Raw genomic sequence first — 55,208 nt, 5'->3', positions numbered from 1 at the left:
TGCTGGTGCGGGCTGCCGGCGGTGCATCCTTGAACAGCCGGCTGCCATTGCTGGTTACAGTGCCCTTGAGGTAGGTGTTGAGGTCCTTGATCAGGATCGGCACCCCGGCCAACGCGCCTTGGGCCTGGGCACCGGCCTGGTTGCGCTGCAACAACAACGCACGGGCGTAGTCTTCATGCAGCATGTTCACCGCCTTGACCTTGCCGTTGACCGCACTGCAACGCGCCAGGGCCGCAGCCAGCAGGTCTTCGCCGCTGAGCTCGCCTTTGCGCACGGCCTCACTCATCGCCCAGGCATCCAGGCTTTGATAGTCGCGGTCCGACATGCCTGCTGCTCGGGCATCGGCAAAGCGCCCGAGCAAGCCGACGCCCGCCACCACGGCGCCGGCCTTGAGGACACTGCGCCGGGGCAAGGTCACAGGCGCGTCAGTGGCAACCACAGTGGCTGCAGGTGGGTGGTCGGTACTGTGCTCGGTCATGGGGACTTCCTGTGTAAGGGCAAAGGTCGGTGAACAAATGTCGAAGCGTATCAGTCGGCGGTGACCATGGCCGTCATCGCGGCCAGGAAGTGCTCGCCATAGGGCGGCAGCAAGCCCCACTCGCGGCGCGGGTCATGGCTCGGCGCCTTGAACACAGTACGCAGGTGACTGAATTCGAGAAAGCCCTCACGCCCATGGTAATGACCCAACCCTGAAGCCCCGACACCGCCGAATGGCGCGTCGTGCATCGCCGCGTGCATCATCACGTCGTTGATGGTCACGCCACCGGACAGGCTGTGCTCCAGCACATAACGTTGTTCATCGAGGTCGCTGCCGAAGTAGTACAGGGCCAACGGGCGCGGCCGTGCGTTGATCTCGGCCAGCACCTGATCGAGCTGCTGGTAGGTCAACACCACCAGCGCCGGGCCGAAGATTTCCTCGCGCATGATCAAGCTGTCTTGCGGCGGGTTGACCACCACTTGCAGCGGACGCCGACGATCCTCCGGGTTCAGGGGCAGCGCTTCGGGCAGACATTCAACCCGCGCGCCCCGCTCGCGTGCCTCCTGCACATAGCGCTCGACCCGCTCGACATGCCGCTGACTGACCACTGCGACCACGTCCGGATTACCCGCTATGGTCGGATGCAGCTCACAGTAGGATTCCCGCAGTGCATCAAGGAAGGTCTGCAGCTGCGCTTCAGGTACATAGACCAGGTCCGGGTTGATACAGACCTGTCCGCCGTTGGTGGTCTTGCCCATGGCAATGCTGAACGCGGTGCGGGCAATGTCGGCACTGGAAGAGACGATCACCGGTGATTTGCCGCCCAGCTCCAGGGTCACCGGCACCAGGTTCTGCGCGGCGTTGGCCATCACCGAGCGGCCGACTTCGGTACTGCCGGTAAACACCAGGTGATCGAACGGCTGGGCGGAAAACACTTTGGCCACCGAGGAATCGCCAGTAATCACCGCCACCTCCAGCGGGTCGAAGTACTCGGCGAACAATTGCTCCAGCAACTGCGCAGTACGCGGCAGCACGTCGGAGGGCTTGAGGATTGTCCGGTTGCCTGCAGCCAGGGCCGACGCCAGCGGACTGAGCAAGGTGTACAGCGGCGCGTTCCAGGTACCGATGATGCCGACACTGCCTTTGGGCTGGTGCATCACCCACGCCTTGGCGCCCAACTGGTCATAAGGCGTGAACGGCTGGCGCTGTTCGTCCTGCATCCAGCCTTCGAGGTGGTCGCGGGAATGCTTGAGCGACGACAGGCTACCGATGACGTCGTTCATCAATGAAAAACCGGCAGAGCGGCCGCCGAAATCCACATCGATCGCCTCGGTCAGTTCGCGATGGTGGCGCACCAACAGTTCAATCACCTGCTGCAAACGCTGGCGGCGGGTGGCGGCGCTTACCGCGCCTGCGCAGTTGAAGGCGTCTTTCTGGCGGGCCAGCAAGCTGGTCAGCGTATCTACGGATGGGTGTACTGAAGTCATCGAATTCCCCTTGGCTCTCGTGGCTGGCGGCTGGCGCCACACTAGCGCTGGGCAAGGGCTGCGCGCCTCGTCCGATCGGACGAGAATCAGGCAAAAGCGTTAGTCCGTTAAGACGATGTGTACACAGCGCCTGCGACCAATACTGGCACCACGAAAATCCCACCCCATGAGGTCAGTCATGGCAACGCCAAACATCGGTTTCGACCCCCAGGCCTTTCGCACCGCGCTCGGCACCTTCACCACCGGGGTCACTATCATCACCACCCAGGCCGAAGACGGCTCGCCAGTGGGCATCACCGCCAACAGTTTCAACTCGGTGTCGCTCAACCCGCCGCTGGTGCTCTGGAGCCTGTCGAAAAAGGCCCGCAGCCTGCCGGTGTTCAGCACCGGCAAGCACTGGAACGTGCATGTGCTGTCCACCGAGCAAGAGTCGCTGTCCGGGCGCTTTGCTACCCAGGGCGAGGACAAGTTCGCTGAAATCCAGTTCGACAACGGTGTCAGCGAAGCCCCCTTGCTGCAGGATTGCACGGCGCGGTTCCAGTGCCGCACGGCCTTCCAGTACGAAGGTGGCGACCATGTGATCTTCGTCGGCGAGGTGCTCGCCTTCGACCACAGCGAACGCGCACCGCTGGCCTTCCAGAGCGGTCAATACGCCCTGGCCACGCGCAAGCCGCGCAGCGAACTGCGCCTGGCGACCACACCGCCGCCACCGGAATGCAGCTACACCGAAGACCTGCTCGGCTACCTGCTGGGCCGCGCCCACTATCAATTGCTCAACGCCTTGCGCCTGCTGCTGAACAACCAGCAACTGGACGAACAGGCGTTCTTCATCCTCTCGGTGCTGTGCATCCGCGACAACCTCAGCCTGGAAGAGATCAACACCTTCGTGAACTACACCGGCCATGAAGTGACGCTGCCGAGCATGCGCTTCCTCGAACGGCAGAACATGGTGGCCATCGAGGGCGAACCGGGACACCTGCGTTTTGTGCTCACCGCCAATGGTCGTGAAGCATCGCTACAGCAACTGGCCCTGGCCAAGGTGGTGGAAGAAGAACTGTCGGCCAAACTGGGCGCGGCCGACGCCCAGGCGTTGAAGGTCTTGCTCAAGCGCCTGATTGTGGTCAGTGATCCCGGTTTACCGGACCTGTGGGCACCACGTTGACCACCGACGCGCGCGGCCTGCCGAGCACCACGGTCGGCTGGCGCAACCACGGCCTGTTGCTGTTGCTGGCGATGGTGTTTGCCGACAACTTTGTCGGCCGCCAGATCCTGGCGGTGATGATCGACCCGATCAAGGCCGAGTTCGGCGTCGGCGACACGGCCATGGGGCTGATCTCGGGCCTGGCCTTCGCCGTCGTCTATGCCGTGCTCGGCCTCCCCGCCGGGCGCCTGGTCGATCGTCTGCCGCGCACCCGCCTGCTGGCCCTGTCCTGCCTGCTCTGGGCCCTGGCGACCATGGCCTGCGGCCTGGCCGGCGGCTTTATCGTGCTGGCCATTGCGCGGATGCTGGTGGCGGTGAGCGAGTCGCCGACCACTTCGGCGTCGCTGTCGCTGATCGCCGACCTGTATCCGCCGCAACGCCGCTCGTTTGCCATCAGTTGCTTTACCGCAGCGCCGACCTTTTCCTCGATCATCGGCCTGAGCATTGGCGCCTGGGTGGTCGAACACTACGGCTGGCGCAGCGCTTTTTTTGCCCTGGGTGTACCGGCCCTGCTGTTCTGCGCCCTGCTGGCGCTGGTGCGCGAACCCGTGCGAGGTCGTTGGGACCTGGGCCATGCTGCACCCGCAGCCCCGGGCTTAAGCCTGGGCAGCGAGGCGCGCAAGCTCTGGGCCCTGCCTGCCTACCGCTGCCTGATCCTGGCCGGCGGCCTGGCCACCTTGAGTTCCTATGCCATCGGCATGTGGAACACCAGTTTCCTGATCCGCTCCCATGGCCTGTCGCTGCAACATGCCGGCATGCTGGTCGGGGTCATCTGTGGCGTGGCGGCGGGCAGCGGTGGCATGTTTGCCGGCTGGCTCAATGATCGCCTCAGCCACCACAGCCCGCACTGGCAGATCCTCATTCCGGTAGTTGGTCACCTGGTTGCTCTGGCCGCGCTGATCGTCTACCTGCTATGGCCAGCGGGCCTGAGCGGCCACTTCGCTGGCGTGCCGATCCCCAGCGCCATGCTCTGGTGCGCGGTGTACAGCTTCTTTGTGGTCTGGTGGGTGGCGCCGTCCTTCAACCTGGTTACGCAATTGGTGCCGGCCAGTCGCCGCGGTACAGCCATGGCCCTGCAAACCATCGTCAGCACCCTGCTCGGTATCGGCACCGGGCCGCTGCTGACCGGGCTGTTCAGCGACCTCCTGGCACCGCTGTTCGCCGAGCAGTCGCTGCGTTATGCGCTGCTACTGGTGAACGTGCCCATTCTGCTTTCGGTGGGGTTGTTGGCGCGAACGGCCATGCATGCGCACAAGATCGGCTATGGACGCACAGCGGCGCCTAACCAAGGATGACGCCTGGCCAGCCATCTGCTTTACAATGCGCTGTGCTCGGCAGGCCTCATTTTTCAGTCCGCAGCACTAAGGCGGACAATGAACACCATCGAGCGCTATCTGCAGGCGGCCACCCGCGACAATACCCGGCGCAGCTATCAGGCAGCGGTACATCACTTCGAAGTGAGCTGGGGCGGTTTTCTCCCGGCCACCGCCGAGAGTATCGCCCGTTACCTGGCTGATCACGCCGATACCCACGCGATCAGCACCTTGAAACAGCGCTTGGCCGCGCTTGGGCAATGGCATGTCAGCCAGGGCTTTCCCGACCCGACCAAGGCCCCGGTCGTGCGCCAGGTACTCAAGGGCATTCGCACCCTGCATCCGGCCGAACCGCGGCAAGCGGCACCGCTGCAGATTCAGCACCTGCAGCAGGCCGTCGAGGTGCTTGAGCAAGACGCCCGTCAGGCCCGCGAGCAACACGATCTGCCCGCCCTGCTGCGGGCCAGGCGCGATGTCGCGCTGCTATTGATCGGTTTCTGGCGCGGGTTTCGCGGTGATGAACTGGCGCGCCTGCAGGTCGAGCATATTCAGGCCCAGGCGGGCAAAGGCCTGTCGATCTACCTGCCACGCAGCAAAGGTGACCGCCAGGCCCTCGGTGTGCGCCATCAGGCCCCGGCGCTAAAAGTGCTGTGCCCGGTTCAGGCTTACCTGCAATGGATCGAAGTAGCCGGCATTGCCCACGGCCCGGTGTTTCGCAAGCTTGATCGCTGGGGCAATCTTGGCGAAGCGGCGCTCAACAGCAACAGCCTGATCGCCCTGCTACGGCGCATTCTTGAACGCGGGGGTGTGCCTGCTGCTTTATATACCGGCCATTCTCTACGCCGGGGCTTTGCCACCTGGGCCACCAGCAACGGTTGGGAGATCAAGGCGTTGATGAGCTATGTCGGTTGGAAAGACGCCAAGTCGGCCTTGCGCTACATCGATGCCTCGGCGTCTTTCGGCGAGCTGGCCCTGCTCGACAGGGCGCTCGAACAACCGGCAATTAGCGCTTCACTGCCCTGAGCGGTAGGCGCAAGACCAGAGCCGGGCGATATCGCCCGCGCGGGCCTGCAACAATGCTGCAGCGTTGCTGCAGGCCTGCTCCAGGGTCATCGGGCCGCTAGCCAGGGCAAATGCCGCGTCGATGCCATGGTGGTACAACTGCTCATAGCCCTCGCCCAAGGTTCCGGCGATCACTACTACCGGCACGCCATGACGCTTGGCAATCCGCGCCACGCCGAACGGGGTCTTGCCGCGCAGGGTTTGCGCGTCAAAACGGCCTTCGCCGGTAAGCACCAGATCGGCGCCCTGCACGGCCTGCTCCAGACCGGCCAGCTCCGCCACCACGTCGATACCGGGACGGAAAGTCGCCTGCATGAACGCCTTGGCGGCAAAGCCCATACCACCAGCCGCACCGCAGCCGGGAAAATCGCGAACGTCCTGATTGAGCAACGGCACGCAGTGATCGGCAAAGTGACCCAACGCCGCATCGAGCAATTGCACCTGCTCGGGGCTGGCGCCTTTTTGCGGGCCGAACACCGCAGAAGCACCGTTGCTGCCGCACAACGGGTTGTCGACATCCGCGGCAACCTCCAGCTGCACCTGCGCCAGACGTGAGTCGAGTTCACTGGCATCCAGGCGCGCCAGTTGGCTCAAGGCCAGACCACCCTCGGCCAGCGCTTGCCCCTGTGCATCGAACAGACGCAGGCCCAAAGCCCGGAGCATGCCACTACCAGCATCGTTGGTAGCGCTGCCACCGATGGCGAGAATGATCCGCCGCGCGCCGGCATCAAGCGCGGCACTGATCAGTTGACCGGTGCCATAGGTACTGCTGCGACAGGCATCGCGCTGCCCGAGGCTGAGCAGCTGCAGGCCGCTGGCCTGGGCCATCTCGATAATTGCCGTGTGGCTCTCGGCCAACCAGCCCCAGCCGGCCTGCACCGGCTCGCCCAGCGGCCCCTGGACCAGCTGACGGCGCAGTTCACCGCTGCAGGCCGCAACAATGGCCTCCATGGTGCCTTCACCGCCGTCGGCCATCGGGCACTTGACCAGCGTCGCCTCGGGCCAGACCTGCGCCAGCCCAAGGGCAATGGCGTCGGCCACCCCTTCGGCGCTGAGGCTGTCCTTGAACGAGTCGGGGGCGATGACGATTTTCATGGGAATTCTCCTGGTCCAGATCGGTGCATGCTGACAGCTAGGCGGCGCGCGGGCTTCTGTCGGATGCACAAAAGCGGTCACCCCGGCTTGGTCAGTTTGCCCAATCAGGCATCAGCGGGCAGCAACTGCAAGCCCAGGTACAAGCTCAGCATGCCATCCAGGCGCAGGGGGTCGACTTCACTCAGTTCGGCAATCCGCTCCAGCCGATAGCGCAAACTGTTGCGGTGAATACCCAGGGCGTCAGCACAGGCCTGGCTCTGGCCATCATGCGCGCACCAGGCGCGCAAGGTAGCGAGCAACTGACCGCTGTTGTCTTTGGCGCGGATACGCTGCAAGGGTTCGAGCAACTCGTCGAGGGCGTCATCGTTGCGGTGACGCCAAAGCAGCGCTGGCAGGCGGTAACGGGCAAGGGTGAGGATCCTTTCGCTCGGCAGCACTTCGCGGCCGTAGGCCTGCAAGTCACGCACCCGCCGATAACCGCGTCGCAGTTGCTCAAGGCTCTGCGCCGGTGAGCCACTGGCCAGGCGCTGCACCTGCCAGCCATGGCGCTGCAATTTCTCCAGCAGGCGTGGCTCGTCGAGTGTCACGCTGGCCGGGCGGCACCACAGCAACGACTGACGTGCCGGGGTGACGCACCAACTGTCCGGGTAGCGGCTCATCAGCCAACTGGCCAGGGTTTCTGCTGCAGGACCGTTGTCCAGCTCAAACAGGCACGGCACCCGTGGCAACTGCGGCTTGAGTCCCAACTGCCGGGCTTCGTCGACCAAGCGTGGCGAATCTCCCGAGCCCCCCAGCAGCAAGGCGAGCAAATCGTCGCAGCGTTGCCGCCGCCATTGCTGCTCGACCTGCATATGCCGTTGGGCCAGGAGCATCTCGGCGGTCATGCACACCAGTTGCGCGTAGGTCCGCAATTGCTGCGGATCGCCGGTCAGGCCGAGCACGCCCATCAAGCGCCCGTCGAGCAACAGCGGCACGTTGATTCCCGGCTGCACGCCCTTCAGACACTTGGCCGCCTCGACATCCAGTTCGACGACGCGGCCGTTGGCCAACACCAACTGAGCGCCTTCGTGACGGGTGTTGATGCGCTCCGGTTCGCCACTGCCAAGGATCAACCCCTGGCTGTCCATGACGTTGACGTTGCAGGGCAAAATCGCCATCGCCCGATCGACGATATCTTGCGCCAGATCATGGTCCAGTTCGAACATGGGAGGATCCTTGTTGTCGCAATGATTGGTCCGCGGCACAGCAGGCCGCTGAAAATGCTGTGCAAAAGCACAAAGACAGCCACGGTCCGCTCACCGAGACTCATCGCAGCAGCCGCCTCGACGCAGGCTGCGGCGATAAAAATAAACGAAGAGAGCAAATCATGTCATACAGCCCTGCCCCTGACCAAGGCCAAGACGACACCCGCAATGCGCTGTATCGGCGCATCACCCTGCGGCTGATCCCCTTCATCTTCATCTGCTACCTGTTCAACTACCTGGACCGGGTCAACGTTGGCTTCGCCAAGTTGCAGATGCTCGATGCGCTGAAGTTCAGCGAAACCATCTACGGCCTCGGCGCCGGCATCTTCTTCATTGGCTACGTGTTGTGCGGCCTGCCCAGCAACCTGGCACTGAACCGCTTCGGTCCGCGACGCTGGATCGCGCTGATGATGATCGTCTGGGGCACGCTGTCGACCTGCCTGCTGTTCGTCACCACGCCCATGGAGTTCTACGTGCTGCGCCTGTTCACCGGCGCCGCTGAAGCAGGCTTCTTCCCCGGCATCGTGCTGTACCTCTCGCGCTGGTTCCCGGCCACCCGCCGTGGGCGGATCATGGCCCTGTTCATGTCGGCGATCCCGGTTTCCGGGCTCCTCGGCGGGCCATTCTCCGGCTGGATCCTCAACCACTTCGCCGCCGGTCAACATGGCCTGGCGGGCTGGCAGTGGATGTTCCTGATCCAGGGGCTGCCAACCGTATTGCTGGGCTTCATGGCAGTGTTCCTGCTCAGTGACGGCTACGCCACAGCCAAATGGCTGAGCCCGACAGAGCGCGAAATCATCAAGCACGACCTGGCCGTGGATGCCGCCAGCAGGCCGGTCACCACCAGTGACAGCCTGCTGTCGGTGTTCACCAACCCGATGATCTGGACCTTCGGCTTCGTTTATTTCTGCATCCAGAGCGGCGTGTACGCGATCAACTTCTGGCTGCCGTCGATCATCAAGAGCCTGGGCTTCAGCGATGCCCTGCTGATTGGCTGGTTGAGCGCGATCCCGTACTTGCTGGCGGGCGTGTTCATGCTGCTGGTGGGCCGTTCGGCAGACCTGCGCAATGAGCGCCGTTGGCACCTGGTGGTACCGATGCTGATGGGCGCGGTGGGCCTGCTGATCGCCGTCAACTTCGCCCACAGCCCGGCGATTGCCATTGTCGGCCTGAGCATTGCCACCATGGGCGCCCTCACCGGCCTGCCGATGTTCTGGCCGATGCCTACCGCCTTGCTCAGTGCCGGCACTGCGGTGGCGGGCCTGGCGATCATCAACTCGGTCGGGCAGATGGCTGGCTTCCTCAGCCCCTACCTGGTGGGTTTCATCAAGGACCAGACCGGCTCGACCGATGCGGCGCTGTACTCGCTGGCGGCATTGATTGTGGTCGGCAGCCTGGTGGCCTTGCGCGTGTCGCGCACGCGGGTTACTGGTTCGGTGGCTGAACCGGTGAACTGAGGCGGCCCCATCGCGGGGCAAGCCCGCTCCCACCAGGATGGTGATAAGCCGGTGGGAGCGGGCTTGCCCCGCGATGCTTTCAAACCCCTCTAGAACTGTGTAAAACAGATCGGATCCAAACCGCCAAGGATTCTCGATCATGATCTACCGTCCTTTGGGCCGCAGTGGCCTGCAAGTGTCCGCCCTGACCTTGGGCAGCATGATGTTCGGCGAGCCCACCAGCGCCGAAGACTCGTCGCGCATCATCGACAAAGCCTGGGACCAGGGCATCAATTTCATCGATACCGCCGACGTCTACAACGCCGGGCGCAGCGAAGAGATCGTCGGTGAAGCCATTGCCCGCAACCGTCATGAATGGGTGCTGGCAACCAAGGTTGGCTTTGGCCCGGCCGATGGCCTGCCCAACCGCAGCGGTTTGAGTCGCAAGCACATTTTCAACGCCATCGAAGCCAGCCTGACCCGCTTGGGTACAGACTACCTGGACATCTACTACCTGCACCGCGAAGACCACAACACGCCGCTGGAGGTCACGGTCGCTGCCATCGGCGATCTGCTGCGCCAGGGCAAGATTCGCCATTGGGGGGTGTCCAACTTCCGCGGCTGGCGCATCGCCGAGATCTGCAACCTGGCCGAACGCCTGGGCGTGCCAAAACCGGTGGTCAGCCAGCCGTTGTACAACATCGTCAACCGCCAGGCCGAGCCTGAACAGTTCCAGGCCGCGGCGTACCACGGCCTGGGCATCGTGCCCTTCAGTCCGTTGGCCCGCGGCGTGCTCAGCGGCAAGTACGCACCGAACGCCGCACCGGATGCCGGTAGCCGAGCCGGGCGCCAGGACAAGCGCATCCTGGAAACCGAGTGGCGCCAGGAGTCCCTGGCCATCGCCCAGAAAATCCACGCCTATACCCAGGACAAGGGCGTCGGCATGGTCGAGTTCGCTATTGCCTGGGTGCTGAATAATCAGCTGGTCAGCTCGGCCATCGTCGGGCCGCGCACCGAAGCCCAGTGGGACACTTACGGTGGCGCACTGCAGGTAACGATCAGCGCTGAAGACGAAGCCTTCATCGACTCGCTGGTCACCCCGGGGCACGCTTCCACCCATGGCTACAACGATGTCGCGCATTTCGTCAGCGGGCGCCTGCCACGGTAGACGCACCCATGCATGCAAAAATGCAGATTCCGCCTGCAGTTTTGTCGATTGTAATGAGCAAATTTGCACTGATAGGATCCCCCGATCCTCTAGCGCCTACCCAAATCGTGATATTTCACGTGGAAAATCAATAACAAAGCAGGGAGACAGCGATGACCGCGCACGCTCAAACGCCGACCGAGGCGCCAATACTGGCCGAGGTCCGCAACCATATCGGTCACTTGACCCTCAACCGCCCCGCCGGCCTCAACGCCCTGACCCTGGACATGGTGCGCGGCCTACAGCAGCAGCTCAATGCCTGGTCTGCCGATCCGCAGGTCCACGCCGTGGTCCTGCGCGGTGAAGGCCCGAAAGGCTTCTGCGCCGGTGGCGACATCCGCTCGCTGTACGACAGCTACAAAGCCGGCGACAGCCTGCACCGCGATTTCTTCATCGAGGAATACGCCCTCGACCTGTGCATCCACCATTACCGCAAGCCGATCCTGGCCCTGATGGACGGCTTTACCCTGGGTGGCGGCATGGGCCTGGCCCAAGGCGCCGAGCTGCGCGTGGTCACCGAGCGCAGTCGCCTGGCGATGCCGGAAGTCGGCATCGGTTACTTCCCCGACGTCGGCGGCAGCTATTTCCTGTCCCGCGTTCCGGGTGAACTGGGCACCTATCTGGGCGTCACTGGCGTACAGGTTCAGGCCGCTGACGCGCTGTATTGCGGCCTCGCCGACTGGTACCTGGACAGCAGCAAGCTGGCCCTGCTGGATGAGCGTCTCGATAGCCTGAACTTTGGCGATCATCCGCTCAAGGACCTGCAAGGTGTGCTGGCCAAGCTTGGCACCCAGGTGCTCGACGGCGCGCCGCTGGCCAGACTGCGCCCGGCCATCGATCACTTCTTTGCCCTGGCGGACGTCAGCAGTATCGTGGAACAACTACGGGCGGTGACCGTAGCCGACAGCCACGAATGGGCGCTGAAAACCGCCGACCTGCTGGAAACCCGCTCCCCGCTGGCCATGGCCGTCACCCTCGAGATGCTCCGTCGCGGCCGCCACCTGAGCCTGGAAGACTGCTTCAAGATGGAACTGCATCTGGACCAGCAATGGTTCGACCATGGCGACCTGATCGAAGGCGTACGCGCGCTGATCATCGACAAGGACAAGCAGCCTCGCTGGAATCCCCCGACCCTCGCCGGCCTGAGCCGCAAACGCGTGGATCAATTCTTCGAAGGCCTGTGAAGCCTGGAGTACGCAGATGCAAGACCTGGAACTGACAGAAGAACAGATCATGATCCGCGACATGGCCCGCGATTTCGCCCGTGGCGAGATCGCACCCCATGCCCAGGCCTGGGAAAAGGCCGGCTGGATCGATGATGAAGTGGTCAAGAAAATGGGCGAACTGGGCCTGCTCGGCATGGTCGTGCCCGATCAATGGGGCGGCAGCTACACCGACTATGTCGCCTATGCCTTGGCCGTAGAAGAAATCGCCGCCGGCGATGGTGCCACCGGTGCACTGATGAGCATCCACAACTCGGTGGGCTGCGGCCCCCTGCTCGCCTACGGCAGCGCCGAGCAACAACAGACCTGGCTGGAGCGCCTGGCAACCGGTCAAGTGATCGGCTGTTTCTGCCTGACCGAGCCGCAAGCCGGGTCCGAAGCGCACAACCTGCGGACCCGCGCCGAGTTGCAGGGTGACCATTGGGTGATCAATGGCGCCAAACAGTTCGTCAGCAACGCACGTCGTGCTGGCCTGGCCATCGTCTTCGCGGTGACCGACCCAGAGCTTGGCAAGAAAGGCATCTCGGCGTTCCTGGTGCCAACCGAGAACGAAGGTTTTGTGGTTGACCGCAGCGAGCACAAGATGGGCATCCGCGCCTCCGACACCTGCGCCGTGACCTTGAACAACTGCCGCATTCCCGCCGCCAACCTGCTCGGCGAGCGCGGCAAAGGCCTGGCCATTGCCCTGTCCAACCTTGAAGGCGGACGTATCGGCATCGCTGCCCAGGCACTGGGTATCGCCCGTGCCGCTTTTGAAGCGGCCCTGGTGTATTCGCGGGACCGTATCCAGTTCGGCAAACCGATCAACGAGCACCAGAGCATCGCCAACCTGCTGGCCGACATGCAGGTCCAGATCAATGCCGCACGCCTGCTGATCCTGCATGCCGCGCGCCTGCGCAGTGCAGGAAAACCGTGCTTGAGCGAAGCCTCGCAGGCCAAGCTGTTCGCCTCGGAAATGGCCGAACGGGTCTGCTCCAAAGCGATCCAGGTGCATGGTGGTTACGGCTATCTGGAAGATTACCCGGTGGAGCGCTACTACCGCGATGCACGGATCACCCAGATTTATGAGGGGTCAAGCGAGATCCAGCGCATGCTGATTGCGCGGGAGCTGAAGCACTACGCGCTGTAGGAGCAACTGTCTGTCACCGGGTTAACTGTAGGAGCGGATTTATCCGCGATGGGCCGCATCGCGGCCCCAAAAGATGGGCCTGCTATGCAGTCCATCGCGGATTAATCCGCTCCTACAGCAAATTAGCCATTGAAACCACAGCAAGGCCTGAAGTAAGCTCGAACCCATCAACCGGAGAGTCCCATGTCGCCATCCACCTTCATCCACACGCAACACGCAGGTCGCCCATCGCGTCCCGTGCTGGCTGTGGCCGAGTGCGCGACTGCCGCTCCTGCTGCGTTTTATTTTGGGTATTGGTTTAGCCACAGGCGCCGCTGATACCCACACCGGCGCCCACTTTCAAGGGGCCGCCGAATACGAGAATACTCAACCCCCGGTCGGCCTCCCGACCGGGGGTTTTGTTTTTCAGGCCCCACGACACCGAACAGATAGCGAGGATTACCCCATGAACTACTCCACCTACCAGCGTTACCCAAGCTTTACCGCGTGGCGATTTAGCCAATCCCGTTCGGGCCAGTTTGCCGCCTCCGATCGGTCCAGCACAGGTGGCACCACCACACCGAATGCCAATCCGGCTCTTTGTCGAACACCTCGATAGGGCCGACCGCGCGGGCCTGAACCCGCCGTCTGCCCAGGGAAAAATCGCCATGCAATCGTCTTCGCTCGCTCTGCCCCTGACCCAGCCTCAAGCCGCCAATACTGCGGTCAGCCACCGTCTGCCCAGCCCGCACCTGCTCAAACAGCAGATGCCGCTTTCCACTGCCCTTGCCCATCAGGTCGAGCAGCATCGCCAGGCCGTCCGCGCCATTCTCGAAGGCCGCGACTCGCGCCTGCTGGTGATCGTCGGCCCTTGCTCGATCCACGACCCGCGCTCAGCCCTGGAATACGCCGACCGTCTTGCCGCCCTCAGTGACGCAGTCAGCGACGAGCTGCTGCTGGTGATGCGCGCCTACGTCGAAAAGCCCCGCACCACGGTGGGCTGGAAAGGCCTGACCTACGATCCGCACCTGGACGGCAGCGACGACATGCACGCCGGCATCGCCCTGTCCCGCGGGCTGATGCTGAGCATGCTTGAACGCGGCCTGCCAATTGCCACCGAGTTGCTGCAGCCGATGGCAGCCGGCTACTTCGACGACTTGCTGAGCTGGGCCGCCATCGGTGCGCGCACCACCGAGTCGCAGATCCACCGTGAGATGGTCAGCGGCCTGGCGCTGCCCGTGGGCTTCAAGAACGGCACCGACGGTGGCGTCGCCATCGCCTGCGACGCGATGCGCAGCGCGGCCCATGCGCACCGCCATTTCGGCATGGACACGCAGGGCTTCCCGGCGATTATCGAGACCCTGGGCAATCCCGACACCCATCTGGTATTGCGCGGCGGCCATCAGGGCCCGAACTACGACCAGGCCAGCGTCGCTCAGGCGCGTCAAGGCCTGTTGAAGGCCGGACTGGCGCCACGGATCATGGTCGATTGCAGCCATGCCAACAGTGGCAAAGATCCGCTGCGCCAACCGGCGGTGTTCGAAGACGTGTTGCGCCAACGCCTGGACGGTGATCGCTCGATCGTCGGCATGATGCTCGAAGGGCACCTGTTCGATGGTTGTCAGAGCCTGGGCAAAGAGCCGCTACGCTACGGCGTGTCCATCACTGACGGCTGCCTGGGCTGGGCTTCCACGCAGCGGTTGTTGCAGCAAGCCTGCGATGCACTGTCACGACACCAGAACCGCTGACCTTCGAAGCAGTAAAAAGAACACCCCACGATCAGCGCTGACTATCAAAGCAGTAAATTCAGTCAACGTCCTGATCCTGGGGAGAGTAGTCGGCAACTTTCCCGTCGCCAGCAGTGACTGTCAGCTTCAAAACAGGAAGGTAGCGGTTGTCTGTGTTCAAGTAGTCGCGTTGAAAGACTTTCGCGTCCCGGCTAGCGTTACCGCTGCCGGTGTGAAAAAAGGCTTCGAGAGGAAGTTGCCTGCCGATATTCTGTGGCCAGGCGGCGATCATCCATTCGTTCCACGCCCCCTTGCCGACCATGCTCGCGTCCGCCCGAATGGCTGCACCTAACTGGACTCCCTGTACGTCCGGATCAATGGCACAACTGGTCCCGGGGCTGTTTCTGTAGGCAGCCAGCCACGTAGCCAAAGTGTTTCTGTTGGGGGTACACAATCCTCGAAACGTACACATGTCGGATGCTCCGCTTGTTCCTGCATTGAACGGATAGATGCAACGCAGGGTCAGTGGATAGGCGGTGGGCGCGGACAATGGCGCCATGACCAAGCCTTGGGCTCCAGCCAAACCAGTGACCCCCTGATCCTTGCGTAACCATGTAAAAGAGACACCATTTCCCCTCACAGAACTGTCGCTCGGATTCCACACGTGGAAATTGCCAACTGACGTCCCACGGGCCATCAGCCCACTGCAATGGAACGGCGGCGTTCCATCGGGGCAGCTTGGCGCGGTCTCGGCAAAACGCGCATTCAGCCGGGCCGCGACGGTGTAGCCGTAGTCCAGCTGCTCCATCTGGTTGAAGCCGAAGCGCACCTGGCCGGCCTCGGTCCTGGCATAGCGCAGCACCGGTAACCACTCCCCGGTGACATCGAAGAATGCACGTTGCGCGTTATGGGCCCGCAACAGCGCCTTGGGGTCGGCAAAGTCGTAGTACACCGCCTCGATAGCCACACCAGCGGGTGCCTGATCGTTCCAGTTGTCGATTGCCACCTGCCAGCCGCCTTCGGTTTGTCGGCCGGTATAGGGCTTGCCCTGAGCGATGGCGCTGAAGCGATCCTGGAACACGAAGCCGACCTTGCCCGCCGGCTTGGCCTGCGGGGCGTCGTCACGCAGCAACAAGAAGTCCTGCTGCGCTCCGGCACCGAGCCTCCAGAACGTTGCCGGATTACCCGCCGCCACATCGCGTACCAGCACACCGCTACAGGCAAACAATGGATTGTCTCCGGGGCATTCAGCCACCGTTCGGGTCAGGCGGAAGTTGAGCACTTGCGCGGTTTGTGCGCCGGTCTGTTGCTCCGGTGTGCTCAGGGTGGAGATGTCTCGCACCTGGGTGCAGGCTGTCAGTAGCAGTACAACCAGCAGGAAAATAATCGAACGCTTGCATGTCCTCATGACGGCTCACCTCAAACTATCGGTTTTACAACCAAGTCCTTTGCCTATCGCAGCGATGGATTAGTCAACGCTCTGTTCACTGGGCAAGTAGGTGAATACCTGCCCTTCTGCGGCAAGAGGAATCAGTTCCAGAACCGGCAAGTAGCGCTCATCGGTATTGAGGTAGTCGCGTTGAAAGGTCTGTGCGCCAGGCACGCCATTCCCGCCTTCTTGGGAAGTCCTGGTGTGGAAGAAGGCTTCGAGTGGCAATTGCCGACCAATATTCTGTGGCCAGGGAGTGATCAGCCATTCGTTCCATCCATAAGGGTCACGAACCCTGGAGTCATTGCGTATATCCGTGAGGAGTTGAACGCCTTGTACGTCCGGATCAATAGCGCAGCTCGACGTAGGTCTGGTGCGGTAGGCAGTCATCCATGTTGCCAACGTATTGCTGTTGGGGGTGCACAAACCTCGAAATGTGCACATGTCGGTTGCTGTGCTTGATGCAGCATCAAACGGATAGATGCAGCGCAGGGTCAGGGGATGGGCGACAGGCGCAGACATCGGGGCCATGACGAAACCTTGCCCTTTGAAGGTCTTGCGCGCCTGTTGATCGGCACGAAACCAGGAAAACGAAACGCCATTACCTCTGATTGAGCTGGGACTGGGATTCCAGGCGTGAAAGTTACCGACATCAGTGCTTCGCACCAATAAACCGCTGCAGTGGAAAGGCGGCGTTCCATCCGGGCAGCTTGGCGTGGTCTCGGCAAAACGCGCATTCAGCCGGGCCGCTACGGTGTAGCCGTAGTACAACTGTTCCATCTGATTGAAGCCAAAGCGCACCTGGCCGGCCTCGGTCCTGGCATAGCGCAGCACCGGCAGCCACTCCCCGGTGACATTGAAGAATGCCCGTTGCGCGTTATGGGCCCGCAACAACGCCTTGGGGTCGGCAAAGTCGTAGTACACCGCCTCGATAGCCACGCCAGCGGGAGCCTGGTCGTTCCAGTTATCGATTGCCACCTGCCAGCCGCCTTCGGTTTGTCGGCCGGTATAGGGCTTGCCTTGAGCGATGGCGCTGAAGCGATCCTGGAACACGAAGCCGACCTTGCCCGCCGGCTTGGCCTGCGGGGCGTCGTCACGCAGCAACAAGAAGTCCTGCTGCGCTCCGGCACCGAGCCTCCAGAACGTTGCCGGATTACCCGCCGCCACGTCGCGTACCAGCACTCCGCTACAGGCAAACAGTGGATTGTCTCCGGGGCATTCAGCCACTGTTCGGGTCAAGCGGAAGTTGAGCACTTGCGCGGTTTGTGCGCCGGTCTGTTGCTCCGCCGTGCTCAGCGAGGAGATGTCCCGGACCTGGGAGCATGCGGTCAGCAGCAGCACTAACAGCAGAAATGGAATCGAACGTTTACACACCCTCATGACAGCTCACTCGTTGAAGTCTCTGGGCACTCATTCAAGAGCGGATCGTGCCCAGGCCACAACTGGCAGATTTGTCAGGTGACAAAGCTGATTTCCGGGCTATAAAGCCCAGGAAGCAGAAGCATTGCGCGGATAATTGCGCTAGGCTTGCCGTTCATTCACTAGGAGTCTTTCTCATGGCAAAAGCCACTGCCCGCCACATCCTTGTCAGCAGCGAAGCCAAGTGCAACGAACTGAAGGCACAGATCGAAGGCGGTGCCGATTTCGCTGAAGTCGCCAAGGCCAACTCAACCTGCCCGTCCAGCCGCCAAGGTGGTGACCTGGGTTCGTTCGGCCCTGGCCAGATGGTCAAAGAATTCGATACCGTCGTGTTCAGTGCCCCTCTGAACGTGGTCCAAGGCCCGGTCAAAACCCAGTTCGGCTACCACCTGCTGGAAGTCACCAGCCGCCAGGACTGAGTCCTGCCAATGCGACTGGCGGCCATGCTGCGCCGGGTGATTGCACCTGGCTCGTTGCTGGTTTGCTTGTTGCTGACATGCCCGGGGCTGCGCGCCGCACCCGGGCATGCTCTGACTGTCTATGGCGAGCCCCCGCGCTATCCCGCCAACTTCAGCCACTTTACCTATACCAATCCCAACGCCCCGAAGGGCGGCAGCCTGCGCCGCTCGGCGATCGAGATCGGCCAGTTCGACCATGTCCTGCCGTATATCGACAAGGGTATCGGCGTCGCTGAAGTCGATGGCTGGTTGTATGCCCCGCTGGCCGTGCGCGCCCAGGATGAGCCCTACACTGTCTATGGCCTGGTCGCCCGCCAGCTGGAACGCGACTCTGACGGACGCTGGTTGCGCTTCTACCTCGACCCGCGCGCACGATTTGCCGATGGCCAACCGATTCGCGCCGAAGATGTGCGCTACACCTTCGATCTATTCATGCGTGAGGGCAACCTCAAGTACCGCACCCAGTTCGCCGATGTCGAACGGGTCGAGATAGAGGGCCCACGACAGATCCGCTTTCATTTCAAGAGCAACCAGAACCGTACCTTGCCCCTGGACCTGGCGACCCTGCCGGTGCTGCCCGAACACTGGTGGAAAGACCGCGACTTCGCCAATGGCGGCGGTTTCGAAGCGCCGCTGGGCAGCGGCCCATACCGTATCGGCAAGATCGACAACGGCCGCAGCGTCACCTTCGAGCGCGAGCCCGACTGGTGGGGCCGCGACCTGCCGGTCAATCGTGGGCGCTACAACTTCGACCGCCTGAGCATCGAGTACTTCGGCGACACCGAAGTGGCGCGTCAGGTGCTACGCGGCGGCGGCTTCGACTACAACCGCGAGTTCTCCGCCACCGGTTATTCGATCGGCTACAACAGCCCGGCGCTGGACGACGGTCGCCTGCAGCGCGCGCACCTGGCCAAGGAGGCGCCGCAGACTGCCCAGGGTTTCGTCTTCAACCTGCAGCGTCCGGTGTTCAAGGACCGCCGGGTGCGTCAGGCGTTGGCCCTGCTGTGGGATTTCGAATGGAGCAACCGGCAGATGATGCGCAACATGTACATCCGCCAGCAGAGTTTTTTCGCCAACAGTGCCTTGGCGGCCCGCGCCTTGCCCGATGCGCAGGAACTCAAACTGCTGGAGTCTCTGCGCGGACAAGTCCCCAATGAAGTCTTCAGTCAGGTGTTCGAAGCGCCGCGTACCGACGGATCGGGTCTGATTCGTGACAAGCAGCTAGAGGCCCTGGCCCTGCTCGACGCCGCGGGCTGGAAGCCCCATGGCGACCAACTGGTCAATGCTCAAGGCGAGCCGCTGGCCTTCACCTTTCTCAACGGCCAGGCCGGTTTCGAGCGCCTGTTGCTGCCGTGGAAGCGCAATCTGGCGCAGATCGGCATCACCCTGGAAATCCGCCGCATCGACGCCTCACAGTACGTCAACCGGCTGATGGCCCGCGACTATGACCTGATCGTCACCGGCTACCCGGTGTCGCCTTCGCCGGGGCTTGAGCTGTACAACTTCTTTGGCTCGGCGGCGGCCAACGACCCGGGCTCGAACAACTACATGGTCTTGCAGGACCCGGCGGTGGACCGCCTGCTCGACGGTTTGGTCAAGGCCGAGACCAAGGCCGACATGCTCCGCCATGCCCATGCGCTGGACCGGGTATTGAGCTGGAACTACTACTGGATTCCCAACTATTACCCGCCGGGTTCGTCGACGGTATGGTGGAACCGCTTCGGCCTGCCCAAGGTGCAGCCGAGCAACGATGAAGGCCTGGACAGCTGGTGGGAAGTCAGCCCCACGGCGCTGACCAATACACAGATGGCCGAGCGTCTCAAGGAGCAGCCATGACCGCCTACATCCTGCGCCGGCTATTGCTGATCATACCGACCCTGCTGATCATCCTGTTGGTCAACTTCGTCATCGTCCAGTCCGCACCGGGCGGGCCGGTGGAACAGGCGATTGCCCGCTTGCAAGGTATCGGCGGTGGTGCGCCGGGGGCCAGCGTCGAAACCTTGCACACCAGCTCCCGCGCCAGCCGCGGCCTGGACCCCAAGCTGATCGAAGACATCAAGCGCCAGTATGGTTTCGACAAGTCGGCCCCCGAGCGCCTGTGGCTGATGCTTACGCAGTACGCCCACCTGGATTTCGGCAACAGTTTCTTTCGCGGCGCCAAGGTCACCGACCTGATCCTGGAAAAAATGCCGGTTACCCTCTCGCTGGGCTTCTGGGCCACCCTGATTACCTATCTGGTGTCGATCCCGCTGGGCATCCGCAAGGCGATACGCCATGGCACCGCCTTCGATGCCTGGAGCAGCAGCCTGATCGTGATCGGCTACGCCCTGCCCTCGTTCCTTTTTGCCCTGTTGCTGATCGTGCTGTTTGCCGGCGGCACTTCGCTGAACTGGTTTCCGGTGCGCGGACTGGTTTCGGAGAACTTCGACCAGCTCAGCATGCTGGGCAAACTCGCCGACTATTTCTGGCACCTGGTGCTGCCGGTGGGCGCGCTGGTGATCGGCGGTTTCGCGACCCTGACGTTGCTGACCAAAAACGCCTTCCTCAATGAAATTACCCGCCAGTATGTGATCACCGCCCGTGCCAAAGGCCTGAGTGAACGTCGGGTGCTGTACGGCCACGTGTTTCGCAATGCCATCCTGCTGGTTGTCGCCGGCATTCCGCAGGCCTTGATCAGTGTGTTCTTCGCCGGCTCGTTGCTGATCGAAGTGATCTTCTCCCTCGATGGCCTCGGGCGCATGAGCTATGAGGCCGCTGTCTCGCGGGACTATCCGGTGGTGTTCGGCTCGCTGTTCATTTTCACCCTGTTCGGTCTGTTGATCCGCCTGATCGGCGACCTGTGCTACACCTTGGTCGATCCTCGTATCGACTTTGCCACGAGGGCGCACTGATGTTCAGCCTGTCGCCGGTTTCCCGCAGACGCCTGCAACGCTTTCGGCGCAACCGCCGCGGCTGGATTTCGCTGTGGCTGTTTGGCGTGCTGCTGGTGCTGAGCCTGGGCGCCGAGCTGGTGGCCAACGACAAACCGCTGCTGATGAGCTATCAGGGCCAATGGTACTTCCCGGCCTTCAAGCGCTACACCGAGCAGACCTTCGGCGGCCAGTTGCCATTCCAGCCGGACTACCGCAGCCAGTACGTGCAAAAGTTGATCAAGGATCAGGGCGGCTGGATGCTGTTCGCCCCGGTGCCGTTCAGTGCCGACACGCCCAACTACGACCTGCAGCAACCTACCCCCAGCCCGCCGTCGGCGGTGAACTGGCTGGGTACGGACGACCAGGCCCGCGATGTACTGGCGCGGGTGCTGTATGGCACGCGGGTATCGATCCTGTTTGCCCTGGCGCTGACCCTGATCAGCACGGTGATCGGCATTGCCGCCGGGGCCTTGCAGGGCTATCACGGCGGCTGGGTCGACCTGATCGGGCAACGCTTGCTGGAGGTGTGGTCAGGCTTGCCGGTGCTTTATCTGCTGATCATCCTCAGTGGCTTTGTCGAGCCGAATTTCTGGTGGTTGCTGGGCATCATGTCGCTGTTTTCCTGGCTGGCTCTGGTGGATGTGGTGCGCGCCGAGTTCTTGCGTGGGCGCAACCTCGAATACGTACAGGCCGCACGCGCCCTGGGCCTGCGAGACAGCGGGGTAATCCTGCGGCACATTTTGCCCAACGCCATGAATGCCACCTTCACTTACCTGCCGTTCATTCTCACCGGCGCGATCACCACCCTCACCGCCCTGGACTTCCTCGGCTTCGGCATGCCCGCCGGCAGTGCTTCACTGGGAGAGCTGGTCAACCAGGGCAAGCAGAACCTGCAGGCACCCTGGCTGGGTTTTACCGCGTTCTTTGCCCTGGCCCTGATCCTGTCGCTGCTGGTGTTCATCGGCGATGCCTTGCGCGAAGCCTTCGATCCACGGGCATAATCGCAGCCTTTGTGTATCCGGGAGCGGCCCATGCCTGCCAGTGACAGCCTCAAGGATTATCAGCAGGTGCGCCAGCTGGCGATCCGTTCGCTATTCGAAATCATCGAGCAATCCAGCGAAGGCACGCTCATCGTCGACCGTGATGCACGGATTGTGTGGATGAACGAACGCTACGCGCGGCGCTTTGGTCTTGAAGACGCCGCCAGCGTTATTGGCCAGCCTTGCGAGCGAGTGATTCCCGGCAGCCTGATGCGTGAAGTGGTCAACAACGGCAGGCCGATCCTGCTGGACATGCTCGATACCCCCAAGGAACCCCTGGTGGTCATGCGTCTGCCGGTGCACGACGGCAATGGCGCGTTGATCGGTGCCATCGGTTTCGCCCTGTTCGATGAACTGCACAGCCTGTCGCCGCTGCTCAAGCGCTACGCCAGCATGCAGCAGGAGCTGGCCTCGACCCGCTCGTTGCTGCGTGCCCGTCAGGCCAAATACAGCTTTGCCCAGTTCATCGGCACCAGCGCCGCCAGCCTGGAGGTCAAGCGCCGGGCCCGGCGCGGCGCCAGTAGTGACTCGGCAGTATTGCTGCTGGGCGAAACCGGCACCGGCAAGGAGCTGCTGGCCCATGCGATCCATGCGGCCTCGCCGCGGGCGCACAAGGCGTTTGTCAGCATCAACAGTGCCGCGATTCCGGAAACCCTGCTGGAGGCCGAGTTCTTTGGCACCGCCCCGGGAGCCTACACAGGTGCCGACCGCAAAGGCCGTTCGGGCAAGCTGCAACTGGCCGAGGGCGGCACGCTGTTTCTCGATGAAATCGGCGACATGCCGTTGCCGTTGCAGAGCAAATTGCTGCGGGTGCTGCAGGAGAAGGAATATGAGCCGGTCGGTTCCAACCAGATGATGCGCAGCGATGTGCGCATCATTGCAGCGACCTCCACTGACCTCACTGCGGCCATGGCCCGTGGCGAGTTTCGCGCCGATCTGTATTACCGCCTGAATGTGCTGCCAATCCAGGTGCCAGCGCTGCGTGAACGTCTGGATGACCTGCCAGCCCTGAGCGAAGCGATTCTCGAAGACCTGGGTAGCCAGCACGAGCTGGATGACGAAGCCCAGGCACTGCTGGCCCGACATGCCTGGCCGGGCAACATCCGCGAGCTGCGTAACGTGCTGGAGCGCGCCACCTTGCTCGCCGACCAGTCACGCCTGGGCATCAAGGACGTGCACGCGGCGCTGGGTAACCTGACGCCGCTGGAGGTACCGGCACAGCCACTGGACTACAAGCAATCCTGTGCCGAATTTGAACGGCAGCTGTTGACCAGCACCCTTGCCCGCCACGCCGGGAATGTGCCGGAGGCCGCACGGCAGCTGGGGTTAGGGCGATCTACCCTGTACAAGAAACTGGTTGCGCTGGGGATCAAGTCTCAATAAAGAGATTTGCCTCTCGATTTAGAGATAACTACTCATCCTGTACGAGATGGCCTTGCCGGCGATGGGGTGCGGAGCAGTCCCCGCTTGGCAAGACTTTGCCTAGCATCGCCGGCATGGCCAGCTCCTACAGTGCATGTCTCTAATTTGAGATAAATCATTGAAACTATTTCACGAAAAACAAAATTACTGTTTTAAATCAGCTAGTTATAAATCTGGCACGATTCCCGCTATCTCCGCCGAACCAACAAAAACAAGATGCACCCAAGGAGACACTCGATGAGTGTGATCATCGCCCTGGCAGCCCTCGCGCTGCTGATGCTGGCTGCTTACCGTGGTTATAGCGTTATCCTCTTCGCCCCCATCGCCGCCCTCGGCGCGGTACTGCTCACCGACCCCTCTGCTGTGGCCCCGGCTTTCACCGGCGTGTTCATGGAAAAGATGGTCGGCTTTATCAAACTGTACTTTCCGGTGTTCCTGCTCGGTGCGGTGTTCGGCAAGCTGATCGAACTGTCCGGGTTCTCCCGCTCGATTGTCGCCGCCGCCATCCGCCTGCTCGGCACCCGCCAGGCAATGCTGGTGATTGTGCTGGTCTGTGCGCTGCTGACCTATGGCGGGGTGTCGCTGTTCGTGGTGGTGTTCGCGGTCTATCCCTTCGCCGCCGAAATGTTCCGCCAGAGCAACATCCCCAAGCGTCTGATCCCGGCGACCATCGCCCTGGGCGCGTTTTCCTTCACCATGGACGCCCTGCCCGGCACCCCACAGATCCAGAACATCATCCCCAGCACCTTCTTCAACACCACCGCCTGGGCCGCGCCCTGGCTGGGGTTGATCGGCACTCTGTTCGTGTTCTGCAGCGGCATGCTGTACCTGCAGCGTCAGCGCAACAAGGCCCTGCGCGCCGGCGAGGGTTACGGCAGCGACCTGCGCAACGAACCGGAAACCGCCGCCGACCTGAAACTGCCTAACCCGTTGCTGGCGCTCTCACCGCTGCTGCTGGTGGGGGTGATGAACCTGCTGTTCACCCACTGGATTCCAGCCTGGTATGGCAAGACCCACAGCCTCAGCCTGCCGGGCATGAGCGCTCCGGTGCAAACCGATATTGCCAAGCTCACCGCCATCTGGGCGGTCGAGGCTGCCTTGCTGCTGGGTATCCTGCTGGTGTTGGTGGCGGGCTTTGGCGCGATCAAGCATCGTTTGGCCGAAGGCAGCAAGAGTGCCGTCAGCGGTGCGTTGCTGGCGGCGATGAATACCGCCTCCGAATACGGCTTTGGCGCAGTGATCGCCTCATTGCCGGGCTTTCTGGTACTGGCCGACGCCTTGCGCGCCATCCCCAACCCGCTGGTCAATGAAGCGATTACCGTGACCTTGCTGGCCGGCATCACCGGCTCCGCCTCCGGGGGCATGAGTATTGCCCTGGCGGCGATGTCCGACAGCTTCATCGCTGCCGCCAATGCCGCCAACATTCCCCTTGAGGTGCTGCACCGGGTAGCCGCGATGGCCAGCGGCGGCATGGACACCCTGCCGCACAACGGCGCGGTGATCACCCTGCTGGCAGTGACCGGCCTGACCCACCGCGAGGCCTACAAAGACATTTTTGGTATTACCCTGATCAAGACCCTGGCTGTGTTCGTGGTCATCGCCACCTTCTACGCTACCGGCATCGTTTAAGGAGCTACGCATGCAACTCAACGGCAAAACAGCAGTGGTTACCGGCTCCACCAGCGGCATCGGTCTGGGAATTGCCCAGGCCCTGGCCAAGGCCGGCGCCAACCTGATCCTCAACGGCTTTGGCGATGCCAGCGCGGCCATCGCCGAAGTGGCCCGCCACGGCACCCGCGTCGGTCATCACCCGGCTGACCTCGGCGATGTAGCCCAGATCGAAGACTTGTTCGCCTATGCCGAGCGCGAATTTGGCGGCGTCGACATCCTGGTCAACAACGCCGGCATCCAGCATGTCGCTGCCGTCGAAGACTTCCCGGTGGAGCGCTGGGATTCGATCATTGCCATCAACCTCAGCGCCGTGTTCCATGGCACTCGCCTGGTACTGCCGGGCATGCGCCAACGCAATTGGGGCCGGATCGTCAACATCGCCTCTGTGCACGGGCAGGTCGGCTCCACCGGCAAGGCCGCCTACGTTGCCGCCAAGCACGGGGTGGTCGGCCTGACCAAAGTGGTGGGCCTGGAAACCGCCACCAGCAACATCACCTGCAACGCCATTTGCCCCGGCTGGGTGCTGACTCCGCTGGTGCAAAAACAGATCGACGACCGCGCGGCCAGCGGCATTGATGCGCAGCAAGCACAGCACGATCTGTTGGCCGAGAAGCAGCCTTCGTTGGCTTTTGTCACTCCCGAACATCTGGGTGAGCTGGTATTGTTCCTCTGTAGCGAGGCTGGCAGTCAGGTTCGTGGCGCTGCCTGGAACATCGACGGCGGCTGGCTGGCCCAATGACGGGCGGCCCGGGATCTGGCTGCGGCATCGTCTTTTTTACCTGCAAGGAGGCCTTATGCGCCCAATCCCTTTCACTGCGTTGTTCGCCCTGACCCTGGCCCTTGGTACTTCGGTACAGGCGGCCAGCCTCAAGGATGTCGCGCCCTATCCCGAGGCCGAAAAAGGCTTTAGCCGCCAGGTCATCCACCTGCCGGCGCAAGCCGATGAGGCGAACTTCAAGCTCGAAGTGCTGGCCGGCAAGCAGCTGCAGGTCGACTGCAACCGTCAGCGCCTGGGCGGTAACCTGGAAGAAAAGACCCTGCAAGGCTGGGGTTACAGCTACTACCGTCTGGACAAAGTCATGGGCCCGGCCTCGACGCTGATGGCCTGCCCGGACAACGTCAAGAAAGAAGCCTTCGTTCCGGTAGTCGGTGATGGTTTCCTGCTGCGTTACAACAGCAAGTTGCCGGTGGTGGTCTATGTGCCGGAAGGCGTTGAAGTGCGCTACCGCATCTGGTCCGCCTCTGATGAGGTGAAGAACGCTACAGTGGAATAAAGGCTGTGTAGGAGCGGGCTTGCCCCGCGATTGCGAACGGACAATTGCATCGCGGGGCAAGCCCGCTCCCACATACAGTTGCCCTGACAACCTGGGGAACGCGGCATGAACGAAGTGCTCTGGCGCCCGAGCGAGGCGCGCATTCAGGCCAGTCACATGGATGCCTTTCGCCGTGAGGTCAATCAACGGTTCGGTCTGGCACTTGCCGACTACAGCGAGTTGCACCGCTGGAGCATCGACCAGCGTGCCGCGTTCTGGCAGACCCTTGCCGATTTTTTCCAGGTGCGCTGGCATCAGCCGGCCACCGAGGTCCTCGACGAAGGACCACAGATGCCCGATGCCCGCTGGTTCAGCGGCGCCACCCTGAATTTCGCTGAACACTTGCTGCGTCGCCGCGATGCGCATCCGGCGCTGGTAGCGGTGCGTGAAGATGGCGAACGGCGAACCCTTTCCCATGCCGAGCTGGCCGAACAGGTTGCCGGGCTGCAACGCAGCTTTCAGGCCGCCGGAATTGGCGCGGGCGATCGCGTCGCCGCGTGCATGCCCAATACCTGGCAGACGCTAGTGGCCATGCTTGCCTGCACCAGCCTGGGCGCCATCTGGTCATGCTCCTCGCCGGAGTTCGGCACCCACGGCATCATCGACCGCTTCGGCCAGATCGAGCCCAAGCTGCTGATGGTCTGTGCCGGGTATCAGTACGCGGGCAAGTACATCGACCAGGTCGACAAGATCAACGAAGTGCTGGCCCAGCTACCCAGACTCGAACACCTGCTGGTCGTGCCCTATAGCCGCACCGGCACCCGCACTGAAGCGTACCATTGCAACGCCCGCGTCAGCCTGTGGGACGACTTCTACCAGGCGGGTGGCGAACCGCAGTTCACCCCACTGCCCTTCGACCATCCGCTTTATATTCTTTATTCGAGCGGCACCACTGGCGTTCCCAAATGCATCGTCCACAGTGCCGGCGGCGTGCTACTGCAACATCTGAAGGAACACGGCCTGCACAATGATCTGGGGCCCGAAGATGTGCTGTTCTACTACACCACCTGCGGCTGGATGATGTGGAACTGGCTGGCCAGCGGCCTGGCGGTGGGCACGACCCTGGTGCTGTATGACGGCTCGCCCCTGCATCCCGGTCCGGAACGTTTGCTCGACCTGATCGACAGCGAGCGGATCACGGCATTTGGCACCAGCGCCAAATACCTGGCCGCGCTGGAACATGCGCATATCCAGCCGCGCCTGAGTCATCGCCTGGACTCGCTGAAGCTGTTGCTGTCGACCGGCTCGCCGCTGTCGCCTGAGAGCTACGACTACGTGTACCGCGAGTTCAAGGCCGATCTGTGCCTGGCCTCGATGTCGGGCGGTACTGACATCTGCTCCTGTTTCGTCATTGGCAATCCAGTGCTTCCGGTGCGGCGCGGGCAGATCCAGTGCAAGAGCCTGGGCATGGCCGTGGAGGTCTGGGACGATGACGGCAACGCCCTGATCGGCGAGAAAGGTGAACTGGTCTGCACCCGAAACTTCCCGGCCCTGCCCCTGGGTTTCTGGAACGATCCGCAAGCCGAGCGTTTCCATGCCGCCTATTTCGGCCAGTTCCCGGGCGTGTGGGCTCAGGGCGACTACGCCGAACAGACACCCGAGGGCAGCATGCTGATCCACGGCCGCTCGGACGCAGTGCTCAACCCGGGCGGTGTACGCATCGGCACTGCGGAAATCTACCGTCAGGTGGAGAAGATCGACGACGTGCTGGAGAGCGTTGCCATTGGCCAACGCTGGCACAACGATGTGCGCGTGGTGCTGTTCGTGCGTCTGCGCGAAGGCCTGCAGCTGGATGAGGCGTTGCAGGGACGGATTCGCCAGGTGATCCGTAACAACACCAGCCCGCGCCATGTGCCGGCGGTGATCGCGGCGGTCAGCGATATCCCGCGCACCATCAGCGGCAAGATCGTCGAACTGGCAATTCGTAACGTGGTGCATGGCGAGCCGGTGAAAAACACCGACGCCCTGGCCAATCCCGAAGCCCTCGAGCAATTTCGTGACCGCTCGGAGCTGCGCGATCAGGCATAATGCGCGGTTTTACCGCTTTGCGAAGGTACTCGAAATGAAAGCACAGGCCCGGCATATTCTGGTCAAGACCGCTGAAGAAGCCGAACAGCTCAAGCAACGCATTGCCAAAGGCGAGGCGTTCGATGTGCTGGCCAAAAAGTACTCGACCTGCCCGTCAGGCAAACGCGGCGGTGACCTGGGCGAAGTACGTCCGGGGCAGATGGTGGGCGCCATTGACCAGGTGATATTCAAAAAACCGCTGCGCGTGGTGCACGGCCCGATCAAGAGCAAGTTCGGCTATCACCTGGTTCAGGTGTTCTATCGCGACTAAAGGCTATCGTGGCGACGGTCTGCGCGCAGCTGACGCTGACCGGCCAGATCGTTGCGCAAGCCGACGATCAGGTTGGAAATCGCCCGGCTGCTGGTCAACTGGTCGGCGTTGATCCCGGTTACCAGCAGGTCGACCCGCTCGCAACTGCGGTCGAACACCCTGACGGTCAACGACCGGTCCGCAGCCAGGGTGCACTGGCAGCGGGTGGGTAAAAAACTGCTTTCTATGATATTGCGCAACTCCAGGGTCGAGAGCATCGGTACGTCTCCTTGGCGGGTGGCGGGCAGCGGATCCGTGTGCCCGGTCCAGCGATAAGCCTAGGACATTTCCCCCGGTTCTCTCAGACCCTTTCTCTATAAGCACCTGACGCAGAATTACCCGCGGCGCGCCGCCAGCAGGCCGAGGCCGGCGCAACTGAGCAGCGTGGCACTGACGCGGTTGAACACGCGCCGTGGTCCCGGCTGGTTGAACCAGCGTTGCAGGTAGGCCCCCAGCCAGGCATAAATGGCAATCGCCGCCCACTCCAGCAACAGGAACAAACCGCCCAGCCAGGCGAACTGCTCGGCCACCGGCATCGGGCTGGCAACCTGAACGAACTGGGGCAGGAAGGCGGTGAAGATCAGGATGGCCTTGGGATTGCCCGCCGCCACCAGAAACTCCTGGCGCGCCAGGCGCAAGGTGCCGCGCTGGCGCTCGGTACTTTGGCTCACGGTGGCTACCGGCGCCCGCCACAATTGCCAGGCGATATAGAACAGATACGCGGCGCCCAGCAACTTGATGGTCAGAAACAGGTATTCGCTGGTGTGCAGCACCACCGCAAGTCCCATGGCCGCCAGTACGATCATCCCGGCGAACGCCAGCAACCGGCCAACCCCGGCGACGCAGGCAGTACGCAGGCCGTAGCGGCTGGCATTGTTCAGCGACAAAAGATTGTTAGGCCCCGGCGCCATGTTCAGGGCGAAACAGGCAGGTACGAACAGGGCGAGCAACGACAGGTCCATGGTGACTCTCCAACAGCTTGGACCGGCAGATTCCGTTCTGCGCCCCTCGGGCGTCAAGGTACAGTTGGCTGAAATAACTGTGCCAGCAGATGCCGGCAATTGACTTCTGCGCCGCAATCCACTTGCATGTTCATCCCGACGCATAGCCCCGAGATAGCCCTTGAGCATGATTGAACAGACGCTACAGCGCCCGGAAAACGTCATGCCTCGGGCCTCTGAACAGCACAGCGCCTTCTGGCGCGACCCGGCCCTGCCCTTCGTCGAAAGCCGTCAGGCCTGCCACAGCCGGGCCTGCTACAAACCCCACAGTCACCCGACGTTTTCCATCGGCGCGGTGGATCAGGGCAGCAGCCTTTTCAACGGCGCCGGCCAGGGACAGACCCGCCTGCTGCCCGGTACGCTGGTGTTTGTTCCGGCCCGTTGCGTGCATGCCTGCAACCCTGAAGCCGGGATGTTCTGGAGCTATCAGATGCTGCACCTGGATGCCGCCTGGCTGCAGTCCCTACGCCTGGAATCAGGCCTGGCAGCCATCGACGGCGAGCCTGCGCGCATCAGCCAAGAGCCGTTGATCTATCAGCGTTTCTGCCAACTCAACGACCTGCTGTTTTCGCCGGTATCCAGCGCCGAGAAAGAGACAGCGTTGATCGAGTTTCTCGCTGACTGCGATGTAGCGGCCCAGCAACCGCTGGCCCAATCTCGGTTGCTACAGCTACCGGGAAGTACCCTCAAGACTCTCCTACAGCGTCTTGAGCAAGATGGCAACGATCACCTGCCCCTGGGCGAACTGGCCGCGCTGGCAGGTATGGGCCGCTACCAGTTGATCCGGGCCTTTCGCGCCGCCACCGGTTTCACCCCGCACGCCTACCAGTTGAACCAGCGCATCAACCTGGCCCGTGACTGGCTGCGCAGCGGCACGCCAGTGGCGGATATTGCCTACCGCCTGGGGTTTGCCGATCAAAGCCATTTCCAGCGCGTATTCAAGGCCCATACCGGCATTACCCCTGGCCTGTATCGGCGCTGAACACCTGCAATTTTCTTCAATACAGCCACACCGCACTGCCCGGACAATCGCCAGCCCTATCGCTGAACAGATCGAGTGTCATGGAGCAGTTCCTGATGATTGCCGCCGCGCATTTTCTCGCTTTGCTGTCGCCCGGGCCGGATTTCTTCCTGGTCACACGTACCGCCATGAGCGTCGGCTGGCGCGTTGCCACTGGCGCGTGCCTGGGGATTGCCCTGGCCAATGGCGCCTTTATCCTCGCCGCGCTTGCCGGGCTTTCAGCCCTGCGCCCGGACAGCACGCTGTTCGTTGTCATTCAAGTGGCCGGCTGCAGCTACCTGCTGTACATCGGCAGCCTGTTCATTCGCCATGCCGGCAGCAGTTCCCTGGCCGCAATCGATAACAGCCCGCGATCCACTGCCCGGATGTCCTGGTGGCAAGGGCTGGGCATGGGGTTTCTATCGGGCATCCTCAATCCCAAGAATGCGTTGTTTTATGTCAGCCTGGCGAGCATGGTCAGTTGCACCAGTCTTGGCTGGAAGCTGTTCTATGGCCTGTGGATGTTCAGCGTGGTCCTGGCCTGGGATGTGCTCGTCGCCGTGGCCATCGGCAACCTGCGGGTACGGCGTCGGTTTTCACGTTCGCTGCCTTGGCTGGAAAGGGTCTCAGGTATCGTGCTGATTGCCCTGGCCCTTGGCGTCATCCTGCATCTACTGTGGCGTTGACCAGGCTGAGCGTGTCCAGCGCCAACAGACTGAAGTGTCCACGCGACCAGCCACCGGTATCGATGTGCCAGATGTTGCCCAGCACCCGCATGGCATGCAACGGGGTGTGACCGACGATCAACGCGCGCAGGCCGGCAATCGGCCGCTCATCATCCACTTGCAGCCGCCGCCGGGACCACTGGCAATAGTCCTGAAGCTCCAACGCTGGCTGCGTCTGCAGTTGCTCGCACAATTCGGACCAGCTGGCACAAGGGCAATCGGCGTGCAGCAAGCCGACCGGCCCGGCGGCTGTCTCGACCTGCAGCGCCAGCGGCATACGCGCAAAACGCTCGGCGAACCGCGCCTGCTCGCTGTCTGGCAGGTCAAGAAACCAGCCTCCGCCCGCCGCACGGTACTGGCCGTAATCCAGCCAGCCGCCGCTCACATGCGTTACCGCCAGTGCCTCGTGGTTGCCTTGCACTGCATGGAACCAGGGTTGTTCCAGCCAGTGCAGCGCATCCGGGCATTCCGGGCCACGGTCCACCAGGTCTCCGACGCTGAACAGGCGGTCCACCGCCGGATTGAAACTGATAGCGTTCAACTGTGCTTGCAGGCGCTGAAAATGACCGTGAATATCACCCACGGCATAATCCCTGCCGCATTGATTGATTGCAAACCGCTCGACCCGACTCACGGTGTTCTCCCTAACCCACCCGCCTTGGCAGGCGTACAATAGAAGCAGTGCAGACACCTGCACCTGGAGGTGAATCATGCGCCCTGTCATGACCTTAGTCGCCCTGAGCCTGTTGGCCAGCACCAGCCTGGCACAAACGCCAGCGGCCTCTTCGGTCGAGGTCAACTACGACAAGCCCGAACACTTTCGCGATGCCAGCCTGGACAGCAACGGCTATGAACGCGGTGCCGACGAGCATGTGATGAAAGAGCTGCGCAGTTATCTGCAGGCCTTGGGCAAGCGCTACCTGCCGCCCGGCCAGAGCCTGCGCATCGACATTCGCGATATCGACCTGGCCGGACGCTATGAACCTTGGCATGCCCAGGCCTACTCCATACGTTTCATGCGCGACATCACCTGGCCCAGTATCGACCTGCACTACGTGCTTTCGCAACAAGGCAAGGAGCTCAGCCAGGCCGATGCGCGGGTAACCGACAAGTTCTACCTGCAGCGCCCAGGCCGAAGTGCCAATAGCGACCGGCTGTACGCGGAAAAAGCCATGCTCGAAGAGTGGTTCCGCAAACAGTTCGCCGTGCAGCAGCAGACATCGTCCTGAACCGAACGCAATACGTGGGGGTCTGAACCTGTGTGAACTGTGCAGAGGACAACTCCAATGGTCACTCACTATAAAGTCGCCGGCCACCTGGCTTGCGGGCACCACGGCAACAACCTGATTTCGACCCGTGAACTTAACCGCGTCAAATGCCGCAGTTGTCGCAACACGGATGCCTACAAAGAAGCCCGTCGCGAACAGCGTAACGCTGCCCGCCGCGCCGCGCGTAAAGCCAAAACGCAGCCTGCAGCCAATGACTGGCGCGCCGCCTGGGTCGAACGCCTGACCGCCCTGCCCGGCTTGCAGCGCCTGCCCCGGGGCTTTCATGGCCAGGCCTTTGTCTAGCCCGGGCTGCGCAGCAACCTGCCCAGCGCAATGGGCGCTATGAAACGGTGAAAAGGCGCCACCGGCAGCATGTACAGGCGCCCCAGCAGGTTATGCGTGTGCACCACGGTCGACACCGTAATCGCCCCGCGACTGTCGACCGTGGCCGGCTCACTCATTAATGAAATATAGACGTCCAGGTGCTTGTCACGATCGACCAGCAGCACCTCGTCGGGCGTATTGCGGATCAAGGTAAAAATCCCGATCCGCTCGCCCGGCTGATAGCTCGCCGGTTCACGCTGCCGATCCACGCCGGTCAATCGTCCCAGGTCCTTGAGCCCTACTGCCTGCACTAGCCGATTGCGCAACACCATGAGGTTATCGACCCACCTCGGCATGCCCGCCATCAGCGCCAGAAAATGCTCCATTGCGCTACGCCCGGGATTGGCACCGTTGGCCTGGCGGCAGTCGACAAAACTGGCCCCCGCCACCTGTGGGTAGATCAGTGAAATGGATGGAACATCACAACGCATGACTTGCGGATTCATCTGCACGTGTCCTTACGGGCGGGAAGCGAGATTTACTTGCGAAAGAGTGTATCGGGCAGGTGAAACAGTACCAGCGGTAGAGCCTCGGTGATGCATTCAACTATTCTCTACAGGTTGACCCGAGCGTGCTCTACTCGCGTCTACTGGCTGGTTTTATTTCTATCGGGAGAACCGTTATGAACTACCTGGCAGCGATAATCGTCGGTTTGACCCTGGCGGGCAGCGCCATCGCCTCCGACTGTGATGACAAGATCAAAGAACTTGAAAACATCGACAAAACAGCCGGCCAGGGCCTGGCGGGGGGCAAGGTCGAAGACTTCCGCATGTTGCTGGAACAGGCCAAACAAGCGCAGAAGGATGGAGATGAGGCGTTGTGCAATTCTTCGGCAGAACGCGCCCTCGGCATCTATAAGGTAGGCAGGAGCAAGTAGGCTGGAAGTTGCACCTTCAGCTTGCCGCGGGGCGTATAACGTCCCGCGGTGCAGGAACATCCGAGGTAAGACCCGGGCACGGAATCAGGCCGGCACGCCAAGGATGATGTGCGAAGCCTTGATCACCGCAGTGGCGTTTACCCCGGGGGCCAGGCCCAGTTCCGCAACAGCATCGCGCGTCACGATCGAATAAACCTTGGTTCCGCCAGCCAGCTCGATCACCACTTCAGCATTGACGGCGCCATCGTTGACGCTGAGCACTGTGCCCTCCAGGCAGTTACGTGCAGAAAGCCGAATATCGCTCGACTCGGTCATGAGCATCACCCAAGGCGCTTTGACCAGCGCAATGGCCTCTTTACCTGTCGCGACTCCGAGGTTCCTGACACTTTCCATGGTGACCACTGCAACCAGTTGCTCACCACCCGGCAGAGTCAGACTGACCTCGGCGTTAACGGCGCCTTGTTCTACATTGCTGACCTGGCCTTTGAATACGTTGCGTGCACTGACCTTCATGAGAGGACCTTTTTTTTGACTTTCAGGTTAGGTTTTCAACGCATAGTCATGAGAAGCGTAGTATAAAAACAACTATATCGATCCTCACGACTGCGCTTGTAACCAGTCTCCCCCCTCACGCAGGCAAGTTCCCCGTCAGCACCTACTTGGCACGCCCGGCGCACTGGACTTTACTTCAACTGATGTCCCCAGGAGTTTCTTAACGACACTCACTACCGGGAGCACTGCCATGAACACTCCTGTAGTCACGCTGATCGCCGCGCTCTCCGTGGCTGGTGGCTGCTCTACCGACTCACACGTCTACCGCGATCAGCCACTGGTTGCAAAGGTCGAAACAGGCATGAGCAAAGAGCAAGTCCAGAGTATCGGCGGCACGCCATTAGCAATCACGGACCGGACCGTAGTGCCGGGTACGTGTTTCGATTACATGCTCACTCAATCGGGTCAAAAGCAGCCTTACAGCGTCAGTTTCGATGACGCCGGAAAAGTCGACAAACAAAGCTTCATGACCTGTGCCGAGTGGAGTCGCGCGCAGCAGAAATCCAGGGATGCACCTGACAATATGGGCGGCATCGGCGGCTCGGGTTATTAGCGTCCGGCACCTGGACCGGGGTTGCGCGCGATAAAGTCAAAACGGTGCCAATGCTTGAAGCCGTGCATGCACGGGCCATCTTCTTCGTGGACCTGGAACAGCAGCAGTTCCAGGTCCTGGAACAAACCTCGGGCCTGCGCCTCGGCGTGGAAATTCATGAACGTGCGATTTGCCCAATCATCCCGGTCACCGAACAGGTTGCCTGCAAAAACACCGCCCGGCGCTAATGCGGACACAACAACCGACCACAGTTTGGCGAAGTGCTCGGGGTGACAAAACGGTAAAGCCATACCCGCGTAAACCAGCGCTGCCGGAGGCATCGAGTACAACTCTTCAAACGGTTGCGCTACTGCCCGCAACTGACCGCTCGGGAAGCCTTGCCCGGTCTCTAGCACACGATTGATCGCCGCTTCCTCTCGATCGATCGCCAGCACATTCCAGCCGGCCTCAAGCAGGAATCTACTGTCGTTGCCTGCTCCACAGCCAAGATCCACTGCTTGCCGATTTGCGTTGTCGGCGCTGACAAAACTCAATGCCGAGCGAAGCAGTGCAGACCCCGGACGATCCTTATGGTGCTCGTAGTAGGCTTGCCACTGGGAAGACCTGCCGGTGGGTTGCATTCCTTTGTCCATGTCCATTTCCCTGACTTATCAGTACTTTGATTTCAACATCTTATCCGCAAGCCTCCCATATTCAAGCAAACTTCCACTTGCCAGTAACGGGGTGCGCGGCAACAATACATACACTACGTATGAATAGTCATGCCGACCGTATGCAGGGATAAGACTCATGGTTCGCCGCACCCGCACCGAGATGGAAGAAACCCGTGCCACACTGCTGGCAACCGCGCGCAAAGTCTTCAGCGAACGCGGTTACGCTGAAACTTCAATGGATGACCTTACCGCACAGGCGGGTCTGACCCGTGGCGCGCTCTACCACCACTTCGGCGACAAGAAGGGGCTGCTGGCGGCGGTAGTGGAGCAGATCGACGCCGAGATGGATGCACGCCTGCAAGCTATCTCCGACACTGTCGGTGACACCTGGGAAGGCTTTTTCCAACGCTGCCAAGCCTATCTGCAAATGGCGCTGGAGCCAGAAATCCAGCGCATCGTGCTGCGTGACGCCCGGGCAGTGCTGGGTGGCGCATCGCCAGATGCGCAGCGCCATTGTGTGGAGTCAATGCAATCGCTGATCAACAAGCTCATCCAGCAAGGCGTGGTGGCCGAGGCCGACCCGCAAGCACTGGCATCGTTGGTCTATGGGAGCTTGGCCGAAGCGGCATTCTGGATCGCAAATGGCGATGACGGCGATACAAGATTGCAACGCAGTAGTGCTGCGCTGGAACTGTTGCTGCGAGGGTTGTTGGTCAAACCCTAACAGCGCATGCGGAGTCAGTACAAGGGCATCTGCCCTCCCGCGCTATCCGCCATCGCACTGGTTTGTCAGTCCTGATCTGTCAGCTCGCAGACCCCATTCGCACCGCCCTTGCCGGTGTAGGACACATCAGCCGAGCCATCGGGCTTGATGCTAAGCGAGACCGTCACCCCGCTGCCTTTAGCCTCGAAATAGTTGTCGTTGAATTTCTTCAGCGTCGCCTCTTTACCATTGATGTAGATCGGGCCGCCTTCATCGGCGTGTACTTCAATGTTCCCTGGGCAGGTTGCATTCACCAGCGGGATGGCCGCATTGGCAACCCCCGCAGCGGATACCAGCAAAGCACCCAACAATAGCTGTTTCATCGAGCCACCTCCTGACTCGGCCAAGTGCCGAAACATCAGCAATAGCCCACCTCCGTGAATTGCGCCACCCCAGCGTCAACCTGGCGCTCGACAGCATCTCGAGCCTGCCGAGGGTTTGACGGGAGGTTTCAGGCAACTCTTCGACGCCGGACACGCCGAAGTACGCCAAAAGCGACATTCGGCAACATCATGATTGCGAACATGCCCCAGAAACCGACCTGGCCTTCACCATGAAGGTAGCCACCCAGTGCGATGAACGCCAACGTGAGCATGAACTGAAGCGATACGAATTTCTCTAGACCTCTCACCCTAACTCCTTAGATTCATTAGTAAACGCCTCAGGATTCTACAGCCTGCAGCGCGGGCATGGCGCGCTATTGCCGTGCCGCTCCCCGCTCAGGACTCATCAGCGAGCCGAAAACGGAACTCCGCGGGAGCCCCTGGAGCCTTGAAATATGACTCCTCGACATGCAATGCGCCACAAAGCTGGCAATTGAAAACTTGCCAATCGGTTTTGCCGTCGTGGCGTAATTGAACTTCAGTTTCCTTGCCGCATTTTTTACACGTCAGCTTTTGATTCATCGCATGGCTCCACCCCCACCCTTTAACTGTAGCCGCCTCTTCTCAGGTGCAGATAGGTATCGCTCTGACGCGCTCGGCCCTTTGCCCAGTTTGATGCCGCGTGGACCGAAAAGGCCCCGGATCACTAGACCTAACACCGGAAAAATCACGATGCCGAGAACCCATAGGAGCGAACCAACGACCACACCGCTCCTCCGGTTCTTATCGATCTTGAAGCGAGAACCGGAAAAAGGCGGGATGTGGATCAGAGCGCCAAGTGGTACAATCGCGCCCTTCAAGCTCGCGCTCACGGCGTTGAGCATCCGTGAACGTCGTCAGTACGACACGCGCCACACCTACGCAACCATGTGCCTTATGGCTGGGATGAACCCCGCGTTCATCGCGAACCAGCTCGGCCATAGCGTCGAGATGTTGCTCTCTACTTACGCAAAATGGATCAGCTCCTCCTCGGATTGGAGGGAGCTGGAGAAGCTGCCGGCTAGCGTCTGATTGGCCCAGAATTGGCCCAAAGCAGACGACGGCACCTAAACACACCTCTGGAACCCCCGCAGGATAAGCACTTGATTTCTACCGCTAACATCACCATGCGCTAAAGCATGGGTGTTTAGTGGGTGTGGTGAGTAGGTTTTACAGGGCCAAATCCCCCTGCCTCCCCCTCAAATACTCACCTGCTGGTCCGGAAATTGGTCCGGCAGGGTTTGAGTTCCATTCATGCCGATTCGGCATATCACTGGCATTCTGCCGACCGAACACACATCAACTATTTGAACTCTCGACGACGGCCGGAGCGCTCTTGTCCATCGTAGATCGACAGCCGTACGCGGGGCCAGGATCGTCTCATCACGATAGACGCGCAGTCCACTGATCAGCACCCTCGCAAAACCTATACTCAGTCCTCCCGCACCAACTTTTAGTCCCATTCCTATTTGCTTCATTTTTGACGCTGGTAGCATTTCCCCTAGGATCGATGGGAGCCCCTCCCCGTCTCCGGAGTTGCGGTGCGGCACAAGCTCAACGACCAGGAGCCAAGCGTTGCTCCGGTTTCCAGCTCCAGCGATTCAACAACTTACAACGGTAGATCATGCGCCGCCCCCAATACGGATAGTTCGCAGTGCGGGTGCCGCCACGGTGCACGAGATAAAGGTATGAACATGGGTACGCTGATTAAACTGGTACTGGCGGCGGGTGCCTTGTGGAGCATGGCCACTTCAGCCATGGCTGTTACCTGCAAGTATGAAAGTATCGAGCCGCCTGACGGCACAATGCCGTTGCAGATTTCGGCGATCACCGTAGGCCGGGACGTGCCGTTGGGCACAGAGGTGTTTCGTCAGACTTTCATGGTTGCTGCAAGCCAGAGGGCTACAGTGATTTGTGAGTTTGCTCCATTCCAGAGAGGATTCGAGTACACGGTCAGTGCCGTGTACACAAAGGCCAACTGGTCATCGGGCCCTTACGCCAACAAGGTCTACAAGACCGATATCCCTGGTATAGGAGTGGCGTTCAAGAATGAACGGGACGGTGTGTTGCCAATGACCACGGGTAAAAGCCCCGTCACTTGTACTGCGGGTTACCGATGTGTCCAGCCCGTGTCGCATGAAAAGTCCTCCTTCGAGCTGATCCTGATCAAAATCAGCGATGTCAGCCCCGGTTTGCTTCGCGGTAACCGTTTGCCTCAACTCACACTGCAGGGCATCTTTGGCGACGCGCGGATGTTGCTCTACAGGGTGAACCATTCGGGGAACATTCAAATCGTAGCTAACACCTGCAAAACCCCCGATGTGGTGGTACCGATGGGTACACATCTGAGCAAAACCTTTACAAGGGTCGGTAGTGCTACCGGTTGGAAAGACTTCAACATTACCTTGAACAACTGTCCCCCCTTCCATGGCACCTATGCAGAGGACGCTTCAAGCTGGATTTCACAAGGGGGCAAAAAACCGGGCGGTGACGGATATCCTGGATACCCTACCCAGAACAACTTGCAGCTGCGCATCGATCCGGCTCGCCCTGCGATCAACGCCAGCAACGGAGTGCTCAGCCTTGACCCGAGCGGATCCAGCACGGCACCCGCAGCAACAGGTATTGGTGTGCAGATCGCCGACGGTAACAGCATCCCGCTGCCGCTGGCTACGGTGCGCGACTCCAACGTTTATTTGCGTGACTACGAGTCCAACTACACCATCCCCTTGCGCGCCCGGTATCTGCAGACATCAAGCAAGGTCACGCCAGGCCCAGCCAATGCATCGGCAGTTTTCACCCTGTCCTATCAGTGATCAGGGAAGCACAGGAAAGTGATACAGCACCTGCCGTAGATTGGCAGGCCCTACAGCTCGTCGCCCTGAACTTTTTAGATTCGACCTATCTCGACTACTGTATATCCAAACAGCATAGATAGGTGACACCGTGATCATCGAAGACGACAGCTTTTCGCTGGGCATTCCCACGCCCATGGAAATGCTCGAGCAACACGCGCTCCTGCTTCAGGGAGAGAACGAACAGCTGCAGCACGACCTTTCCCGGGCACGAAAGAGCATCGAGAAGCTGGTGGTGATCAACCAGGGCCAAGCCGAACAGATCACTCAGCTAAAAGGCAAGATTGAGCGGCTGACCTGGGATGTATCCAATCTTCACGTAGAGAATACTGAGTTGAAGAACAAGCAGCTTGGCGGCTGCTCATCAACTTGGGGCGGCGTGCCACCAGGTGGAAAGGCGGTCAATGAAGCGGGTGAGTAGGCGCGCCGAGCGCTCGCCGCTGGTACTCCTGAACAGCCTCCATGAGGGACTCAGCCTCAAGCCGCAGGCCCTCCACCTCTTCCGCAGACGTCAGGGAGTTTCGGGCTTCGTGATACCGGCGCATAGCGTCCATTGCCTGCTGCATTAGCGGCTCGCCGACGGCGATCTTTTCTTCCAAGTCATCCATGGACCAGCTCCCTATTATCAAGTCTAGGCAGTATAGGATTCAAGTAATTGGAGTACCCATTCCTTCCTGCAAACGGACAATTCAGCTCCAACTCCCAACGGCAGCTATCGGCCAATAGCAGTCAGTCCAAGAGAGTCAAATTTTTACTCGATAAAAGATGAGCTATCTTTTCAGCGACTCACCTGCCGCAAGTGACCGCCATCAAGTAAGGATGCTTCATGAATCGATTGCCCCGTCGCCACTCTGTTTTTGCGCTGACGCTCATTACCACACTCACCGCTACAGCCTTGCTAACGACCCAGAGTTACGCCGCCGATGCCCCTGTCGCCGGGCCCATAGCGGGTACCAAAGTTACCGAGCCGTATGTAAGGATGATGGCGCGTGAGGCGTACTTCTGGGGTTGGCCGATGGCCAATATCTTCAATCGTCGCCAGGCGTTCAGAGACCTTCCCGAGCCGGGGTTGATGGGCGGCATCGTCCCGGTGGCGCCGATCAATCAGCTGTCGATGTTGAGCGATTACATCGATCCGGGCGAGCGCCTGGTGGCCTGTCCAAATCAGGACGTAGTGTACGGCGCTGGTAGCATTGCCTTGGACATTGAGCCAGTGGTGCTGCAAGTGCCGGATTTTGGCAACAGGTTCTGGGTGTATCAGGTGGTGGATCTGCGCTCCGACAGTTTCGCCGAGCTGGGCAAAATGTATGCGACCAAACCCGGCTTCTACTTACTTGTCGGCCCGGACTGGAACGGCAAGGTCCCGGCCGGCATCACCAAAGTGTTCCGTGCCCGCACCAACACGGGTTTCGTGATTCCCCGCGTGTTCCAGGACGACACCGCCGCCGACCGCGAAGCCGTGCAACCAGCACTGGCCGGGATAGACATGTACCCGCTGTCCAAATACGACGGCAAGGTCAAGAAACGTGACTGGAGCAAACAGCCGAAATTCCCTGCCCAAGAGCAAGGCACAGCCGAAACCAAATGGGTGACGCCGGATAAGTTCTTCGACGAGTTACCTACGCTGCTCGAGGACGCAAAACCGCTGCCGGGCGAGGAAGCTCGCTATGCGCAAATGGCCGCCTTGAGCGCCATTGCCAAGTCCGATCCGCAACTCAGGACAGCCATGATCGACGAAGCGAAAAAAGCCGACAGCGAAGTGATTGATCCTCTGTTGCAGTTCCGCAATTACGGCCTAAAGCTACCAGACCACTGGAGCACCATCAGCAACGGCGCTGCGTTCGGCACCGATTATTTCAGCCGCACTGCCGTCGCGCGCTCGAACATTTTCGTCAACCAACAGAAAGAGACCAAATACTTCTATCAGGATCTGGATCAGGCCGGTGCACGCCTCAATGGCCAGAATGGCTACAGCGTGACGTTCGCAAAAGGCAAGCTCCCGCCGGTGAAGGGCTTCTGGTCGCTGACGCTTTACAACGAACATCATTTCTTCTCCCCAAACGATCTCGCGCGTTACTCCATCGGCACCAAGAACAAATCCTTGCAAGCAAACACAGACGGCTCGCTGACCATTTATGTGCAAAGCGAATCACCCGGCAAAGAAAAGGAAAGCAATTGGCTGCCCGCTCCGAAAGACGCGGATTTCTCGCTTTACATCCGCGCCTACTGGCCAGAGGCCGCTGCGCTCAACGGGCAATGGACCCCGCCTGCCGTCGTGAAAGCTAACTGATCAGAAAAGGACCTGGACATGAAAGCAGCAGTTAAAACCCTGACGGCGTTGGCTTTGGGTATTTCAATAAGCCTTAACACCCAAGCAGCCACTCATTATGAGCAGCTCGCCGACCTGCCGTTTACCGGGGGGTATCCAACCCTGGAAGGTGTGGCGCAGTTGAAGAATGAGTTGTTGTTCCAGCGCGCCGTGCAGTCTTACATCTGGGCACTGCCTGCGTTGAACATGTACGGCATGAAAGAAGGGTCGGAGAAGACGTTCGGCGCAGGCTACAACGTTTTGCCGATCTGGAAGGACCGGCTCAACGCCAAGACCCAGGTCACCACGCCGAACTCCGATGTGATCTATGCGATGGGCTACCTCGACCTGAAGCAGGACGGGCCGATGGTCATTGAAGTGCCCCCGGGTTTGCAGGGCATTCTTGACGACTTTTTCCAGCGCCCGATCTGCTCCGAAGGCCCCATCGACGGCCGCCAATGGTGTGGCGATATCGGCTTGCCTGGTCCGGACAAAGGCAGGGGCGGCAAGTATCTGGTGCTGCCACCGGACTACAAGGGTGACGTGCCGCCGGGCTATCTGACCTACCGCTCGCGCACCTACGGCGTGTTCGTGTTCTGGCGTGGCTTCTTCAAAGACCCGGCCCAACTGGAGGGCCCCGTCAAGGTCATGGAACAGACGCGCATCTACCCGCTGGGCAAGCAGGCTTCGGCTAAAGCAATGGAGTTCCCGAACGCCTCGAAAACCCCGGCCAACATGCTCTATCCCACCAACGGCAGTGCGTTCGACATGCTCTCGCGCTTCATTGATCATGAGTACGTTGATCCGCACGATATGGAAATGCGCGGTATGCTCGCCGCCCTAGGGATCGTCAAGGGCCAGCCGTTCAAGCCGGATGCCGCCACCCGCGACCTGCTCGATAAGGCTGCGAAAACCGCCAGCAAGATCGGCCACGCCGTCTCCTATACTCCGCAAACCATCGTGGCCGATGGCACTTGGTATCCAGATCGCAAGTGGCTAAACGTTTTCCCCGGCAACGCTACGTTCACCGCGGACACCTTCAATTTCATCGACCCTCGCACCGGTTTCTTCACCAATGCCTACTCCGCCAGCCCGGGCATGGCGGTGAACATGGAGAACGTCGGCGCCAAGTACCCGGCCACCTTCGTGGATTCCAAAGGTGAGTTCCTGTCGGGTAGGAGCAGCTACACGCTCAATCTGCCTAAAGGCATTCCTGCGGCGTTGTTCTGGTCGGTCACGGCCTATGACTCGATTACCGCGTCGGGCCTGGATAATGGGCAACCCTTTCCGTCACTGAACACCATGGACAAGCCACTAATGAATGCCGACGGTTCGATCGACGTTTACTTCAGCCCTGAATCACCAGGGCCTGGGAAAAACTGGATTCGGACCCTGCCTGATAAGGGTTTCTTTGTGATCCTGCGACTGTACGGCCCAACGAAGGCATTCTTCGATAAAGCCTGGAAACCAGGCGATTTGCAGAAACGGTAACCACGGGCACCCGTAAGCCGACATGAGCGCATTAGGGCGCTTTTGTCGTGCTCTTGGATCGATCTCTATCGGTAGTCCAAGACAGCGTTGGGTCGGAAGCGGACCTTCCCACAAGCAGCCCCTGCCTCATCTCCTCGCACCAGAATCGAGAATGTGCAGTGGCCACGTTTCATGTGATGGATTGGATCGACTAACCAAGCCCCCTTTAAAACGGCTTACAGAGCATACCCTACCTACCCGTACCAATTTTGTACCACCACGCCGCACTCAGAAACGACGTTCCTAAGCAAACGTCTGCCCAAGTCACCTACCGAACAGACCCCATCACTTGAGAGCGCCCCGGACGAGAAGACGAACGGTGTACTGCTTGCCCTACCCTTCCTTTCGCCGTCTCGCTAGTCTGATATTAATGCTCTCAACAAGATCTGCAGTGGAATCCGCCATGCGACTGTCAGACTTCATCCTCGACAACATGGAAGCTATTTTGCAAGCATGGGAAGAGTTCGCTAGGTCGGTGGATACCCCGATGCCAGATCTCGACAACACGGGCCTGAGAAACCATGCCGAACAAATCTTGAGAGCAGTCGTGCTCGACATGCGTACCTTTCAATCCGACCAGCAACAGATTGACAAGTCCCATGGCTACGGACCTGTCAGCGAAGACGAAACGCCGGCTCAAAGCCATGCAGTGACCCGCTTGATGGCCGGGTTCACTTTAGACCAGATGGTTTCCGAATATCGCGCCCTCAGATCGAGTGTGCTTCGATTATGGTTAGCCCAAGAAAATATGGGTGAAACCCGTCGGACTTCGGATGATATGGTTCGCTTCAACGAAGCGATTGATCAAGCGCTGGTTGAGTCGATCGGGTCCTATGGGCACGCCGTAGAGACGAACCGAAAAATGGTCCTGGGTGTGCTGGGCCATGACCTTCGCTCGCCTTTGAGTGCAGTGACGATGGGTGCCGACCTCTTACGTAAATCGAAAAAGTTGTTCGACCGCGAAAAAGCAATTGCAACCCAGGTTGCAATAAGTGTTCGCAATGCCAATCAGATGGTCAACGACTTACTCGACTTGGCGCGATGCAACCTCGGAGCAGGTCTCCCGATCAAGGGAGAAGTCACTGAATTGCATTCCATATGCCAAGGTATCGTAAACGAACTTCGCGCCGGTCATCCTCAAGCGCAAATTGTATTTACTGACACTGAAAAGGTCGTTGGCCTGTTTGATCCTGCACGGATGGCACAGGTTTTCTCCAATTTGATCGGCAATGCACTGCGTCATGGCGATCTGCAGCACCCCATCAAAGTCACCCTGAAAGGGGATGGAACTTCGGTGTTCTTTAATGTGTTAAATTTCGGCGAGCCGATTCCTCCCGACACAATACCTATTCTCTTCAGCCCCGAAGGCCGTTACTCCAGGTACACGGACGATAATCGTGGAGAGACTGTTGGGCTGGGTTTGGGTTTATTTATCGCGAGTGAGATTGTTGCGAGACACGACGGAAAAATAGAAGTGGACTCTACTCTCGAGCAAGGAACGGTTTTCCGCGTATCGTTACCTATCTTCTAGTATTTAGTGTCGACCGGTTGCCCGCTCTTTTCAGCTCAGCGTGTAACTTCAAGCACGTAGGCTTGGCAAGCCTGCAGCGCTTTCAATCCTTCGTCACCGTCACCGGTGATGGCGACAATTCGTTGAGCAGCCGCTGGGTCAAGTTCGCCTCGCGCGGCGCCATGAACCACGCCGCCGGCGCCGGTGGTGGCTGGCACCACACTGCCACTACTCGGGGCGGCGAGTTGGACTGACAGCCGGAGATCAGAAGTAGCGAGGCGATCGCGTAGGCGAGCCTGGGAGGCTTGAGCATTTGTCAGCTCCTGGTGGTAGGTTTTGTCATTGGCCTGCAGCCGATCCTCAAGGGCTCGGCGCCGGGACTGCTCGGTTTCCTGCCAGTCGACCACTGCAACAGCGGCAGCCTCTCGCTCGCGCTGGTAGGCGTTGGCCTGCCGAGCGCTCTTCGCCTGCCACTCGGCATTCATGGTTGAGCGACCGTGCTGATAGGTACCCCATAAGGCAGCGAGCACCAGGGCCAGCGACAGGGTGGCTCCAATCGTGCGAGCGCCGATCACGCCAGCCTCCCGCCGGCGGCGATGAAGTGCGCCAGCAGGTCATCCAGCTTGTGCTCGCGCTGGCCGTATCCCGCACCCGGAAGGCTGGCCCAGATGTTCTTGCACTTCGTGATCGCCGACTGGATACGGCCGGCATGCACATCAGGTAGCGCGCCACGCTCCTTGATCAATTGCAGCACCAGCTTGTCCTGGCTGACAGGGCCGAAGTCGGGAAGCTTCAGCAGGTCGCGGTAATGCGGCCAGTAGCGCTGCAGCTGCTGGTAGCGGCCGGCAGCAGTCGACTTCAGGCCTTTGGTGTTCACGGTAACCAGTACGCCCGGGTGACTGGCATAGCTCTTAAAGGTGTTGGGGCTGTCGATACCGCCAACGATAACGTCGTAGCCATCGTCGCGGCTGTGCTTGCTGGTGGAGGTGCCTTCCGACCAGGCGAGCATGTCGAGGAAGGCGAGCGCATTCTTGCTGCCCGCCAGTGAGTCTGAAATACGAGCCATAGCTTTCTCCAGGCAAAAATAAACCCGCTCGATGGCGGGTGCTGTGGGTGCGGTAGATTTCAGGCCGGAGGCGTTGGCCAGTCGATGGTGCCGGGGTAGCCCAGCTGGTCCGGTACGCGCTTCAACGCGATGCGGTATTTCTTCCAGGCGGAGAGCTTGGCTGTTTCGGCTTCGGTGGCCTCATCGAGATCGACAGCATCCTGTAGCGCAGCAATGGCATCGTCGGCCACGTCACGGCGCGCAGCAGTCTCCGCAGCAATCTGGGCGAGGTGCTCCTCGGCGACGGCTTGGTCTTTCATGGCCTGGGTGAGGACCTGGGACCAGTCGATCACACCATTCACTGCTGGCTGTTGAGGAGTGCCAACGTCAAGACCTGGAAGCTGCACAGGGCCGTCTGCGGGATTGACGATATCGACCGGGAATCGAGCAAACTCCGGAGCATCAGCAGCATGGGGAAGCATGAGCGTGACGACCAGATCGCCGTTGGCACGATCCACGGCTTGGTTTATCCACTCACTGCCAATAGCTTCGGCAGGCAGCGTTGCGCCATCTTCGAGCCGGGAGAAATCCAGCGATACGCCATTGACGGTCAGGGTATCGCCCTTCTTGATGACCGCCAGACCGGCATCCGAGCGCACTGGGGAAAACTTGATAATCATCAGTACCACCTCCCTATCGCAACTATACGAGCACCGACCGCCTGGGCGACCGTATCGCTATTCCTGATCGCCACCCTTGTCTGGACGAAAGTGTGTGATGAGCCGTTGTCGCAGTAAGCGGAAACCGGTCCAATTGCGCTGGTGAAGTTCAGCGTTGCTGCAGGGATAACTATTGGGGCCCATCCGAATGACACTGGATAGGTCCATACAAAGCCTTTGTAGCCTCCGGGGGCTAAGCTTTCTGGGGGCACCTCCATGCTGGCTATAAGCGTTCCATCAGCGAACTTGATATAGGTACCGTTTGCGTTACTGCCCTTCTCAAATATTGCACCGCTAGGGGTGCCACCAGAAACACTGATCGTTCCGACGATGTCGGCAACGGCTGCCGACTTCAGTTGCAGGCCGCTGCGTGCCAGCGCCGGAGTAGTGCCGCCTGTGCCTCCTTTGACCACGGGCACCACGTCCTCAGTCGAGACCGAACCCAGGCCAGCGAGCGTGCTGCCCCAGTCGTTGACGAATTGCCGCAAGCGGTCAGCGGACTCCTTCACGTAGCCCTGCATAGGCGCCAGGCCGTACGTGCCGCCGCTCACTGTCGAGCCTTGATAGGCCGGGAGAATGCTTAGCACCGTAGCGCTCGCAATGTTGGTCACTTCATACCAGCGACCATCAGGCCCTTGAAGCGCGTCGCCCACCCGGGTGTTTACTGAAAATGCGGTGCCGGTACCGGTCACCGTATTTTGGCCTGCCGTGATCGCGACAGTGCCTTGTCTGTACCAGGACATGAGTTGTTCCTTCGGAGAGGTTTCATTGGGCGAGAGGCAAACAGTGTTCGGCCGTTTGCGGTCAACCCGAACATTTGCTGCGAATGCAGAATCAGTACCGGTCACCGTGTCTTAGCCGGCCGCCACTGCGACCGCATCTGCTTTATATTAAGGAATTGCTCAAACCACTAAAGCTCAGTTGGTGTATCTAGAAAAAGGGAACTTACAGATCGCGACTGTAAACTGAGTATTGTTTGTGCCTTGCCAATACCAATATCCCAATGCTGTAATCCGCTGGCAAACCAGACGTAGATTTGGCGCCCAGCCTGTCCAAATATTGAAATAAGCATATTTAGCGTTGTCTGTAAACCAGTTCACCCCCCGATCCATGGCTGAAATACAGATATAATCGTCCTCATCAATAGTTACGTTCGGACTGAACGACCTAAAATCTGTTGTGTCCGAGGTCATTACCCAAGAGTTTGCAAATTTACCATACTTGACGATTTTATCTTTAGATGTAAACAAAGGGACACCATGTTGATCCCAAATATTCATACCGTACCCACCAACTTGTACATCATCCGAGAACTGGCACACCACGTAGTCTAGCGTGTGGTCTTGGAGTGGGTTTATCCCGTTGGCGCCACTGTCAAGCTGGAATCCTGTCCAGTTACCAGGACTCCCTACGACAGTGACGTAGACGCCAAGAGTGTGGTGTGATGCGCTTCGCATCTTGACAAAAATCTGAGGCGGTTCTTGTGTCCGAATTGGAGTTGCGAAGTACGCACGCCCTTGCCCAGATGAATCAATATACTTGGATGTGATCCGTATAGTTCCCCTTTCAGAAAATACCAACAATTTAAACACGCTGGAGATTGTAACGGAGCTCTGTCCATTTACTGCCTGAAATCCATACTCATCCATCAGATGACCCTCACGGCTTCTATGACCGTAGCACAGGCCCGCTCAATCCACTCGTCAATGTAATTACTGCCAACACCTGTCGGGCGACGGCGATTACAGTATGTATAAATTGCAATAGACGACCCTCCCAACTCCCGATATGTCGGGAGGACGCCCCAATCACTAATTTGTCCGTTCTGCGGATTACCTGCATAAACCTTAGGAGTGAGAATAAGGAAGCATTTGCCTGGCTCGTAGCCAGGAATATTCCAAGTAATATAATCAGTCCTTGTTCCTTTTCCTGATTTCATGCCACCGGAAGTTGCAGGAATATCCATAGATGCAATCTTACTTAGCGTAAAGTCTGTCATATCTAGAGTGGCAATATTAATCTCGCTTCTTATCTCCACCCCATAAATCATAAATTTCCCTCAGTAAAGTTTACCGACAGCGGTTCGGCGAACGTCATTGGCGTCGTACACGTACATGCCGCCGTTATTGATCAGAAGACTGCCGTCTGCGTCCTGGCCGCGGAAGGTGAAGGTGCCGTTCACCATATTCAGCTCGATCAGGGGTCGGCCCTGTGCGTCAACAGCCTGAGACCGTAGCGTCATACCCAGGATGATTTGCTGGATGAACGCGGTGTTGATGAATGCCTGATTGATGAACACCTGACCGCCCTGAACCACGAACGGCGAGGACAATGTGCCATTGATTCCGTTGACCACTGCGAACCGGTCGGCTGAGACCAGGAACTGGCTCTGCAGACCGGCCGGCCCGTTCTCGATGCCCAAGCCAATGCCCGCGGCCACATACTGGCCTTGAGCGTTGACCTGCATCTTGACCGACCACATGGTGCTCGCCTTACCTTCCAGCGTGGCGAGGGCCTGAGTGGTCGTCTGAACCGCTGCGCTTGTCTTCACGACCTCCCCATTGGTCTTGTCCAGGGCAGTATTGAACGAGGCTTCAAGCGTTTCGGTCTTACGCGTGATGGCCTCATCACGAGAGGCAGTTGCCTTCATCTCCACCGCGAAGGCTGCGGTCGAATCCCACTGCTGCAGCGCGCCGGCCAGGTCGCCCTCGGCGTTGTCGTCACGATAGGAGGCGCGCAGCGCTTGCAGGCTTTCGGCGGTCGCCGAGACCTTGCCGTCGACCTCGGTGATCTTCGTGGTATTGGTGTTCACCTGCTGCGCAAGGCCGTTGGCCGACTCGACGGATTGACCGACATCAGTCCAGAGCGCAGGGTTGGGCGGTGCATTGCCGCCTCCAGGATCTGCAGCTACATCCTGTCGAGCCTGGTAGATACGCTCATCGACGATAACCATCTGGCCGGCCGTGTAGGCCTGATCTGGGTTGTAGACTTTCAGCCCGTCCAGCATGTCGATCTGATCCTGCAGGCCGTCGATTTTCTCGATCAACTCCTGGCCGAGTTCCGTTTCTCCGATCTGCCCGGCGATCAGGTCGAGAATCGGCGAGGCATCCGTACTGGATATTCCCTGCACGGCATTCGGCGCCACCGGAAACCATGGCCCAATGTTGCCGGTACGGTCCACCAGACGCGCCCAGAAGAAAAACGACACGCCAGCAGCCAGACCCTGCAGCTTGTAGTCGCACTGCGGGTAGGCCAGATCGGTGAGCTTTGTGGCAGCCTCCAGATTGTTACTCGGGCTGTACCAGATCTCTGTCCGCTGGGTGTCCTCGGCGCCAGCAGGGAAGCCCCACTTGAGGCCGATAGCGAAAAGCTCGCTGGAGGCCGTCAGGTGGGTGACCGCGGGCGGCGTTCCTTCCTTGCCCTTCAACTCAGTCAGGTTGGAGCTCTTCCAGGTCGACGAGATGTCAAAGGCGCTGACCGCCCGCACCCGGGCCATGTAGGCGCCAGCGTAGATCCCAGTCACATCGACCGAGGTCGACCCGGTGCGCTGCACCTTGATCCAGTTGCCGTTGTCCTTGCGCCACTCCACGTCATAGGCCACGGCGCCGTTCACGGCCGGCCAGGCTATGGTCATGGTGCTGACCGCGATCCCCTGGTCCACGGCATAGTTCGACGTGAGGGTCACGCTCGCCGGTGGCGGAACGACAGTTATCGGGATCACGCTGATCAGCCGCTCTTCCAGGCGAGCGCCGGTGTCGATGTGCGCGAACTTGCTTGGGTTGAACTCGAGCGCGGTGATCTCGTAGTCGCCCTCGGTGGTACGCGCCGTCTTGAGCACGCGGAACAGCTGGATAGCTAGATCGTCTGCGTCGATTGCCCACTGCAGCTCAGGTTCCGGCACCACGCTGTAGGCCGTGGCTACCGTAACGGCACGGCCATTGACCGACGCAACAGTGCGGCCCTGGGCGCGGCCGTTGGGTAGGTTGATGATCAAGCGGTCGCCGGCCTTGATCTGCGTATCGCGATCAAGTGTGACGACTCTGCCCACTGCAGCAGCAATCCGCCCCCCATTCGGGCGGCCTGCGATCAATTCATCAGCCACAGGAATCACGTAGCCCGGCAGCGGAATGCGCCCCTCCATACCAGTCCTGAAGGTCACAGTGCGGTCCTGATCGTTGCTGAGCAGAATCCACTTACCACGGCGCTGGGCTTCTGATACCCGGGTGCAGCCGATGGCCGAAATCTCGATCGGTCGGTCCCGGTACCGACGCTGCAGGGCCAGGTCGGTGACTGGGATCACGTCGGTGTCGTAGTTGTTCGCCGGATTGTCGTAGCTCACCAAGGCCCGACTGTAGTGAGTGTTCTTCTCGGCGCCACCATAGGTGAACTCGCCGTCGATCACGTTGGAGCGGGTGAACACATAGTCGATGTCCTGCGAGCGCGGCATGTCAGCCTGCATGAACAGCGAGCCATGAGCCCAATACACCATGCCACGGTAGATTGCAGACAGGTCGCGCAGCAGGGTCCAGGCCTCAGCCCGACCCTGCAGGTTCATGTCGCACAGGAAGCGCGGCTCTTCGCCACCAATCCCGTCCGGCACAAGCTGGTCGCAGTACTGGGCGATCCGATACATCTCCCACTTGTCGACCATCCAAGACTTGATGCGCTTGCCCAGACCGAAGCGATCTTCCACACACAGGCCATAGGTAACGAATGCCGGATTGTTGGTCCAAGCCTGCTTGAAGGTGCCATCCCACACCCCGGTGTAGGTCCGGGTCAACGGCTCGTAGTTCGCTGGGACCGGCCACTTCCGGGCCTTGCACTTCACCGTGACGGCCGGAATGTTCTGGAACTGCTGCGCGTCGAACTCGATATAAAGCAACGCAGTGTTCGGATAACGCAGCTTACGATCAATGATCTCGGTGTAGCCCGCGATGGTCATCGTGTCGGCGACGGTGCCCGAGCTCTGGTTCGGGGTGATACGCCGGACGCGGATCATCCAGCCGCTGGTGGCCTTAGGCAGATTCACCCGCACAGAGCGCTGGTAACCGATGGTGGTCTTGCCGTCCACTGCGCCCAGCTGCACCTGCTGATAGGCGCCGCCGTCGGTGGCGACATCAATGGCATACTCGATGCGGTAGCCATTGGTGTTGCCACCACTGTCCTGACTGGCCAGGCGCGGCCAGCTGAAGCGCAGGCGCACGGCCGACAGCTGGGTGTTACTGAGCGCCCGGGACCATGGGTTATCACTGCGCAGTTCGACGTTGACTGTGGTCTCGTTCTCGATCGCTGGGATACCCGGGATATGGCTCTGCTCAATGCTGCCAGATCGCCAATCCCACTTCACATTCGGGAAGTTGATGTTGCCACTGGAGTCCTGAATGGGCGTATTGTCGAGGTAGATGTCCCGGGCGGTCGGCGTTCCTTCAAACTCCCCTTCACCCACCGCAATCAGGATCTTCGCCAGGTTCGTCGACTGCAAGCTGTCGGGCGCTTCGGTCGGCTGCTTAGGCTTGCTACCGCCGCCCTTGGCCCCATGGATATCCAGGTTTTGTGCTGCGCCCATGCTTTCCTCCAGACAATAAAAAACCGCCCGAAGGCGGCCTGCTCTACACGTTCACGCTATGTCTTGTCCTCGGCGTAGATGGATGCCGAGATGATCGCACCGCCCCACCGGCGCTCACCGATGCAGATCGGCACCGGGTTGCCGCTGGCAGTGGTGTTCTTGGCGCTGCCGAAGGCGTAGGACGGTAAGTTTTCTGGTGCAGCGCTTTGAGACAGGCCTTTGGCCTGAGGGCTGAGCATCTGGATGACGCCACCAGCGGTTAAAGCTATGCCAGCACTTAGCAGGGGGGCACCAAAAGGGGTTGCAGCCAAGAAGGCGCCAGCCACAATCAGAGTGATCCCAATGATCGTTTGTAATAGCCCGCCTCGCTTGCTGCCGCCGATTACCGGAACGATACGAACCTCTCGTGTGCCGCCACGGGCAAAATCTTCGTGTCCGACGTTTTTTCGGTTTCGGAATACAGCAAAACATAATCCCAGCTGGTCCAGGCGCCGGATTTCTTCCTCGAAACCAGGCAGCGTGGCTTTCAACGCCTTAAATACCTCCCACGTTTCTCCGCTATCAATCTGGCGGCGGTGGGTACGACCAAATCTTTGGGCAAGTGACCCAGATAACTTGATAGTAGTCATCGGCGCTTGGACGAGAACTGTTGCAGCCATAGCCGACCCTCTTCATAAAAAAACCGCCCGAAGGCGGCTTTGTCAGTTGTAGTCGATATAGGGGCCTATGAAGACTCCACTCATATCACCACTGATTCTGTAAATGCTTTCCTTACCTTCCTGCACACTACCGCTGATGGATCTGACAGCCATGCCAGCGCACAGCCCCGAGTCGGCAAGACCAATCCCAAGATTCGGCTGCCCGACTGGAAGAAAGAAGCTTGCTCGCTCGCCTGTTCCAATTTTTGCTGCTTTCCTGCCATCGACATAAACGACAACATCACAACCAGAGCCAAGCGCGCCTGAGTCTCGTACCACAGTCACTTTTCCGCTGCCTCCAGCAGGCTTCGACTGAAATGCGTACAGTTCATTGCTGGAAACCGGCTCTGCCTGCAACAAAGGCGTCGCAGACGTGGCACACCCAGCCAGCAACGCCAGCCCAACCGCCCCAATCAGAATTCGCATGTGATCCCTCCATGTTGATGGCGGGAAATCTAACACCATCCGTAGAAAGCGCCAAAACCTGCCTCGTGCCGCCCTTTTCATGGATAAATCAACAGCTCCATCCAGCCCTCAGTGATGCCATAATAGTGGCCCGCTCGTACTCAATACCGCAGTAAGCCACAACTGGAATATAAAATGGACATAGCGTCAATACCACCAACAGTATTCGTAGCTCTTGGAGTGATAACCGCTGCACTTCTGACCGGTTTTTTCTCTTTTATGAATATGGTGAGCGCCAAGGAAAATAAAGTGTCTGAGTTTCGTCTCTCTTGGGTTGATGGCCTAAGAAACGAGATTGCAGAGTACACATCTGCCGTTCAGGAATTAGTGCGCGTCACTAACCGCTTCAATGCTGAAGACCACCACACAGATAAAGAGCGCCACTCTTTAAAAATAGAGTGGTATAAGGAAACACGAGAGGCGTTTTCCAGAGCAATTGAAAGCCTAAGCAAAATTCAACTTAGACTAAATCCAGAGCATATCAAGAACCATCCAGACAGCCCTGAAGCCAAATTAATGAACGCGATAGCTTCCGCCAGAAACGCTTCAAAGGCTGGCGATTTTAATGGTGCTCTAAACCATTGCACCGACATAAGGGAGGCCGCATCACCAATACTCAAAAACACTTGGGACTTAGTAAAACGAGGTGAAATTGGCTACCAGAAAACCAGAAAATATGCGCTATACACTATAGTCGGTGGTTTCTACATGATTTTTACTGTTGGGATGGCCATTGGAATAAGCACCCTAATTTCAAATCAAGAACAAATAATGCGTGAAATTATACAAAAAATTAAGAGCGACTCTGAAGAAAACCCTAACCTTTCAAAAAAACAAACTGAACACATCTCACCCGGTACACCTTAACGGCAAATAACGTCCCGATGACGCAATACAAGGCGCGTCCGATCGAGCCATGGCCCGCCGAACACGATGATTTCTGATGGCCTACCGTAGAGGTGGTGCAGCAGGAATGGACCCTGACCGAATACCTGGACCTGCTCGTCAGGTAACGCAGTGTGCCGCCCCGGAACGAGGTCGAAACGTAAAGCGATCCGCCTTTGCTGAACACCAATTCGCCCGCGGCATCGTTGCGCGCTGGGTTGGCCGCCTTGATCTCTTTCGGCAGGTTGTCGTAGGCGTACTTCACTTTCTCCCGGAACAGGCGCTTGGCGTCGTTCAGGGTATGGGCGATCAGGGCGCACTTGGCCGCCTCGAACAGTGCAGCATCCAGCTGGACGATACAGACCAGGGTCGTGAACCCAAGCTGCCTGGCCTTCAGGATGATGTTCCGGGTGTGCATCCCCTGGAAGTAGTCCACCTGCTCCTGCGTCATGCGGAAGCGGACCTTCTTGCCCTGCTTGTCAGTGATGAAGTAGAGGTTGTTCAGCCGCCAAAACCGATCCCGGAGCAGTTTCATGTGCTCGGGCTTCATGGTCAGGCATCCTTCGATAGTTCATCCATCAGCTGAGACAGCTCGTCTGCGTCTTTCGACTGCTCCTTGTCGTCCAGGCCGAATGCAGTGCGCTCGAGCACCTGCAGGTTCTTCATCGCCGAGGACAACTGGAAAAGGGTCTTGGCGTTGCTCGGCAGGGCGACCGCTGCGAGCATCGAGCTACGGCGAAATCCGCTCTCATCGTCGGCCGTCTCGTCAGCGATGGCGTCCTCGATCTCCTCGCGGCGCTTGATCGTGGTGAGCAGGTCATCCATGAGCAGGTTCGCAAGGTTCGTGGCCTTGCGAATGTCACGGCG

The 55,208-nt window shown here is 60.0% G+C and carries 56 protein-coding genes and 3 pseudogenes (1 of these 59 running past the window's edge); 32 read left to right on the top strand and 27 right to left on the bottom strand.

Annotated elements, in window-relative coordinates:
* Positions 1-478: the 5' end (the start) of an amidase gene (locus ACO6VD_RS19965; RefSeq protein ID WP_422421498.1), read on the bottom strand. Its footprint begins 1,118 nt before the window's first position; 478 of the gene's 1,596 nt are visible here — the first part of the coding sequence; the start codon lies at positions 476-478; its stop codon lies off the left edge, out of view.
* Between the two features lie 50 nt (positions 479-528).
* The gene (locus ACO6VD_RS19960; RefSeq protein WP_422421496.1) at positions 529-1,965 is read right to left on the bottom strand and encodes a coniferyl aldehyde dehydrogenase; all 1,437 of its coding nucleotides are present in this window, start codon (positions 1,963-1,965) and stop codon (positions 529-531) included.
* 178 nt (positions 1,966-2,143) lie between these two features.
* Here ACO6VD_RS19960 and ACO6VD_RS19955 point away from each other — a divergent pair, with 178 nt between their 5' ends.
* From ACO6VD_RS19955 to ACO6VD_RS19945, 3 genes are all read left to right on the top strand, one after another.
* Complete coding sequence (locus ACO6VD_RS19955) at positions 2,144-3,127, top strand: flavin reductase family protein (RefSeq protein WP_400174121.1); 984 nt, start codon at positions 2,144-2,146, stop codon at positions 3,125-3,127.
* Between the two features lie 17 nt (positions 3,128-3,144).
* A complete protein-coding gene (locus tag ACO6VD_RS19950) occupies positions 3,145-4,461 on the top strand; it encodes a spinster family MFS transporter (protein ID WP_422421509.1) in 1,317 nt (438 codons plus the stop codon).
* Positions 4,462-4,539: 78 nt separating this feature from the next.
* Positions 4,540-5,502 carry a site-specific integrase gene (locus ACO6VD_RS19945; RefSeq protein ID WP_422421494.1) on the top strand — a complete coding sequence of 321 codons (963 nt, stop codon included), beginning with the start codon at positions 4,540-4,542 and terminating at the stop codon, positions 5,500-5,502.
* Here the strand turns inward: ACO6VD_RS19945 and ACO6VD_RS19940 are convergent.
* The gene (locus ACO6VD_RS19940; RefSeq protein WP_422421491.1) at positions 5,491-6,636 is read right to left on the bottom strand and encodes a glycerate kinase; all 1,146 of its coding nucleotides are present in this window, start codon (positions 6,634-6,636) and stop codon (positions 5,491-5,493) included. The two genes, ACO6VD_RS19945 and ACO6VD_RS19940, sit on opposite strands and share 12 nt — an antisense overlap.
* A 104-nt stretch (positions 6,637-6,740) precedes the next feature.
* Positions 6,741-7,841, bottom strand: a complete 1,101-nt coding sequence (locus ACO6VD_RS19935) for a sugar diacid recognition domain-containing protein (RefSeq protein WP_422421489.1) — start codon at positions 7,839-7,841, stop codon at positions 6,741-6,743.
* 161 nt (positions 7,842-8,002) lie between these two features.
* Here ACO6VD_RS19935 and ACO6VD_RS19930 point away from each other — a divergent pair, with 161 nt between their 5' ends.
* From ACO6VD_RS19930 to ACO6VD_RS19910, 5 genes are all read left to right on the top strand, one after another.
* A complete protein-coding gene (locus ACO6VD_RS19930; RefSeq protein WP_422421487.1) occupies positions 8,003-9,337 on the top strand; it encodes an MFS transporter in 1,335 nt (444 codons plus the stop codon).
* Positions 9,338-9,476: 139 nt separating this feature from the next.
* Positions 9,477-10,484 (top strand): aldo/keto reductase, encoded by a 1,008-nt coding sequence (locus tag ACO6VD_RS19925; protein WP_422421485.1) that lies wholly within the window; start codon positions 9,477-9,479, stop codon positions 10,482-10,484.
* A gap of 152 nt (positions 10,485-10,636) precedes the next feature.
* Positions 10,637-11,707: an enoyl-CoA hydratase/isomerase family protein gene (locus ACO6VD_RS19920; protein ID WP_422421483.1), complete on the top strand. Its 1,071-nt coding sequence runs from the start codon at positions 10,637-10,639 to the stop codon at positions 11,705-11,707.
* A gap of 16 nt (positions 11,708-11,723) precedes the next feature.
* On the top strand, positions 11,724-12,875 hold the full coding sequence (locus ACO6VD_RS19915) for an acyl-CoA dehydrogenase family protein (protein WP_400172906.1): 1,152 nt from the start codon (positions 11,724-11,726) through the stop codon (positions 12,873-12,875).
* A gap of 647 nt (positions 12,876-13,522) precedes the next feature.
* Positions 13,523-14,602, top strand: coding sequence for a 3-deoxy-7-phosphoheptulonate synthase (locus ACO6VD_RS19910; RefSeq protein ID WP_422421481.1), 1,080 nt, complete (start codon positions 13,523-13,525; stop codon positions 14,600-14,602).
* Positions 14,603-14,660: 58 nt separating this feature from the next.
* On the opposite strand, the gene ACO6VD_RS19905 is transcribed toward ACO6VD_RS19910, so the two are convergent.
* Entirely contained in the window at positions 14,661-15,989 is a 1,329-nt protein-coding gene (locus ACO6VD_RS19905; protein ID WP_422421479.1) for a hypothetical protein, read from the bottom strand.
* A 60-nt stretch (positions 15,990-16,049) separates the two neighbouring features.
* Positions 16,050-17,390, bottom strand: coding sequence for a hypothetical protein (locus ACO6VD_RS19900; protein WP_422421477.1), 1,341 nt, complete (start codon positions 17,388-17,390; stop codon positions 16,050-16,052).
* 176 nt (positions 17,391-17,566) lie between these two features.
* On the opposite strand from ACO6VD_RS19900, the gene ACO6VD_RS19895 reads away from it, so the two are divergent.
* The 10 genes from ACO6VD_RS19895 to ACO6VD_RS19850 all read left to right on the top strand — a co-directional run bounded on the left by ACO6VD_RS19895 (position 17,567) and on the right by ACO6VD_RS19850 (position 28,583).
* A complete protein-coding gene (locus tag ACO6VD_RS19895) occupies positions 17,567-17,848 on the top strand; it encodes a peptidylprolyl isomerase (protein ID WP_038611180.1) in 282 nt (93 codons plus the stop codon).
* A gap of 24 nt (positions 17,849-17,872) precedes the next feature.
* Positions 17,873-19,723 (top strand): extracellular solute-binding protein, encoded by a 1,851-nt coding sequence (locus ACO6VD_RS19890; RefSeq protein ID WP_422421508.1) that lies wholly within the window; start codon positions 17,873-17,875, stop codon positions 19,721-19,723.
* A complete protein-coding gene (locus tag ACO6VD_RS19885) occupies positions 19,720-20,778 on the top strand; it encodes a microcin C ABC transporter permease YejB (protein ID WP_422421474.1) in 1,059 nt (352 codons plus the stop codon). Before ACO6VD_RS19890 ends, ACO6VD_RS19885 begins: the two co-directional genes overlap by 4 nt.
* Positions 20,778-21,800 carry an ABC transporter permease gene (locus ACO6VD_RS19880; protein ID WP_422421472.1) on the top strand — a complete coding sequence of 341 codons (1,023 nt, stop codon included), beginning with the start codon at positions 20,778-20,780 and terminating at the stop codon, positions 21,798-21,800. Before ACO6VD_RS19885 ends, ACO6VD_RS19880 begins: the two co-directional genes overlap by 1 nt.
* Before the next feature lie 30 nt (positions 21,801-21,830).
* Positions 21,831-23,222, top strand: a complete 1,392-nt coding sequence (locus ACO6VD_RS19875; RefSeq protein ID WP_422421470.1) for a sigma-54 interaction domain-containing protein — start codon at positions 21,831-21,833, stop codon at positions 23,220-23,222.
* Between the two features lie 276 nt (positions 23,223-23,498).
* Positions 23,499-24,890 carry a GntP family permease gene (locus ACO6VD_RS19870; RefSeq protein ID WP_422421468.1) on the top strand — a complete coding sequence of 464 codons (1,392 nt, stop codon included), beginning with the start codon at positions 23,499-23,501 and terminating at the stop codon, positions 24,888-24,890.
* A gap of 10 nt (positions 24,891-24,900) precedes the next feature.
* Positions 24,901-25,671, top strand: coding sequence for a 3-hydroxybutyrate dehydrogenase (gene hbdH / locus ACO6VD_RS19865; protein WP_422421466.1), 771 nt, complete (start codon positions 24,901-24,903; stop codon positions 25,669-25,671).
* 55 nt (positions 25,672-25,726) lie between these two features.
* Entirely contained in the window at positions 25,727-26,206 is a 480-nt protein-coding gene (eco, locus tag ACO6VD_RS19860; protein WP_422421465.1) for a serine protease inhibitor ecotin, read from the top strand.
* A gap of 105 nt (positions 26,207-26,311) precedes the next feature.
* Entirely contained in the window at positions 26,312-28,273 is a 1,962-nt protein-coding gene (locus ACO6VD_RS19855) for an acetoacetate--CoA ligase (RefSeq protein ID WP_422421464.1), read from the top strand.
* Positions 28,274-28,307: 34 nt separating this feature from the next.
* Complete coding sequence (locus ACO6VD_RS19850; protein ID WP_038611202.1) at positions 28,308-28,583, top strand: peptidylprolyl isomerase; 276 nt, start codon at positions 28,308-28,310, stop codon at positions 28,581-28,583.
* Here ACO6VD_RS19850 and ACO6VD_RS19845 read toward each other — a convergent pair.
* Positions 28,580-28,840, bottom strand: coding sequence for a DUF1652 domain-containing protein (locus ACO6VD_RS19845; RefSeq protein ID WP_422421462.1), 261 nt, complete (start codon positions 28,838-28,840; stop codon positions 28,580-28,582). The two genes, ACO6VD_RS19850 and ACO6VD_RS19845, sit on opposite strands and share 4 nt — an antisense overlap.
* Positions 28,841-28,957: 117 nt before the next feature.
* The gene (locus tag ACO6VD_RS19840; RefSeq protein WP_422421460.1) at positions 28,958-29,584 is read right to left on the bottom strand and encodes a LysE family translocator; all 627 of its coding nucleotides are present in this window, start codon (positions 29,582-29,584) and stop codon (positions 28,958-28,960) included.
* Positions 29,585-29,786: 202 nt separating this feature from the next.
* Between ACO6VD_RS19840 and ACO6VD_RS19835 the strand changes: the two genes are divergently transcribed.
* Together ACO6VD_RS19835 and ACO6VD_RS19830 are read left to right on the top strand one after the other, a co-directional pair.
* On the top strand, positions 29,787-30,605 hold the full coding sequence (locus ACO6VD_RS19835; RefSeq protein WP_422421506.1) for a helix-turn-helix domain-containing protein: 819 nt from the start codon (positions 29,787-29,789) through the stop codon (positions 30,603-30,605).
* Between the two features lie 80 nt (positions 30,606-30,685).
* Positions 30,686-31,309: a LysE family translocator gene (locus ACO6VD_RS19830; RefSeq protein ID WP_422421458.1), complete on the top strand. Its 624-nt coding sequence runs from the start codon at positions 30,686-30,688 to the stop codon at positions 31,307-31,309.
* Here ACO6VD_RS19830 and ACO6VD_RS19825 read toward each other — a convergent pair.
* Positions 31,284-31,982 carry a metallophosphoesterase gene (locus ACO6VD_RS19825; protein ID WP_422421456.1) on the bottom strand — a complete coding sequence of 233 codons (699 nt, stop codon included), beginning with the start codon at positions 31,980-31,982 and terminating at the stop codon, positions 31,284-31,286. The genes ACO6VD_RS19830 and ACO6VD_RS19825 overlap by 26 nt on opposite strands.
* A gap of 76 nt (positions 31,983-32,058) precedes the next feature.
* Here ACO6VD_RS19825 and ACO6VD_RS19820 point away from each other — a divergent pair, with 76 nt between their 5' ends.
* Entirely contained in the window at positions 32,059-32,577 is a 519-nt protein-coding gene (locus ACO6VD_RS19820) for a DUF3016 domain-containing protein (RefSeq protein ID WP_422421454.1), read from the top strand.
* Positions 32,578-32,634: 57 nt separating this feature from the next.
* The gene (locus ACO6VD_RS19815; protein ID WP_422421452.1) at positions 32,635-32,919 is read left to right on the top strand and encodes a hypothetical protein; all 285 of its coding nucleotides are present in this window, start codon (positions 32,635-32,637) and stop codon (positions 32,917-32,919) included.
* Here ACO6VD_RS19815 and ACO6VD_RS19810 read toward each other — a convergent pair.
* A complete protein-coding gene (locus ACO6VD_RS19810; protein WP_422421451.1) occupies positions 32,916-33,446 on the bottom strand; it encodes a DUF2867 domain-containing protein in 531 nt (176 codons plus the stop codon). The genes ACO6VD_RS19815 and ACO6VD_RS19810 overlap by 4 nt on opposite strands.
* Before the next feature lie 176 nt (positions 33,447-33,622).
* Between ACO6VD_RS19810 and ACO6VD_RS19805 the strand changes: the two genes are divergently transcribed.
* Positions 33,623-33,877, top strand: a complete 255-nt coding sequence (locus tag ACO6VD_RS19805) for a hypothetical protein (protein ID WP_422421449.1) — start codon at positions 33,623-33,625, stop codon at positions 33,875-33,877.
* 84 nt (positions 33,878-33,961) lie between these two features.
* Here the strand turns inward: ACO6VD_RS19805 and ACO6VD_RS19800 are convergent, their stop codons facing one another.
* Entirely contained in the window at positions 33,962-34,390 is a 429-nt protein-coding gene (locus tag ACO6VD_RS19800) for a TOBE domain-containing protein (RefSeq protein ID WP_422421447.1), read from the bottom strand.
* A gap of 229 nt (positions 34,391-34,619) precedes the next feature.
* Here ACO6VD_RS19800 and osmE point away from each other — a divergent pair, with 229 nt between their 5' ends.
* Entirely contained in the window at positions 34,620-34,982 is a 363-nt protein-coding gene (osmE, locus tag ACO6VD_RS19795) for an osmotically-inducible lipoprotein OsmE (RefSeq protein WP_422421445.1), read from the top strand.
* On the opposite strand, the gene ACO6VD_RS19790 is transcribed toward osmE, so the two are convergent.
* Positions 34,979-35,614 carry a class I SAM-dependent methyltransferase gene (locus ACO6VD_RS19790; protein ID WP_422421443.1) on the bottom strand — a complete coding sequence of 212 codons (636 nt, stop codon included), beginning with the start codon at positions 35,612-35,614 and terminating at the stop codon, positions 34,979-34,981. The genes osmE and ACO6VD_RS19790 overlap by 4 nt on opposite strands.
* Before the next feature lie 157 nt (positions 35,615-35,771).
* Here ACO6VD_RS19790 and ACO6VD_RS19785 point away from each other — a divergent pair, with 157 nt between their 5' ends.
* Positions 35,772-36,359, top strand: coding sequence for a TetR/AcrR family transcriptional regulator (locus tag ACO6VD_RS19785; protein WP_422421441.1), 588 nt, complete (start codon positions 35,772-35,774; stop codon positions 36,357-36,359).
* 65 nt (positions 36,360-36,424) lie between these two features.
* Here the strand turns inward: ACO6VD_RS19785 and ACO6VD_RS19780 are convergent, their stop codons facing one another.
* Together ACO6VD_RS19780 and ACO6VD_RS19775 are read right to left on the bottom strand one after the other, a co-directional pair.
* Positions 36,425-36,721, bottom strand: a complete 297-nt coding sequence (locus tag ACO6VD_RS19780) for a hypothetical protein (protein WP_422421439.1) — start codon at positions 36,719-36,721, stop codon at positions 36,425-36,427.
* A 396-nt stretch (positions 36,722-37,117) separates the two neighbouring features.
* Positions 37,118-37,303 (bottom strand): hypothetical protein, encoded by a 186-nt coding sequence (locus ACO6VD_RS19775; RefSeq protein WP_422421438.1) that lies wholly within the window; start codon positions 37,301-37,303, stop codon positions 37,118-37,120.
* Between the two features lie 237 nt (positions 37,304-37,540).
* Here ACO6VD_RS19775 and ACO6VD_RS19770 point away from each other — a divergent pair, with 237 nt between their 5' ends.
* The 3 genes from ACO6VD_RS19770 to ACO6VD_RS19760 all read left to right on the top strand — a co-directional run bounded on the left by ACO6VD_RS19770 (position 37,541) and on the right by ACO6VD_RS19760 (position 40,036).
* Entirely contained in the window at positions 37,541-37,792 is a 252-nt protein-coding gene (locus ACO6VD_RS19770) for an integrase (RefSeq protein WP_422421505.1), read from the top strand.
* Positions 37,793-38,454: 662 nt separating this feature from the next.
* Entirely contained in the window at positions 38,455-39,576 is a 1,122-nt protein-coding gene (locus ACO6VD_RS19765; protein ID WP_422421436.1) for a fimbrial protein, read from the top strand.
* 130 nt (positions 39,577-39,706) lie between these two features.
* Complete coding sequence (locus tag ACO6VD_RS19760) at positions 39,707-40,036, top strand: hypothetical protein (protein WP_422421434.1); 330 nt, start codon at positions 39,707-39,709, stop codon at positions 40,034-40,036.
* Here the strand turns inward: ACO6VD_RS19760 and ACO6VD_RS19755 are convergent.
* Positions 40,017-40,223: a hypothetical protein gene (locus ACO6VD_RS19755; RefSeq protein ID WP_422421432.1), complete on the bottom strand. Its 207-nt coding sequence runs from the start codon at positions 40,221-40,223 to the stop codon at positions 40,017-40,019. The two genes, ACO6VD_RS19760 and ACO6VD_RS19755, sit on opposite strands and share 20 nt — an antisense overlap.
* Before the next feature lie 218 nt (positions 40,224-40,441).
* On the opposite strand from ACO6VD_RS19755, the gene ACO6VD_RS19750 reads away from it, so the two are divergent.
* From ACO6VD_RS19750 to ACO6VD_RS19740, 3 genes are all read left to right on the top strand, one after another.
* On the top strand, positions 40,442-41,905 hold the full coding sequence (locus ACO6VD_RS19750) for a DUF1254 domain-containing protein (RefSeq protein ID WP_422421430.1): 1,464 nt from the start codon (positions 40,442-40,444) through the stop codon (positions 41,903-41,905).
* Between the two features lie 18 nt (positions 41,906-41,923).
* Positions 41,924-43,414, top strand: coding sequence for a DUF1254 domain-containing protein (locus ACO6VD_RS19745; RefSeq protein ID WP_422421428.1), 1,491 nt, complete (start codon positions 41,924-41,926; stop codon positions 43,412-43,414).
* Between the two features lie 442 nt (positions 43,415-43,856).
* Complete coding sequence (locus tag ACO6VD_RS19740; protein ID WP_422421427.1) at positions 43,857-44,984, top strand: ATP-binding protein; 1,128 nt, start codon at positions 43,857-43,859, stop codon at positions 44,982-44,984.
* Between the two features lie 35 nt (positions 44,985-45,019).
* On the opposite strand, the gene ACO6VD_RS19735 is transcribed toward ACO6VD_RS19740, so the two are convergent.
* The 9 genes from ACO6VD_RS19735 to ACO6VD_RS19695 form a co-directional block, all read right to left on the bottom strand.
* The gene (locus ACO6VD_RS19735) at positions 45,020-45,448 is read right to left on the bottom strand and encodes a lysis system i-spanin subunit Rz (RefSeq protein ID WP_422421504.1); all 429 of its coding nucleotides are present in this window, start codon (positions 45,446-45,448) and stop codon (positions 45,020-45,022) included.
* 86 nt (positions 45,449-45,534) lie between these two features.
* The gene (locus ACO6VD_RS19730; RefSeq protein ID WP_422421425.1) at positions 45,535-46,029 is read right to left on the bottom strand and encodes a lysozyme; all 495 of its coding nucleotides are present in this window, start codon (positions 46,027-46,029) and stop codon (positions 45,535-45,537) included.
* Positions 46,030-46,088: 59 nt separating this feature from the next.
* The gene (locus ACO6VD_RS19725; protein ID WP_422421424.1) at positions 46,089-46,688 is read right to left on the bottom strand and encodes a tail fiber assembly protein; all 600 of its coding nucleotides are present in this window, start codon (positions 46,686-46,688) and stop codon (positions 46,089-46,091) included.
* Positions 46,688-47,470: a phage tail protein gene (locus tag ACO6VD_RS19720; protein WP_422421422.1), complete on the bottom strand. Its 783-nt coding sequence runs from the start codon at positions 47,468-47,470 to the stop codon at positions 46,688-46,690. The genes ACO6VD_RS19725 and ACO6VD_RS19720 overlap by 1 nt, the downstream gene beginning before the upstream one ends.
* 174 nt (positions 47,471-47,644) lie before the next feature.
* A complete protein-coding gene (locus ACO6VD_RS19715) occupies positions 47,645-48,376 on the bottom strand; it encodes a hypothetical protein (RefSeq protein ID WP_422421420.1) in 732 nt (243 codons plus the stop codon).
* Positions 48,376-48,777 carry a hypothetical protein gene (locus tag ACO6VD_RS19710; RefSeq protein ID WP_422421418.1) on the bottom strand — a complete coding sequence of 134 codons (402 nt, stop codon included), beginning with the start codon at positions 48,775-48,777 and terminating at the stop codon, positions 48,376-48,378. The genes ACO6VD_RS19715 and ACO6VD_RS19710 overlap by 1 nt, the downstream gene beginning before the upstream one ends.
* A 9-nt stretch (positions 48,778-48,786) precedes the next feature.
* Positions 48,787-52,293 carry a host specificity protein J gene (locus tag ACO6VD_RS19705; protein ID WP_422421417.1) on the bottom strand — a complete coding sequence of 1,169 codons (3,507 nt, stop codon included), beginning with the start codon at positions 52,291-52,293 and terminating at the stop codon, positions 48,787-48,789.
* A 56-nt stretch (positions 52,294-52,349) separates the two neighbouring features.
* Positions 52,350-52,952, bottom strand: a complete 603-nt coding sequence (locus ACO6VD_RS19700) for a tail assembly protein (RefSeq protein WP_422421416.1) — start codon at positions 52,950-52,952, stop codon at positions 52,350-52,352.
* A gap of 42 nt (positions 52,953-52,994) precedes the next feature.
* Positions 52,995-53,417, bottom strand: coding sequence for a hypothetical protein (locus ACO6VD_RS19695; RefSeq protein WP_422421415.1), 423 nt, complete (start codon positions 53,415-53,417; stop codon positions 52,995-52,997).
* A gap of 174 nt (positions 53,418-53,591) precedes the next feature.
* On the opposite strand from ACO6VD_RS19695, the gene ACO6VD_RS19690 reads away from it, so the two are divergent.
* Positions 53,592-54,323 (top strand): hypothetical protein, encoded by a 732-nt coding sequence (locus tag ACO6VD_RS19690; RefSeq protein WP_422421413.1) that lies wholly within the window; start codon positions 53,592-53,594, stop codon positions 54,321-54,323.
* Here ACO6VD_RS19690 and ACO6VD_RS19685 read toward each other — a convergent pair.
* The 3 pseudogenes from ACO6VD_RS19685 to ACO6VD_RS19675 form a co-directional block, all read right to left on the bottom strand.
* A pseudogene (locus tag ACO6VD_RS19685) lies at positions 54,320-54,469 on the bottom strand (phage tail protein); the annotation flags it as partial. The gene ACO6VD_RS19690 and the pseudogene ACO6VD_RS19685 sit on opposite strands and share 4 nt — an antisense overlap.
* Positions 54,463-54,891 (bottom strand): annotated as a pseudogene (locus ACO6VD_RS19680) (terminase); the annotation flags it as partial. The pseudogenes ACO6VD_RS19685 and ACO6VD_RS19680, both read right to left, overlap by 7 nt.
* A gap of 2 nt (positions 54,892-54,893) precedes the next feature.
* Positions 54,894-55,208: pseudogene (locus ACO6VD_RS19675) on the bottom strand (hypothetical protein); the annotation flags it as partial.

The organism is Pseudomonas sp. GZD-222 (genome assembly GCF_049310525.1).
In the GTDB taxonomy this organism is placed as follows: Bacteria; Pseudomonadota; Gammaproteobacteria; order Pseudomonadales; family Pseudomonadaceae; genus Aquipseudomonas.
This window is presented reverse-complemented; position numbering and strand designations above follow the sequence as displayed.

Excerpts from the sequence above, each read along its gene's own strand:
- ACO6VD_RS19945 (WP_422421494.1), top strand. The coding sequence starts at position 4,540 with ATGAACACCATCGAGCGCTATCTGCAGGCGGCCACCCGCGACAATACC.
- ACO6VD_RS19960 (WP_422421496.1), bottom strand. The coding sequence starts at position 1,965 with ATGACTTCAGTACACCCATCCGTAGATACGCTGACCAGCTTGCTGGCC.
- ACO6VD_RS19690 (WP_422421413.1), top strand. The coding sequence starts at position 53,592 with ATGGACATAGCGTCAATACCACCAACAGTATTCGTAGCTCTTGGAGTG.
- ACO6VD_RS19820 (WP_422421454.1), top strand. The coding sequence starts at position 32,059 with ATGCGCCCTGTCATGACCTTAGTCGCCCTGAGCCTGTTGGCCAGCACC.
- ACO6VD_RS19850 (WP_038611202.1), top strand. The coding sequence starts at position 28,308 with ATGAAAGCACAGGCCCGGCATATTCTGGTCAAGACCGCTGAAGAAGCC.
- ACO6VD_RS19745 (WP_422421428.1), top strand. The coding sequence starts at position 41,924 with ATGAAAGCAGCAGTTAAAACCCTGACGGCGTTGGCTTTGGGTATTTCA.
- ACO6VD_RS19775 (WP_422421438.1), bottom strand. The coding sequence starts at position 37,303 with ATGAATCAAAAGCTGACGTGTAAAAAATGCGGCAAGGAAACTGAAGTT.
- ACO6VD_RS19835 (WP_422421506.1), top strand. The coding sequence starts at position 29,787 with ATGCCTCGGGCCTCTGAACAGCACAGCGCCTTCTGGCGCGACCCGGCC.
- ACO6VD_RS19870 (WP_422421468.1), top strand. The coding sequence starts at position 23,499 with ATGAGTGTGATCATCGCCCTGGCAGCCCTCGCGCTGCTGATGCTGGCT.
- ACO6VD_RS19730 (WP_422421425.1), bottom strand. The coding sequence starts at position 46,029 with ATGGCTCGTATTTCAGACTCACTGGCGGGCAGCAAGAATGCGCTCGCC.
- ACO6VD_RS19715 (WP_422421420.1), bottom strand. The coding sequence starts at position 48,376 with ATGGATGAGTATGGATTTCAGGCAGTAAATGGACAGAGCTCCGTTACA.
- ACO6VD_RS19720 (WP_422421422.1), bottom strand. The coding sequence starts at position 47,470 with ATGTCCTGGTACAGACAAGGCACTGTCGCGATCACGGCAGGCCAAAAT.
- ACO6VD_RS19875 (WP_422421470.1), top strand. The coding sequence starts at position 21,831 with ATGCCTGCCAGTGACAGCCTCAAGGATTATCAGCAGGTGCGCCAGCTG.
- ACO6VD_RS19750 (WP_422421430.1), top strand. The coding sequence starts at position 40,442 with ATGAATCGATTGCCCCGTCGCCACTCTGTTTTTGCGCTGACGCTCATT.
- ACO6VD_RS19855 (WP_422421464.1), top strand. The coding sequence starts at position 26,312 with ATGAACGAAGTGCTCTGGCGCCCGAGCGAGGCGCGCATTCAGGCCAGT.
- ACO6VD_RS19915 (WP_400172906.1), top strand. The coding sequence starts at position 11,724 with ATGCAAGACCTGGAACTGACAGAAGAACAGATCATGATCCGCGACATG.
- ACO6VD_RS19920 (WP_422421483.1), top strand. The coding sequence starts at position 10,637 with ATGACCGCGCACGCTCAAACGCCGACCGAGGCGCCAATACTGGCCGAG.
- ACO6VD_RS19735 (WP_422421504.1), bottom strand. The coding sequence starts at position 45,448 with ATGAATGCCGAGTGGCAGGCGAAGAGCGCTCGGCAGGCCAACGCCTAC.
- ACO6VD_RS19890 (WP_422421508.1), top strand. The coding sequence starts at position 17,873 with ATGCTGCGCCGGGTGATTGCACCTGGCTCGTTGCTGGTTTGCTTGTTG.
- ACO6VD_RS19700 (WP_422421416.1), bottom strand. The coding sequence starts at position 52,952 with ATGGCTGCAACAGTTCTCGTCCAAGCGCCGATGACTACTATCAAGTTA.
- ACO6VD_RS19800 (WP_422421447.1), bottom strand. The coding sequence starts at position 34,390 with ATGAAGGTCAGTGCACGCAACGTATTCAAAGGCCAGGTCAGCAATGTA.
- ACO6VD_RS19910 (WP_422421481.1), top strand. The coding sequence starts at position 13,523 with ATGCAATCGTCTTCGCTCGCTCTGCCCCTGACCCAGCCTCAAGCCGCC.
- ACO6VD_RS19815 (WP_422421452.1), top strand. The coding sequence starts at position 32,635 with ATGGTCACTCACTATAAAGTCGCCGGCCACCTGGCTTGCGGGCACCAC.
- ACO6VD_RS19880 (WP_422421472.1), top strand. The coding sequence starts at position 20,778 with ATGTTCAGCCTGTCGCCGGTTTCCCGCAGACGCCTGCAACGCTTTCGG.
- ACO6VD_RS19705 (WP_422421417.1), bottom strand. The coding sequence starts at position 52,293 with ATGGGCGCAGCACAAAACCTGGATATCCATGGGGCCAAGGGCGGCGGT.
- ACO6VD_RS19940 (WP_422421491.1), bottom strand. The coding sequence starts at position 6,636 with ATGAAAATCGTCATCGCCCCCGACTCGTTCAAGGACAGCCTCAGCGCC.
- eco (WP_422421465.1), top strand. The coding sequence starts at position 25,727 with ATGCGCCCAATCCCTTTCACTGCGTTGTTCGCCCTGACCCTGGCCCTT.
- ACO6VD_RS19755 (WP_422421432.1), bottom strand. The coding sequence starts at position 40,223 with ATGGATGACTTGGAAGAAAAGATCGCCGTCGGCGAGCCGCTAATGCAG.
- ACO6VD_RS19805 (WP_422421449.1), top strand. The coding sequence starts at position 33,623 with ATGAACTACCTGGCAGCGATAATCGTCGGTTTGACCCTGGCGGGCAGC.
- ACO6VD_RS19925 (WP_422421485.1), top strand. The coding sequence starts at position 9,477 with ATGATCTACCGTCCTTTGGGCCGCAGTGGCCTGCAAGTGTCCGCCCTG.
- ACO6VD_RS19740 (WP_422421427.1), top strand. The coding sequence starts at position 43,857 with ATGCGACTGTCAGACTTCATCCTCGACAACATGGAAGCTATTTTGCAA.
- ACO6VD_RS19895 (WP_038611180.1), top strand. The coding sequence starts at position 17,567 with ATGGCAAAAGCCACTGCCCGCCACATCCTTGTCAGCAGCGAAGCCAAG.
- ACO6VD_RS19695 (WP_422421415.1), bottom strand. The coding sequence starts at position 53,417 with ATGCGAATTCTGATTGGGGCGGTTGGGCTGGCGTTGCTGGCTGGGTGT.
- ACO6VD_RS19935 (WP_422421489.1), bottom strand. The coding sequence starts at position 7,841 with ATGTTCGAACTGGACCATGATCTGGCGCAAGATATCGTCGATCGGGCG.
- ACO6VD_RS19810 (WP_422421451.1), bottom strand. The coding sequence starts at position 33,446 with ATGAATCCGCAAGTCATGCGTTGTGATGTTCCATCCATTTCACTGATC.
- ACO6VD_RS19780 (WP_422421439.1), bottom strand. The coding sequence starts at position 36,721 with ATGAAACAGCTATTGTTGGGTGCTTTGCTGGTATCCGCTGCGGGGGTT.
- ACO6VD_RS19955 (WP_400174121.1), top strand. The coding sequence starts at position 2,144 with ATGGCAACGCCAAACATCGGTTTCGACCCCCAGGCCTTTCGCACCGCG.
- ACO6VD_RS19710 (WP_422421418.1), bottom strand. The coding sequence starts at position 48,777 with ATGATTTATGGGGTGGAGATAAGAAGCGAGATTAATATTGCCACTCTA.
- ACO6VD_RS19725 (WP_422421424.1), bottom strand. The coding sequence starts at position 46,688 with ATGATTATCAAGTTTTCCCCAGTGCGCTCGGATGCCGGTCTGGCGGTC.
- ACO6VD_RS19845 (WP_422421462.1), bottom strand. The coding sequence starts at position 28,840 with ATGCTCTCGACCCTGGAGTTGCGCAATATCATAGAAAGCAGTTTTTTA.
- ACO6VD_RS19765 (WP_422421436.1), top strand. The coding sequence starts at position 38,455 with ATGGGTACGCTGATTAAACTGGTACTGGCGGCGGGTGCCTTGTGGAGC.
- ACO6VD_RS19900 (WP_422421477.1), bottom strand. The coding sequence starts at position 17,390 with ATGAGGGTGTGTAAACGTTCGATTCCATTTCTGCTGTTAGTGCTGCTG.
- ACO6VD_RS19830 (WP_422421458.1), top strand. The coding sequence starts at position 30,686 with ATGGAGCAGTTCCTGATGATTGCCGCCGCGCATTTTCTCGCTTTGCTG.
- osmE (WP_422421445.1), top strand. The coding sequence starts at position 34,620 with ATGAACACTCCTGTAGTCACGCTGATCGCCGCGCTCTCCGTGGCTGGT.
- ACO6VD_RS19905 (WP_422421479.1), bottom strand. The coding sequence starts at position 15,989 with ATGAGGACATGCAAGCGTTCGATTATTTTCCTGCTGGTTGTACTGCTA.
- ACO6VD_RS19930 (WP_422421487.1), top strand. The coding sequence starts at position 8,003 with ATGTCATACAGCCCTGCCCCTGACCAAGGCCAAGACGACACCCGCAAT.
- ACO6VD_RS19770 (WP_422421505.1), top strand. The coding sequence starts at position 37,541 with ATGTGGATCAGAGCGCCAAGTGGTACAATCGCGCCCTTCAAGCTCGCG.
- ACO6VD_RS19785 (WP_422421441.1), top strand. The coding sequence starts at position 35,772 with ATGGTTCGCCGCACCCGCACCGAGATGGAAGAAACCCGTGCCACACTG.
- ACO6VD_RS19790 (WP_422421443.1), bottom strand. The coding sequence starts at position 35,614 with ATGGACAAAGGAATGCAACCCACCGGCAGGTCTTCCCAGTGGCAAGCC.
- ACO6VD_RS19840 (WP_422421460.1), bottom strand. The coding sequence starts at position 29,584 with ATGGACCTGTCGTTGCTCGCCCTGTTCGTACCTGCCTGTTTCGCCCTG.
- hbdH (WP_422421466.1), top strand. The coding sequence starts at position 24,901 with ATGCAACTCAACGGCAAAACAGCAGTGGTTACCGGCTCCACCAGCGGC.
- ACO6VD_RS19885 (WP_422421474.1), top strand. The coding sequence starts at position 19,720 with ATGACCGCCTACATCCTGCGCCGGCTATTGCTGATCATACCGACCCTG.